This is a genomic window from Nocardia sp. NPDC050435, assembly GCF_040655395.1.
In the GTDB taxonomy this organism is placed as follows: domain Bacteria; phylum Actinomycetota; class Actinomycetes; order Mycobacteriales; family Mycobacteriaceae; genus Nocardia.
On record NZ_JBFAJW010000003.1, the window covers coordinates 284118 to 338683 of the forward strand.

Below are 54566 nucleotides of genomic sequence, written 5' to 3' on the forward strand. Positions count from 1 at the left end.
CTGCTACCCCGGTGACGCACCGCACGTCTTCGAAGCCCTCGAACCGGGCACCTGGGCGACGCTGGTCAACGAGTACTCGTCCTAGGCCGCACCCTCGCCGAGGTACTGCAGCCAGAGCGGATCGAGCTCGGTGGAGGTCGACAGCAGCCGCCAGTGCGGCCCCTTCGGCGAGACCAGCGGCGAACGCAGCGTCCAGCCCAGTTCGCTGAGCAGCTTGTCGGCTTTGCGATGGTTGCAGGGCGCGCAGCTGGCGACGCAGTTCTCCCACGAGTGCTCGCCGCCGCGGCTGCGCGGGATGACGTGATCGATGGTCTCGGCTTTGCCGCCGCAGTAACCGCAGCGGTAGCGGTCGCGGTGCATGAGCGCGGCGCGCGTCATCGGTACCCGGGCGCGATAGGGGACGTGCACGTAGTTGCGCAGGCGGATCACCGAGGGGACCGCGACGGCGGCTTCGGCGGAATGCACGACCGGACCTTCGGCGCTGTGGTGCACGGCGTCGGCTTTGTCGCAGATCAGGAGGACGACCGCGCGGCGCGCGGACAGAGCGGTGAGCGGCTCGTAGGTGGCGTTCAGCAGCAGCACCCGGCGCTTCAACCAGTTGACGGCCTCGGTGGGAACAGCGGTGAGGTGATGGCCGTGATGAACCTCACCGGAGCGGTGAACAGCGCCCGGATGGTGGTCGGACAAGATATGCAGCGGAGTAGCCCCCGAGCCACGATTGTGGACGTCGGCGGGCTGGAGTTGTCGGTGCGTCCGGGCCTCGTGCGAGCGGCCGTGCCGTTGTTTCATACGCCCAATATGACCATGGAAACCGGCTGTTTGCACGGTGATTTCGCACAATGTTGGGTTAACTGCTGCTGAAGTGCCGCCGACCCGCTATCAGGGGAGGTCCACCGGCTGTGGCGCACTCCGCGGCAGCGGGCACAATGGGTGCGGCACGATAACGCGAATCGAAAGGGCCTGATGACTTCCGGCGAGCAAGCGACATCGTTCTACGAGGCGGTCGGCGGGGAGCAGACCTTCCACCGGATCGTGGCCGCGTTCTATCGCGAGGTCGCCGCCGACGAGGTCCTGCGCCCGCTCTACCCCGAACAGGATCTGGGCCCGGCCGAGCGGCGGCTGCGCATGTTCCTGGAGCAGTACTGGGGCGGCCCGCGCACCTATTCCGACGAGCGCGGCCATCCGCGCCTGCGCATGCGGCACATGCCGTTCACGATCGGTCCGGTGGAGCGCGACGCCTGGCTGCGCTGCATGCGAATCGGCGTCGCGGAAATCGAGCCGGAAATCCTCGACGACGCGCATCGCAAGCAACTGCTGGACTACATGGAAATGGCCGCGAATTCGCTGATCAACAGTCAGTGGTGAATGCCGCGCCGCGCCGCCACGCCGTTTTCGCCGCATAGTTTTGGCACGATGGCCGGGTGACCGATTCGCATCGCGAAGCCCAGCCATGGTGGCGCTCGGCCGTTTTCTACCAGGTCTATCCCCGTTCCTTCGCGGACGCGAACGGTGACGGTGTCGGCGATCTGGCCGGCGTGCGGGCGAAGCTGGGCTATCTGGAACTGCTCGGCATCGATGCGCTGTGGATCTGCCCGGTGATGCGCTCGCCGATGGCCGACGGCGGCTACGACGTGTCCGATCCGCGCGACATCGATCCGCTCTTCGGCGGAATCGAGGCGATGGACATCCTGATCGCGGAGGCGCACGCCCGCCGGATCAAGGTCACGATGGACCTGGTGCCGAACCACACCAGCAGCGAACACCCCTGGTTCACAGCGGCTTTGGCGGCCCCGCCCGGCAGTCCCGAACGCGAGCGCTACCACTTCCGCGACGGCCGCGGGCCCGACGGCGCCGAGCCGCCGAACAACTGGCCCAGCATCTTCGGCGGTCCGGCCTGGACCCGGGTGCCGGGGGCGGACGGCCGGCCCGGCCAGTGGTACCTGCACCTCTTCGCGCCCGAGCAACCCGACCTGAACTGGGACAACCCGGAGGTCGCCGCGGATTTCGACCGGACCCTGCGCTTCTGGCTGGATCGGGGGGTGGACGGGTTCCGCATCGATGTCGCGCACGGCATGGCCAAGGATCCCGACCTGCCGGATATGCAGGAGCTGGGCGCGTCGAGACTGCTCACCCACGACAGCAGAGATCCGCGGTTCAACAATCCCGGCGTGCACGAGATCCACCGCCGCTTCCGCCGGGTGCTGGGGGAGTACCCCCGCGCGGTCTCGATCGGCGAGGTCTGGGTCGACGACAACACCCTCTTCGGCGAATACGTGCGACCCGACGAACTGCACTTGGCCTTCAACTTCCGGCTCGCCGAGGTGAGTTTCGAGGCCGACGCGGTGCGCGACGCGATCGAGAATTCCCTCGCCGCGGTGGCGCCGGTCGGCGCGTCGCCCACCTGGACGCTGTCCAACCACGACATCGAGCGCGAGGTCACCCGCTACGGCGGCGGCGCGGTCGGGGTGGCCCGGGCGCGCGCCATGATCCTGGTCGAACTGGCCCTGCCGGGTGCGGTTTTCCTCTACAACGGCGCGGAACTCGGCCTGCCCAACGTGGACGATCTGCCCGAGGCGGCGCTGCGCGATCCGGTGTGGGAGCGCTCCGGTCACACCGAACGCGGGCGCGACGGCTGCCGGGTGCCGCTGCCCTGGGAGGGCGACACGCCACCGTTCGGATTCACCAGTGGGCAACCGTGGCTGCCGATGCCGCCGGAGTGGGCGGCGCTGACCGCCGAGCAGCAGCTCGAGGACCTGGGCTCCACCCTGTCGCTGTACCGGATGGCGATCGAATTGCGGGATACGCGGCGCGAATTCGCGGGCTCGGTACTGGACTGGGTGCACAGCCCGGACGGGATGCTGCGATTCCGGCGGGCCGGCGGGCTGACCTGCGTCCTGAACACCACCGCCGATCCGGTCCCGCTGCCGCCGGGGGAATTCCTCCTGGCCAGCATGCCGCTGGAACTCGGGCATCTGCCCGGGAACGCGGCCGCGTGGCTGATCAACACGATGAACACGGCGGGTGGTAGCTGAACTACTACACGCCATCGGATACCGTTGGCATCGTGAGCATTCTCGAGACAGTGCTGATCTTCGTCGGCATTCCGCTGGTGATCTACGCCGCGATCGCCGGATTGTCGTATCTCGGTAAGCCACTCGCCGGTGAGAAGCCGGCCCACTTCGACCTCGGTCAGAAGTGGACGCAGCCGCCGGTGCTGTGGAGTGCCACCGACGAGGTGACCGGGCACGGTCACCACACCGAGTCGCATGGCACCCATGCGGCCATCGAATCCACCGGCGTGGAGCTGATCGGAGGTCGGGCAAGTGGCAGGTTCTAAGTGGCCCGCGGTGGTCGAGTCCGATCTACCGCACGGGTACGCCCTCACCAGCAGCGGACGCGTGTCCGGCGTGCACGAGGCGGGTGACGTTTTCTACGAGGCGCCGTTCAGCGAACACGAGCGGCTGCTGATGGACAACGTGCTCACCGACGCCACCCGTGCCACCAAGGTGCGCTTCAACGTCTATGTCGGCGATCTCGGCGCCGACCCGGCGGCCGGCGCGGACGCGGTCTTCCCCGCGACCCCCGAGGCGGCGCGCTCGGTGCTCATCGCCGTCTCGCCCAACGACAACGCCATCGAGGTGCGCTCCGGCCACGAGGTCGCCGACCGCGCCAACGATCGGGTCTGCCAGCTCGGCGTCACCGCCGCGCTGAGCTCGTTCCGCCAGGGCGAGCTCATCGACGGTCTGGTGTCGGCGGTGCGCGTGATGGCCGCCGCCATCGGTCGCTGACCGCTGCGATTCGCCACGGCGTGCGCGGCCCTCTCCGGAGGGTCGCGCACGCCGTTTCGCGTCAGTCGGGGGCCGGCGCGCGGAACCGCGCCGGGGTGTGCCCGGTCCAGGGCGGAAAGGCGCGGCGCAGCGCGCGGGCGTCGCTGTAGCCGACGCGGGTGGCCACCGAGCTCACCGGCAGCCCCGTATCGCGCAGCAGCGCCGTGGCTTTCGCCAGGCGCGCCGCCTCCACCTCGTTCCGCCAGCTGGTGCCATGCTCGCCGAGGCGGCGCCGCAGCGTGCGTGCGCTCATGGCCAGACGGCGCGCGACGGCGTCGAGACCGAGCTCGTCGTGTGACAGGGCGTCGGCCAGCGCGGCGCGGAACGCGTCCTGCCGGCCGGGGATGGTCTTGGCCGAACCGAGCGTGAGTTCGGCATGGCGCCGGATCAGGTGCCCGAGTTGCGGGTCGGAGCCGGTGGGCAGGTCGGCGCCGTCGAGGAAGGTGAGTTCGCTGTGCGGCGCGCCGAAATCGATGCTGCTGGTGTCGACGAGGTGGCGCTAGCGTCCGCGCGACGGGTGCCCGAACCGGTCTCGGACAGGCGTGATCGGGCTGCCGGTCGCCTCGCGGATGCAGCGCAGCAGCAGCGCCATTGCGAATTCGTTGGTAGCGCCGAGCGTGGCTCGGGTTCGATCCCGGTGTAGCGGACAGTGAGCAGCCGGTCGTCGTCGGGGACGCGCAGGCCGACGGTGGGGTCGGTGATGGTGGCGTGGAAGTCCGAGGCCGCTCGTAGACCCTCGCGCAGCGTGCTGCCCGTCGTGAACAGGTAGTCCCCACACATGCAGGCTGCCCAGCGCGGCGGCCGCGCTGACCCGCAGGCCCGCTTCGGGTCCTGCCTGCGCCTCGATCAATTCCCAGATCCGGAACGGGGTTTCGAGCAGCACCCGGATCAGGTCGTCGCTCATCGCCGCGGGATCAAACCCGCGCAGGTGGGCGAATTCCGCGGGTGCGACGTCCGTGTGCAGCGCTGCCGTGTAATCAGCCGGATCAGCTGAGTCGGCACCGTGCCTTCTCTCGCTGCCGGAGCATATCGGGCGCTGGCGTATTCGGTCCGCGCGCTGGCGTCCGCAGTCCGACCCCCGGACGGCGCGGCGGCCATAGATTCCACAGGCGCGCCGAGTCGGGCACACATTCCGGCACGACTTTTCCGAAGCGGGAATACCTTTCACATCTATAACCGTTCATCAATCTATGAACGGTTAGTCGACTCGGCCGTTCGGAGACCGAACTCGACAAGGACCCACCATGACCAGCTACAAGTTCCCCGCGCTGCCGCAGGCGAAGCGCGCGTTCGCCGAGGTGTCGCCGTCACGGGCCGAGCCGGTGGCCATCCTGGGCATCGCACCGACCCGATTTGCCTCCGCGCGTGCGCAACTCGCGCGGCGACGGGTCCAGCGGACCGCGGCGGCCGAACGCGAGGTGCTCGCCTTCCGTGTACTGAAACGGCTCGACCTGGACGGCCACCTCGTCGAGCCCGCCATCGGCCTGCCGCTCACCGCTCAGATCGCAGGTCGGTGACCATGCGCCGCGAACATCTCGCCTGGGCGGGACTGGCAGCGATGACCGTCTCGTTCGGCCTGAACTTCTCGATGGGCGTGTTCTTCGCACCGACCGCCGCGTCCTACGGGGTCAGCGCCGCCGCGCTGGCACTCGCGGCCGCTCTGGGCACCACGGTCACCGGGCTGGCCCAGCCGGTGGTGGGGCGGCTGCTGGATCGCGTCGGAGCCAGAACGGTGCTCCTCGGCGGGCTGGCGCTGATCTCGGGGAGCTACCTGGTGCTGTCCGTGGTGCGCACGACCTGGGAATTCGTCGCGGCCTACATGCTGCTGGGCGGCCTCGGCTTCGCCGCCTCCTCCACTCTGGCGGTCACCACGCTGATCGGGCGGGCCCTCGGTGACCGGGTGGGGCCCGCGCTGACCCGCGCCGCCATCGGCATCAACCTGGGCCAGCTGATCGGGCCGTGGGCCGCGACCGCGCTGTTCGAGCCGATCGGTGTCCGGGCCACCTATGCCCTGTTCGGTGCGCTCGGCCTGGCGGTCACGGGCATCCTGTGGGCCGTCCTGCCGGCGGATCGAGTAGTCGGAGTCGTTGCGGGACAGCCGGAATCGCTTGCCGGGCGAGGCCGCGTGCTGTTGTCGTTCGGGTTGCACTCGGCCACCCTGTACGTCGTCGTCCTGATGCTGCCCAGGCACGCGGTCGAGGAGGGCTGGTCGGTGGTCGACGCCGGGCGGCTGGTCGCGCTGGCTGCGCTGGCCGCCGGGCTGACCTCGGCCGCCATGGTGCGGCTGCAACGCCGGTTCCGACCCGAAAACCTGGTGCGCGGACTGTATCTGGTTCGGATCGCCGCGCTGGGGTTGGCGATCTCGCCGCTGGGTGCGCCGGCGCTGGGCGTGGTCGCGGTGCTGTTCGGGGCCGCCTCCTTCCCGGTCATCCCGTTGACGATGGCGGTGCTCTCGCGCGGCCTGGATCCGGCGCGCATGGGCCGCACGCTCGCACCCGCCTGGGTGATCCATCAGCTGTCCGCCGCGGCCGGCTTGGCGGTCGCGGCTCTGATCCACTCCCAAACCGACAGCTACCGAGGATATTTCGCGCTCGGACTGGCCTTCAGTGCGGCCGCTCTGCTGCTGCTCGCACCCGCTCGCGACACCGCGGCACTGCCGCCCCGATACCCCGGAGACCGCCCCCGGCGAGTCGCCCATCCAGCCCGATAGCCCACGAGGCGTCGATGTCGTCGGGGGCCGTCCGGCCTCCGACCGTTCCGAAGAGGAGAAATTCAATGTCCGCAGTACGTCACAACACCGTCGAGATCCAGGGCCTGCCGGTCTTCTACCGTGAGGCCGGTGACCCGGGCAAGCCGACACTTGTTCTGCTGCACGGCTTTCCGACCAGCTCCGCGATGTTCCGCAACCTGCTGCCCGCGCTGGCCGACGACTACCACCTGATCGCACCGGACCACATCGGCTTCGGCCAGTCGGCGATGCCCTCCGCGCACGCCTTCGAGTACACCTTCGAGAAGCTCACCGAGATCACGCTGGCCCTGCTGGACACCCTCGGCGTCGACCGCTTCGCCCTCTACATCCAGGATTACGGTGCCCCCATCGGCCTGCGCATCGCCTCCCGCAACCCCGACCGGGTGACCGCGCTGATCACCCAGAGCGGCAACGCCTACCTCGAGGGCTTCACGCCGTTCTGGGAGACGTTGTTCGCCCACGCCGCCGATCGCGCCGCGCACGAACCGGAGGTGCGCAAGCTGCTCGACCTCGACGCCACGAAATGGCAGTACACGCACGGTGTTCCGGCCGACCGGCTGGCGCTGGTCAGCCCCGACACCTGGACCCTGGACCAGCACTTCCTGGATCGGCCGGGCAACAAGGAGATCCAGCTGGACCTGTTCGCCGACTACAAGGTCAACCTGGACGGCTACCCCGACTTCCAGAAGTACTTCGCCGAGCACCGCCCGCCCACCCTGATCGCCTGGGGCGAGCACGACGAGATCTTCGGTCCCGACGGTGCGCGGGCGTTCCTGCGGGATCTGCCCGACGCCGAACTGCATCTGCTGGACGCGGGCCACTTCGCGCTGGAGACACACGGACCGGAAATCGCCGCCCTGATCCGGGATTTCCTCGCCCGCGCGCTGCGCCACTGAGGCCGGAGGTGTGCTCATCCCGCCGGGGTGAGCACACCGTCCGCGCTCCCGCAGATAGCAGAAATCCGGTCTTGACAACGCAGCGAAAATGGGGGGTTGTCGAGACCGGGAAATCTGGGCACGTTGGGGAGATGAAAATTCTTGTCACCGGGGCAACGGGGAACATCGGGCGCAAGGTCGTGGACGAATTGCTGGCGCGCGGAGCCGAGGATGTGCGGGCGCTGACCAACAATCCGAAGAAGGCGGCGCTGCCGCCGGAAGTCGAAGTGGCGGAAGGCTTTCTCGGACGGCCGGACTCACTTCCGGCGGCGTTCGAGGGCGTGGAGCGGTTGTATCTGGCGCCGTACCTGCCCACGGTGACGGAGACGGTGCGGCTGGCCCGGGCGGCCGGGATCGCCCAGATCGTCGACCTCTCCGGCGACGAGTCGACCGATTGGCAGCCGATCGCGCAGGCCGTGGAGCAGTCCGGCTGTGCGTGGACGCACCTGTACACCGGGGAGTTCATGGAAAACGCCACCATGTGGGCGGAAGCGATCCAGGCCGGCGACCGGATCCAGGAGCCGTACCCCGCCGCCGCCAACGCACCGATCGCCATGGCCGACATCGCCGTCGTCGCGGCCGTCGTGCTCCTCGGATCCGGGCACGAGGGCCAGACCTACAACCTGACCGGCCCGGAAACCCTCACTCGCGCGGAAAAGCTCCAGCAGATCGGCGCGGCACTCGACCGCAAGCTCGAGGTGGTCCCGATCTCCCGCGAGGAAGGCATCCGGCAGCTCACCCCGAGCATGGGGGAGTACGCCGAGTGGTACCTGGACGGCATGGCGGCCATGGAACAGCACCCCCAACAGGCAACCACCACCATCGCCGACCTCACCGGCGCCCCAGCCACCACCTTCGCCCAGTGGGCCCGGGACCACGCCGACGAATTCCGGAACGGCGGCCGCTGAGCGGGCTGCACGGCTCGGAACCGTTTGCCGCGCAACAGAGTCCGCGACCTGGATCTGTTGTCGCGCAGCGGAGTTCGGCGCTCGGCACTACCTGGCTGCTCGCTGGCCCCACTGGCGGTTGGTGAACGAACCTGCACCGTCGGCACGACAGTCGCACGGCCGTGGGCGTCGCGCGGGTTCGGCGGGGCTGGCGACTCGGCCAGCACGCGGACCGGTCGGTGGCGTCGTGCGGGCGCGGCGATGTGTCCAGTCCATCAGCCAGCGGTCCGGTCGGGGGCGTGCCGCAGTGAGCAGGCCCCCGACCGGGAACTCACTGTGCGTCGAAAGCTCGTGCGCGCAGCGAGCGTTCGATGCCGGCCTTGCCCTCGGTCACCAGGCGGCGCAGGGCCGGGGGGTGGTTGTCGGCGAGGAACTTGTCGGCCTTGGCGACCGCATCCTGGCTGATGTCCCAGGCCGGGTACAGGCCGACGACGACCGTCTGCGCGACCTCGCTGGAACGCCGCTCCCAGACGCCGGGGACATCGGAGAAGTAGCGGTCGGTGAACCCGAGCAGGAGATCGCCCTGCCCGGCGGGCGCGAAGCCGCCGACGATGGAGCGGGCGGTGATGTTGGGCAGGGAATCGTCGCCCATCACCTTCGCCCAGGCCTGCTCCTTCACCGCGGCCTGCGGGCGCGCCGTCGCGGCGGCGGCCGCCTGCCGTTTGCCCGCCGCGGTGGGATCGCGCTGCAATTCGGCGTCGATGAACGGGGTTTCCAGACCCTCGGCATCGATCACGCCCGCGGCGGCCAGCGCCGTGACCACGCGCCAGCGCAGATCGGTGTCCACCGTCAGGCCGGGCAGGCCCGCGTCGGCCGGGGGGCCGTCGAGCAGGGTGCGCAGCACGTCGGTGTGCCGCTGCTCCAGCTTCGCGCCCGTCAGCGCGTTGACGAAGGCCAGCTGATGATCCGAACCCGCCTCGGCGGCGCGCGCGAGTTCCAGCAGCTTGTCGGTGAATTCGGGCCAGCCGGTGCCGGCCGCCCAGGCCGGGTCGGCGTAGCTGGCGATCGAGGTGTGCGCCTGCATGAGCAGCCGCTGCACCACACCGATCTCGGATTCCGCGCCGACGCCGCGCTGCACCAGCGCGACGAAATCACGGGCCCGCATCTCGGCCTGACGCGTCATCTCCCACGCGGCCGACCAGGCCAGGGTGCGCGGGAGCGGTTCGGCGATATCGCCGATCCGGTTGACCAGCACGTCCAGCGACTCCGGATCCAGGCGGACCGAGCAGTAGGTCAGGTCGTCGTCGTTGACCAGCACGAACTTTCCGCTCGGGGTGCCGACCAGATCCGGCACCTCGGTGCGTTCCGCCGCCTGGAGATCCAGCTCGACCCGCTTGGTGCGGACCAGCTTTCCGCCTTGATCGTCGTAGACGCCGACGGCCAGGCGGTGCACCCGGCGCTCACCCGCGCCCGGCGCCGCGCCCTCCTGAACCACCGCGAACTTCGTGAAGTTGCCCGCGTCGTCGACCTCGAAATCCGGGCGCAGGATGTTCAGGCCGGTGGTCTTGAGCCACTGCGCGCCCCAGTCGGACAGGTCGCGGCCCGAGGATTCCTCCAGCGCGGAGAGCAGGTCGTCGAAGGTGGCGTTGCCGTAGGCGTGCTCGGCGAAGTAGGCGCGCAGGCCCGCCAGGAACGGCTCCAGGCCGACGTAGGCGACGAGCTGCTTGAGCACCGAGGCGCCCTTGGCGTAGGTGATGCCGTCGAAATTCACCTCGACCGCGTGCAGGTCGGGGATGTCGGCGGCGATCGGGTGCGTGGAGGGCAGCTGATCCTGGCGGTAGGCCCAGGACTTCTCCACGTTCGCGAACGTCGTCCACGCGCTCTTGTACTCGGTGGCCTCGGACTGGCAGAGCACCGAGGCGAAGGTCGCGAACGACTCGTTCAGCCACAGGTCGTCCCACCACTTCATGGTGACCAGGTCGCCGAACCACATGTGCGCCATCTCGTGCAGCACCGTCTCGGCGCGGCGCTCGTAGGAGGCTCTGGTCACCTTGGACCGGAAGACGTAATCCTCCAGGAAGGTGACCGCGCCCGCGTTCTCCATCGCGCCCGCGTTGAACTCCGGGACGAACAGCTGGTCGTACTTGCCGAAGGCGTAGGGGACGCCGAAGTTCTTGTGGTAGAAGCCGAATCCCTGCTTGGTCTCGGTGAACAGGCGCTCGGCGTCCATGTGCTCGGCCAGCGAGGCGCGGCAGTAGATGCCCAGCGGGATGGCGCCGTGCTCGTCGGCGTACTCGTCCGTCCACTCCGCGTAGGGGCCCGCGATGAGCGCGACGATGTAGGTGCTCATCCGCGGCGTGGTCTTGAACACATGCTTGCCGGGCTCGGCGATCAGGCTGTCGACGGCCGCGCCGTTGGAGATGACCTTCCACTCCGGCGCCGCGGTGACGCTGATGTCGAAGGTGGCCTTCAGGTCCGGCTGGTCGAAGCAGGCGAACATGCGCTTGGCGTCGGCGGTTTCGAACTGGGAGTACAGGTAGACCGCGTCGTCGGTGGGATCGACGAAGCGATGCAGGCCCTCACCGGTGTTGGAGTATTCGCAATCGGCCTCGACCACCAGCTCGTTGCGCTCGGCCAGGCCGGACAGGGCGATGCCCTTCTCCTCGTCGTAGGCCGAGACGTCGAGCGCCGTGCCGTTCAGCACCGCCGAGCGCACGCCGGCCGCCACGATGTCGATATAGGTGCTCGCCCCGGCCTGCGCGGTGAAAGTGACTGTGCTGCGGGAGAAGAAGGTGCGCTCGCCCGGTTTACCCGCCCCGTCGGTCAGGTCGAGTTCGATGCGGTAGTTCTCGACTTGCACCGTCGAGGCGCGTTCGATCGCCTGTTCGCGTGTGAGGTTGGGTGCGGACATGTGGCTCCTTCGGAGTCGAAGAACGGGCACTGCGGAAGTTTCTGCTCACCACCCTAATCCTCCCGACCGCCGCGCTCCGGTGAGTTTTTCCGCGCCGGTATTGTGCAGCTCAGACCACCCCCCACGATTCGGAGGCTCGACGTTGAAGCATGTGCACGCCGGTAAGGTGCGCGACCTGTACGAGGACGGCGAGACCCTGCTGCTCGTGGCCTCGGACCGGGTCTCGGTCTACGACGTCGCGCTGCCCACCCCCATTCCGGACAAGGGCGCACTGCTGACCCAGCTGTCGAACTGGTGGTTCGAGTTCTTCGCCGACGTGCCCAACCACGTGCTCTCCACCACCGACGTGCCCGCCGAGTTCGCGGGCCGCGCCATCCGGGTCAAGCCGTTGAAGATGGTGGCCGTCGAGTGCATCGCCCGGGGCTACCTCACCGGCGGCGGCCTGAAGGAATACCAGGCCACCGGCGCGGTCTCCGGCATCTCGCTGCCGCCCGGCTTGCGCGACGGCGACAAGCTGCCCGAGCCGATCTTCACGCCCACCACCAAGGCTTCCGAGGGCCACGACGAAGCCATCACCTTCGACGACGTGATCCGGCAGGAGGGCCGCGAGGTCGCCGAGCGGTTGCGCGAACTGACGCTGTCGATCTACCGCCGGGGTGCCGAGCACGCCGCCTCGCGCGGCGTCATCGTCGCCGACACCAAAGTCGAATTCGGCTGGGACGGTGACGTTCTCACCCTCGGCGACGAGGTCCTCACCTCGGATTCCTCCCGCTTCTGGCCCGCCGACCAGTGGGCCCCCGGCCGGGCCCAGCCCTCCTTCGACAAGCAGTTCGTCCGCGACTGGTCCACCTCCACCGGCTGGGACAAGGAGCCCCCCGGCCCGGAGATCCCCGCCGACATCGTCGCGGCCACCCGCCGCAAGTATGTCGAGGCCTACGAACTCATCACCGGCCGCACCTGGGCCTAGCCGAGCAGCTCGGCCAGCCGCCCCGGAAAGGGCTGCTGGCCCTTGGTCAGCTTCTCCGCCGCCGTCTCCAGATCGAACCATTCGACCCGATCGATCTCCGGGAACTCGGCTCGTTTCCCGGACCGCGGCGGCCATTCCATCTCGAAGGTGCCCGGCACGATGGAATCCGGCTCCAGGTCGGCCTCGACCGCCCAGGCGACGACCGTCTTCCGCTTCGCGCCACTGCCGTAGGAGACCGTGCCGAGCTCCACCCACTCGCCGTCGGGCGCCGCGACCCCCAGTTCCTCGGTGAACTCCCGCCGGGCGGCCGCCTGCGCGTCCTCCTGGTCGGGCAGGTATTCGCCCTTCGGAAGCGACCACGCGCCAAGGTCTTTGCGGGCCCAGAACGGCCCGCCCATGTGGGCGAGCAGCACCTCCGGGCCCGCCGCGCCCCGCCGGAACAACAGAACCCCCGCGCTGAATGTCTCTGCCACGCCGTGCAGTCTGCCCCAGCCCGCCGACAAGCCCGCGCGGGGTATCGGCCGGGCCGCGGCGGCCGACAGCCTGCCGCTCAAGGCAGCGGCGGGAGCTCCAGGCGTTCGCGGAACGTGCCGCCGACCGGCTCCGCGGCGACGATGTCGCGCCGGCGCAGTTCCGGGAGCAGGCCGTTGAGCAGGAAGTCGCGGGTGCGGGGGTCGGCGAGACCGCCCAGGGAGATGACGTCGAGCGCGCCCGCGTCGTAGCGTTCGGCGATGGCGTCGGCGAGTTGCTCCGGGGTGCCGGCCGCGGCCCAGTGGCCGGTGTCCTTGGCGGCGATGATCAACTCGCGCAGGGTTTTGCCCTGCCGCGCGAAGCCGCTGAAGATCTCGACGCGGCCGCGGCGGCGGCGCACCGTGGACAGGTCGGGCAGCAGGTGCTCGGGGATGGGCTTGTCCAGGGGCAGGTCCGAGAGGTCGACGTCGCCGCCGAGCATGTCGGCCAGCGCCAGGCGACCGGCGTCGAAGTCGGTGGCCTCGTGTTGCTCGCGGACCAGCTGCGCGACTTCGGCTTCGGAGGAGCCGTAGGTGGCGTGGAACGAGCTCATGATCAGCGGTAATTCGGGCGCACGCCCCAGTTCGGCTGCCCGCGCGCGGATCTTCGCGGTGTAGATCTCGGCGTCGGCCAGGGTCGGCAGCGAGGTGAAGACGACCTCGGCGAAACGCGCCCCGAGTTCGACGCCCGCCTCGGATTGCCCGGCCTGGAACTGCACCGGGCGGCGCTGCGGCAGCGGCGGAATGTTGAGCGGGCCGCGCACGGTGAAGAATTCGCCGGAGTGATCGATGGGTCGCACCCGATCCGGGTGCAGCGTCACCGCGCCGTGCTCGTCGCGGGTCAGGGAGTCGGGCTGCCAGCTGTCGAACAGGGCGTTGACCACCTCGAGCGCCTCGGTCGCGCGGGCGTAGCGCTGTTCCGGGCTCGGCAGATCCGCACCGCCGTAGTTCTCTTCGCCGAGTGCGGAAGTCACCGCGTTCCAGGCCGAGCGGCCGTTGCTGACGTGGTCCAGGGTGCCGAAGAGCCGCGCGAGATTGTAGGGGTGGTGGAAGGTGGTGGTGACCGTGGCGATCAGGCCGATCCGCTCGGTCACCGCGCTGAGCGCCGCCAGGAAGATCAGCGGCTCCTGCGCGCCGATCGCGCCCTGGGCCCCGAAACTCAGCAGGTCGGCGGCGAACAGCGCGTCGAACCCGTTGGCCTCGGCGAGTTTCGCGATCTCGATCGACGACTCCAGCGTCGAGCGGTGCGGATCCAGTGCCGCGGTATAGACGTCCGTGGAACCGCTGACGCCCGTAACCGTTTTCAACCGTCGTCTCACGGAGCAAGACTGTCCGCCGAGCCGGGGCCGGTCAACGATTGTGCTCAGCGTGAGCAGGAGGAAATACGCTGGGGCAGCAGGAATCCGGGTGAGCGCAACCGGTGCCCGTCCGGGCCGGGCCGGGCTAGCGTTCCCGGTCGGAACGGGAGGAGACTGTGGTGACGATCGAGGCGGACCTCGTGACGCATCCCCTCGACGACCCGGTGCGCACCTCTCTGCGCGGTGAGCACCGCCGGTTCGCCGAGTGGTCGGGCCGGATCGTGCGCTACCAGCCGGAGGTCGCGCGGTTCGTCGGACATCCGCCGGCCCTCGACGATCGGGACTGGGTCGACTTGGCCGCCCTGCTCGGCCCCGGCGGCACCACCGGTTTGCGCGGCGCCCGCCACGTGCCGCCCGCGGGCTGGACGGTGCTGGATCACGTCGGCACGGTGCAAATGGACGGCAGCGCACTGCGAGTGGCTCCCGATCCGGAGCTCGAGGTGCTGACGCCCGCGGCGCTGCCCGAGATCCTGGAGCTGATCGCCCGCACCGAACCCGGGCCCTACGCCCCGCGCACCATCGAGATGGGCACATACCTGGGGCTGCGCGTCGACGGCGCGCTCGTCGCGATGGCGGGGGAGCGCCTGCATCCGCCGGGCTGGACCGAAATCAGCGCCGTGTGCACCGATCCTGCCCACCGCGGCCAGGGCCTGGCCACCCGGCTGATTCGCGCCGTCGGTGCCGGAATCCGGGACCGCGGCGAAATTCCCTTTCTGCATGCGCTCGCCGGCAACACCACCGCGATCAGTCTGTACCGGGCGCTCGGTTTCACCCTGCGCAAGCGCGGCACCCTGACCTTCGTTCAGGCTCCCTGGTTCTGACGTGGTCGTATGTCCCACTCCGCAGGTTCGGACACACCTTCCGCCGTGGCGTGCGGGCGGGCATAGCGCCTGCCTATGTTGTGAGCCATGTCGACACTGATTGTCCTGCGGGGTAATTCGGGTTCGGGCAAATCGACAGTCGCGCACGCCGTGCAGCGCCGTTTCGACCGCGCCACGGTCGCCGTCGTGCCGCAAGACGTTGTCAGACGCCAGATCCTGCGCGAGCAAGACAGGCCGCACGGCGTCAATATCGCCCTGATCGAGCACATCGCCGCGTTCTGCCTGGCCGAAGGGTGCGTCGTCATCGTCGAAGGGATCTTGCGCGCGTCCACGTACGGTCCGATGCTGGGCCGCTTGTCCGCGACCGCCGCACGCAGCTTCTTCTATGCCTACGATCTGTCGTTCGAGGAGACGGTCCGACGGCACGCGACCAGGCCGCAAGCCATCGCGTTCGGGCCCGAGGAGATGTCGGCCTGGTATCGAGGCTGGGACGCCCTCGATTTCGTGTCCGAAGTGCGATTCGACGCCGGGTGGTCGGTGGACGCGGCGATCGAGCGGGTGTGTGCCGATATCGCCGGGACCTAGCCGGTTGCCGCGCTGCGAGCGCCCGCGATCAGCCGGTTGCCGAACTCGACTGCCGATGCGGCACGCCGCACGCCGGCCGGTGCCGCCCGCAGCGTGGCGAGCGTGTGCTCCGGCAGGAGTTCCACCCAGGCGCGTGGCCCCGAATAGGAGGCCAGCTTCTCGAGCACGGCATCGGCGCGGCGTGCTTCCCATGCGCGAACCTGATCGCGGCTGCCGATGCTCGCGCGGATCTCGATGGTCGTGGAAAGCCGCTCGGCCCGCGTGCGCCAGGCCATCGTGAGCGCGACCATCGCTCAGGTCGCCGAGCACGGCATCGAGGGCCTGAGCATCAACGAGGTCGCCGAGCGAGCCGGCGTGGGCGGTGACCACGGTCTACCGTCGCTGGGGTGCCCGCACGGCGCTGGTCGCCGAGGCCCGCCGCCACTTCTGGAACCACCGCTTCGAGCAGGCTGAACCCGTGATCGGCCGGGCCATCGCCGCGGCGAACTACCTTCGAACGCCGACCCGCCCGAGGTCGTCGAAACGCTCTGCGCGCCAATGTATTTCCGCCTGCTGCCCGGCGACCGCCCCCTCGACGCCGCCTTCCTCGCCCACTGCGTCGACAACACGGTGCGGCTGCACGGTTCGGTGGAATGGGTGGCGACAGCCCAGGTCAACAAGCTGCTGACCGGGATTTCTCTGTCGGGGTGACAGGATTTGAACCTGCGACCCTCCGCTCCCAAAGCGGATGCGCTACCAAGCTGCGCTACACCCCGTTGGCCACGGCCGACTGTGGGCCCGTGGACGAATGATCCCCCTGGAAGAGCGGGTGACGGGAATCGAACCCGCACCATCAGCTTGGAAGGCTGAGGTTCTACCATTGAACTACACCCGCGAGGCATACGACATCGATGGGATCGCCAGATGTCGTGTGCGCAACGACTGTACCGAATGTCCGCGCGGAAACGCCAATCGCCCCGGCCGGGCCTGTCGCCGGGCGCCCGGGGGCCGGTCCCGGCACACTTCCGGCGTGTCAGTCCGCGACTCTCCAGCGAACCGAAATTAGGTGTAACGCTTTGCGGCCTGGAGCGATGTCATACCCGATCGCCATTCGCGAGGCAACGGAAACTCGTTGTAAAACGCCGTTTTTCGGGGCCGGGTGGCTTGCTAGGATCCTTTTTGCCGGACGGGGGTATCTGGAAAGGGGGCGGTGAGCGTGCGCCGTGCTTGGTGGACCGAACCGCGTGGCAGTAGAGGTGAGGCCGGCTACTGGCTGGGTGCGCTGCGCCCTGCTACCGACGCCATCCGTGGCGGGTGAGTGCGATGTTCGAATCGACACCCCCCGTCAAGGAGATGGCGCGTGCCTGGGCCCGTGCCGTGTGCGCGGAACCCGGCTCGCACACCACGATGAAGGACCTGGAACCTGTTCTAGTCGATATCGTCAATCGGCTGCTTTCCCTGGCCGAATCGGAGCCGTTTCCGATGCTGGACGCGCGCGCCCTGGGCGCCCGCCTGGCCGAACCGCCCTTCGAGCGCACCCGGATGCTGGCGCAGGCCAGCCGCTGGCTACTCGGCTTCCCGGCGGGGCGGCCGGGGTCGCTGGTCGCGACGCGCTGGCCGTTCGTGGCCAGCCAGGCCATCGACAGTTACGCCCAGGCCCTGCAGGAGCGCGCGCTGGCTCAGCAGGAGCAGAACATCTCCGCGAAGGTCTCGCTGCGCGTGCAGGAGATCGCCGCGCTGCAGCACCGGCTGCGGCACGAGGCCACCCACGACGCGCTCACCGACCTGGCCAATCGCACCCTGCTGCAGGACCGGGTGCGCCGCATGGCGGCCGACCCGGCCGGCAGCGTCGGCCTGCTCCTGATCGATCTGGACCGCTTCAAGCAGATCAACGACGGCTACGGGCACGCGGTGGGCGACGAGGTGCTGGTGGAGCTGGCGAACCGCCTGCGCGAGGTGTGCCCGCCGGAGACGGTGATCTGCCGCTACGGCGGCGACGAGTTCGTCCTCGCCGTCGACCGCGAGTACGGCACCCTGGCCCGGATCGCCCACCAGATCGTGGCCGCCCTGCGCGACCCGGTGTGGACTTCGGCCGGGCCGGTGCCGGTCTCGGCCAGCGTGGGCACCGCCTACAACCCACCGGGCGCGCCCTGTGATTTCACGGATCTCCTGCGTCGCGCCGATCGCGCGATGTACTCGGCGAAGACGGCCGGCGGCCGGCGGTTCGCTTTCTCCGATTCCGACGAACCGGAGATAGACGCCGCCGTCGCCGGCTGACGTCAGCCGCGGCCGAAGTCGGCCGCGTGGTCCCGGGCCCACTCCGCGAAGGTCTGGGCCGGGCGCCCGGTCACCTCTTCGACCGTGTGCGACACCGGCGGCGCCACCTCGGTCGAGGTCTTCCAGCCCGCCAGAATCGCGGCGGCCACGGCGGGCGGCACGGTCCGCTCCAGTTCGGCCCGCGCCTGCTCGATCGACGATTCCACCACCCGGATCTCCCGCCCGATCGCCGCGGCGATGTGCCCCACCTGCTCGCGCATGGTGATCGCCCCGGGCCCGGTGACGGTGTACGCGGTCCGCTCGTGCCCGGGCACGGTGAGCGCGGTCACCGCCAGTGCCGCCAAGTCCTTTTCGTGCACCGCGGCGATCCGCGCCTCGGGATAGGGCAGGTGCACCCGCCCTTGCTCGCGGATGGACCGCTGCCACCACCACACGAGGTTGGTGGCGAACATGCCGGGCCGCAGGAACGTCCACGCGAGCGCCGAGTCGCGCAGCGCGGATTCGCACCGGAAATGGGTCCAGGCGATCGGATTCCGTTCGGGCTCGGGCTCCAGGGCGGCCAGGGAGGACACGAGCACGACGTGGCGTACCCCGGCGGCTTCGGCCGCCGCGACGAAGCCGTCCAGCCCGTCGGGCCGGGCGTAGACGAACACGCTGTGCGCACCGTCGAGCGCCGCGGGCAGCGTTCCGGGGCGATCCAGGTCGGCCGCGACCGTTTCGGCCCCGGGTGGCAGCGCGGCGGTGCGGGGATCGCGACTGGTCAGACGCACCTGTGCGGCAACGGCATTCAGGCCGGCCGCGACCTGGCGGCCGACGTTTCCACTGGCTCCGATCACTACTGTCGTCATGGCCGGAGCGTAGGCAGCCCGGCTCACCATCGGTAAGTACCTACCCGGAGGTAAGCTGCCGAGATGGCGGTAGGCCCACAGGTCCGGCAGCCCGATCTCGGACCCGAGAGTGACGGATATCACCCCGAGTGCGCTTGGTGGGAGGTGGTCGACATCTCCGGCCGCTGGACCGGACAGATTCTGCACACTTTGCGCGAGCGGTCCCTACGGTTCTTCGAGCTGCAGAACAAGATCGACGGGGTCAGCGACAAGATGCTGTCGCAAACATTGCGCATGCTGGTACGCGACGGTCTGGTCACGCGCACCGTGGAGCCCACCACGCCGCCGCGGGTGAGCTACGAACTCACGGCGCTGGGGCACAGTCTGGCCGAATCGCTGCAGCCGTTCGTGCAATGGATCCGCGCGCACGCCGGCGCGGTAACCGCGGCCCGCGCGGCGCACGACAGCGCGCGGGCTCAGTCCGGCTGACAGGTGGGGCACCAGAACAGGTTTCGCGCGTCCATCACCGCGTGCAGGACCGTGCTGCCGCACACGCGGCAGGGCGCGCCCTGGCGGCGATAGACGTAGGTGCGCGGGCGATCCGGCGCGTAGGAGGGTTCGCCGAAATCGTGTTCGGGGCGCACGACGACCATCTTCCCCACGCGCACACCCACTTTCATCAGCGCGACCAGGTCGGTCCACATCGCCTGCCACTCGTCGGCGCCGAGCGCGGTGCCGGGCCGGTGCGGTGAGATGCCGTGCCGGAACAGCAGTTCCGCGCGATACACGTTGCCGACCCCGGCGAGCACCTTCTGATCCATCAGCAACGCGCCGATCGGCCGGCGCGAGCGGTGGATGCGCTGCCAGGCCCGGTCCGGGTCGGCGCCGCGACGCAGCGGATCGGGGCCGAGCCGCTCGGTCAGCGCCGTCACCTCGGCGGCGGTGTAGAGCTCGCAGGCCGTCGGCCCGCGCAGGTCGGTGCCGCTGGCCGCGCCGACCATACGCATCCGGACCTGGCCGACGGGTTCGCCCATGGGCACACCGGATTCGGTGAACGCGCCGTAGAGCCCGAGGTGCACGTGCACGATCAGTCCGGACTCGTAGCGGTGCAGCAGATGCTTGCCCCAGGCCTCGGCGCGGACGAGCACCTGGCCGTCGACGCGGGCCGCTCCGGTCGCGAATTTGCCCTGCGGGCTGGACACCCGCACCACCGCACCCGCGAACGCGCGCTGGTGTGACCGGGCCAGCCGATGCAGCGTATGCCCTTCCGGCACTGCCGATTCCCTTCGATCCGAAACGAGAAGCGGGGCATGACCGGCTAGTCATGCCCCACTTCGCGGAAACTGTGTGCCGTCGGCGCCTCAGTAGGCGGGCACCGCGGGGGCCTCGCCGGACTTCTCGTACTCGGCGAGAATGTCGATGCGGCGCTGGTGCCGCTCCTCGTCGGACCACTCGGCGGCCAGGAACGCGTCGACGATGGCCAGCGCCTCCTCGGTGGAGTGCATGCGGCCGCCGACGCCGATCAGCTGCGCGTTGTTGTGCTGACGGGCCAGCTGCGCGGTCTCCACGCTCCAGGCGAGCGCGCACCGGGCGCCGGGCACTTTGTTGGCCGCGATCTGCTCGCCGTTGCCGCTGCCGCCGAACACCAGACCCAGGCTGCCCGGATCGGCGACGGTGCGCCGCGCGGCCTCGATGCAGAAGGCCGGGTAGTCGTCGAGGGCGTCGTATTCGAGAGCGCCGCAGTCGACGACCTCGTGGCCCGCCTTTTCCAGATGAGCCTTGACGTGATTCTTCAGTTCGAAACCGGCATGGTCGGCACCCAGGTATACGCGCATGGCAGGGATTCTGTCAGGCCGGTCCGAGCGGCCTTCGGCAGGGCACCCGTGCCGGTCGCGGGGCGGGAACCGCGGCGCGGGAAAACGGTACGGTCGAAATATGCAGTCGCAGGACCCTCAGCCGAATCCGGATCCGCACGGCGCGCCCGAACCGACCAGCGGGTCCTACGGTCCGTATCCGAGCGGTGCGCATCCGGCGCCCTACGTCTACGGCGCGCCGCCGCCTCCGCCGCCGCAGCTCCAGCCGCGGGGGCTGTCGCCGTTCGGCATGCCGGCCCGGCACAGCTGGGAGATCGGGCTGCTCTGCGTGGTCGTCGGCATCACCGCGCTGATCTTCCTCGTCGCCGCGCTGGATCTCGTGCTGGTGCTGTTCCTGGGCGGCGAGACCGCCCTGGGCGTCTACACCTTCTATCTGCTGCTCGCGCCGCTGCTGGTGTGGTTCGGCCGCGGCACGCTCTACGCCCGGCTGCGGGTCAACGGCGTCAAGATGTCGCCCACCCAGTTCCCCGAGGGGTACCGGATGGTGGCCGAGGCGGCCGCGCGCTTCGGCATGGCGACGCCGCCCGACGCCTACGTGGTGCTCGGCAACGGTCAGATCAACGCCTTCGCCTCCGGCCACGGCTTCCGCCGCTTCGTCGCGGTGAACAGCGACCTGTTCGAGATCGGCGGCGCCGCACGCGAACCCGACGCGCTGGCCTTCATCATCGGGCACGAGGTCGGGCACATCGCGGCGGGCCACGCCTCGTACTGGCGGATGCTGGGGATGTATCTGGCGCCGTTCCTGCCGCTGCTGGGCCCCGCGCTGCTGCGCGCCCAGGAATACACCGCCGACAATCACGGCGTCTGCTTCCGCTACGCGGGTACGCCGGCCGCGATGGGCACGCTGGCGGCGGGCAAGTACCTCAACACCCTGGTCGCCTACGACGAGATGGCCAACCGGGCCACGTCCGAGCAGGGCTTCTTCGTCTGGGTGTACAACGCCATGTCCAGCCATCCGGTGCTGACCTGGCGCATGTGGGCGCTGCGGGACCGCACCCGCCACGGCAAGCTGTTCATGCGCCCGGAGACGCCGCCGCCCGCCGGCGCGGCCACCCCCTACGGACAGGTTCCGGCGCAGCCGCCGAAACCCGTCCCGTAGCCGGGCTCAGTCGAAGGCGGGGTCTTCGGTGCGGGTGCGCTTCAATTCGAAGAAGTGCGGGTAGGACGCCAGCGCGACCACGCCGTCCCACACCTTGCCCGCGTCCTCGCCGCGCGGGATGCGCGAGAGCACCGGACCGAAGAACGCGACGCCGTTGACATGGATGGTCGGCGTGCCGACATCCTTGCCGACCTTGTCCATGCCGGCGTGGTGGCTGGCGCGCAGCGCCTCGTCGTACTCGGTGCTCTCGGCCGCCTGGGCCAGCTCGGCGGGCAGGCCGACCTCGGCGAGCGCGTCGGCGATCACCGCGGCCAAACTCTCCTTGCGGTCGTCGCGCTCGTATTCGGCCCGGCGGTCGTGGATGCGGCTGCCCATCGCGGTGTAGAGGGGCGACAGGATCTTGTCGCCGTGCTCCTGCGCGGCGGCGATCGCGACCCGGACCGGGCCCCAGCCGGTGGCCAGGAGCTCGCGGTACTGCTCGGGGAGATCCTCGCGGTCCTCGTTGAGCACCGACAGGCTCATCACGTGGAATCGGGCCTCGATGTCGCGGACCTTCTCGACCTCCAGGATCCAGCGCGAGGTGATCCAGCACCACGGGCACAGCGGGTCGAACCAGAAATCGGCGACATTCTTCTCGGTCACGGTATTCCTCTCGATCGGTGGTGCGGCAGCCGCCGACGCACGCGGCACGGCCGTTATCGAAGACCAACCACGCGCTCGCGCGATTCGTTCCCGTTCGCCGAACCCGGGTTGACACCGGCGCCCCGCCAGTAGGGTAGGTAGCGGAGTCCCGGTTCCCACCACGGCAAGGAGTCCGCCATGACCTCGGAACGTCATTTCGTCATCGTCGGCGGCGGTCTGGCCGCCGCCAAGCTCGCGGAAGCCTTGCGGGCCAATGATTTCGACGGGCAGATCACGCTGATCGGCGCCGAGGAGCATTTGCCCTACGAGCGGCCACCACTGTCCAAGGAACATCTGTTCGGCAAGAAGAACCTCGCGGATTTCACCGCGGCGACGGGGGACTGGTACCGCGATCATCGCGTCGACGTGCGGCTCGGCACCGAGGTGCGCGCCATCGATCGCGCCGCGAAAACGGTGACACTCCCCGACGGTTCGACGCTCGGCTACGACAAGCTGGCCCTGGCCACCGGCTCCGCGCCGCGGCGGCTGGATCTGCCCGGCGCCGACGGGCCGAACGTGCGTCAGCTGCGCACTATCGAGGATTCCGACGCCATTCTGGATCTGTTCGGCGGCGCGTCCAAGATCGGGCGCCTGGCCGTCGTCGGCGCGGGCTGGATCGGCCTCGAGGTCGCGGCCGCGGCCCGGTCGGCCGGAGTCGAGGTCACCGTCGTCGAGTCCGCGCGACTGCCGCTGCTCGGGGCGCTCGGGCCGGAGATGGGCGAGTTCTTCGCCCAGTTGCACCGCGACAACGGCGTCGACCTGCGCCTGGACGCGGGCGTGTCCGAGATCGGCGCGTCGGGCCTGCGGTTGGCCGACGGCAGCTCGGTCGACGCCGACGCGGTGCTGATCGCGGTCGGCGCGGCGCCGAACGTGGGCTTGGCCGAGGCGGCCGGGCTCGAGGTGGACAACGGCGTGCTGGTGGACGCGAGCCTGGCCACCGCCGACCCCGACATCGTCGCCGTCGGCGACATCGCCGCGCAAGACCATCCGCGCCTGCACCGGCGGATCCGGGTCGAGCACTGGGCCAACGCGCTGAACCAGCCCGCGGTCGCGGCACGCACCATGCTCGGCGAGAGCGCCGAATACGACCGGCTCCCTTACTTTTTCACCGATCAGTACGACGTCGGCATGGAGTACACCGGCTACGCCGCGCCGGGGGACTACGCGCGCGTGGTGGTGCGCGGCGATCCGGGCAAGCGGGAGTTCGTGGCGTTCTGGCTGGATTCGGCGGATCGGGTGCTGGCGGGCATGAACGTCAACGTCTGGGATGTCACCGACCGGATCAAGGAGTTGATCAACTCGGGCGATCCCGTCGACGCCGACCGCCTGGCCGATACCTCGGCCGAATTGTGAAGTAGGTCACACTCCCGCGAATACGTCGAGAGCGGCGTGCCGGTTCCGACCTACCCTCGAGAGCGCCGGACGGGCGCGCCGAACGGCAAGGAGCCGACCATGAAATACCTGCTGCTGAAGACCTATGGCGACGCGGCCCACTGCGACACCCCGATCAGCGAGTGGGCGCCGGAGGACATCGCGGCGCACATCGAGTTCCAGCGGGCGCTGGGCGACGAGCTGGCCAAGTCCGGCGAACTGGTGGACGCGCAGGGGCTCGCGGGTCCCGACGAGGCCCGCATCGTCAGCTCCGACGGCCGCTCCGCGCCGGTGGTGACCGACGGGCCCTTTCCGGAAACCAAGGAATTCCTGGCCGGGTACTGGCTGGTGGACGTAGACAGCCCCGAGCGCGCCCTGGAGATCGCGGCGCGGGCCTCGGCGAGCCCGGGCCCGGGCGGGCGGCCGATCGGGGAGTACATCGAGGTCCGGGCGCTGATGAGCCACCCGGACAGCGCGTGACCGAGACGCTCTCCCGAGCCGGTACGGACCTGCTGCGCGAGCTGGCGCCGCAGGTCCTCGGCGTGCTCGTGCGCCGCTTCGGCGATTTCGGCGCGGCCGAGGACGCCGTCCAGGAGGCGTTGCTGGCCGCGGCGACGCAGTGGCCGGCCGAGGGCACGCCGGCCAATCCGCGCGGCTGGCTGATCCAGGTGGCGCAGCGGCGGATGGCCGACGCGGTGCGCGCCGAGGTCGCCCGCCGCCACCGCGAGGTCGCGGTATTCGAGCGCGAGGTCGCCGACGCCGAGACCGTCGACCGGGACGACACGCTGGCCATGTACTTCCTCTGCTGTCACCCGGCGCTGTCCGACGCGGCCGCGATCGCGCTGACCCTGCGCGCGGTCGGCGGCCTGGGCACCGCCGAGATCGCGAGCGCCTTCCTGCTCCCGGAAGCGACCATGGCGCAACGGATCACGCGCGCCAAGAAGAAGCTGTCCACGCTGGACCGCCCGTTCGCCCGCCCCGGTGACGCCGAATGGCGCGCCCGGCTCGGTCCGGTCCTGCACGTGCTGTACCTGATCTTCACCGAGGGGCACACCACGAGCGCGGGTGCGCAGCTCCAGCGCACCGATCTGTCGGGGGAGGCGATCCGCCTGACCCGTTCGATCCACGCCCTGCTGCCCGTCGACACCGAGGTCGCCGGTCTGCTTGCGCTGATGCTGCTCACCGACGCCCGGCGCGCGGCCCGCACCGGCGCGCTCGGCGAGCTCATCCCGCTCGCCGAGCAGGACCGCTCCCGGTGGGACCGCGGGCTCATCACCGAGGGTGTGCGATTGACGACGGGCACACTGGCGCAGGGGCTTTCGGGTCCGTATCAGGTCCAGGCCGCGATCGCGGCGGTGCACGCCGAGGCGGCGCGGCCCGAGGACACCGACTGGTCCCGGATCCTGGCGCTGTACGACATCTTCGAACGCCTCGCGCCGAATCCGATGGTCGCCCTCAATCGCGCGGTGGCCGTCGCCATGGTCGAGGGTCCCTCCGCCGGTTTGGATTTGGTCGATGCCCTGGAGAAGCAGCTGGCCGGCAGTCACCGGCTCGACGCGGTGCGCGGTCATCTCCAGGAAATGGCGGGCGATCATCCCGCCGCCATCGCCGCCTATCGGGCCGCGGCGGCGCGCACGACCAGCACGCCGGAGCGTGACTATCTACTGCTGCGCGCCGCCCGCCTGCGGTCCGCCGCCTCCTGAACGCTGGGATGGCGCTGAAGCGGGGGTGCGGCGAAATATAACGTGTTCTACTTGCCGGATCGGCCGGCGATTCAGGGGGTTGCGCACGTGGGCACATCGAAGGGTCCGCTCGCGGGCATCCGGGTCATCGAGCTGGCCGGCCTCGGCCCCGGTCCGCACGCGGGCATGATGCTCGCCGATCTGGGTGCGGATGTGGTGCGGGTGCAACGCGTCCCGGACCACACGGCCACCCCGGCGCAGTTGCGCGGCCGGACCCTCACCGCCGCCGACCTGAAGAATCCGGCCGACCTGGCCGCCGTGCTGGCGCTCGCCGAACGCGCGGATGTGCTGATCGAGGGCTTCCGGCCGGGGGTGGCCGAGCGGCTCGGGCTGGGGCCCGAGGTTGTGCTGCACCGCAATCCGCAGCTCGTGTTCGCCCGAATGACCGGCTGGGGCCAGAACGGCCCGCGTGCCCGGCAGGCCGGGCACGACATCAACTACATCGGGCTGACCGGCGCGCTGCACGCCATCGGCCGCCGCGGCGAGCGCCCGGTGCCGCCGATCAACCTGCTCGGCGACTACGGCGGCGGCTCGGTGTTCCTGGTGCTGGGCGTGCTCGCGGCGTTGCTGGAGCGGGACCGCTCCGGCCAGGGGCAGGTCGTGGACGCCGCGATGGTGGACGGCGTCATGACGCTGTCGCACGTGTTCTGGACCATGGCCCAACTCGGGCAGTGGTCGCCCGAGCGCGGCACCAACCTGCTCGATACCGGAATGGCCTGGTACGACACGTATGCCACGGCCGACGGCAGGCACATGGCGGTGGGCGCATACGAGCCGCAGTTCTACGCCGAACTACTGCGCGTGCTCGAGCTGGACCCGGAATCGCTGCCGCCGCAACGAGACCGGGCCGGTCAAGAGGTACTGCGCAAGGCTTTCGCCGAGAAATTCGCGACGCGGACACAGCGCGAGTGGGCGGCGCTGTTCGACGACGTCGACGCCTGTGTCACGCCGGTGCTCACCTTCACCGAGGCCGCCGAGGACGCACATCTCACCGCCCGCGGCTCGGTCATTGATATCGAGGGCCTCAAGCAGCCCGCGCCCGCGCCGCGGTTCTCCCGCACGCCCGCGCCGCCGCCGATGCCCGCGCCGGCGGTCCTGCGCCCGATCGGCGAGATCTGGCGCAGCGCGCCCGAAGAGTGACGCGGGTTACATTCGGCGACAGCAAGCTGCTTGCTATTACCGGGCGGCGGTCTCCGCGGAGGCGCCGAGATAGCCTGGGCCACTGCGGGATAGGGGCCCGTTCCGCGACCGGCACGGTGACCTGGGACAACTGACACCGCACATGATTGGAATTTGCTACCACCGCGTGGGTTCGCCCGGTTGGCCGCCGTCGCCGCTGATAGGCTGCCGGGGCTCGATGACTGTGCCGCGGACCTAGATCGAGGGGGTGAGCCTGGTGCTATCGGTGAGGGGGCACGGGTTGCCCGGCGCGGCGTCGCGGGCGGATGAGCAACTGGGGGGCACACCATGACCGAGCAGCGCCGGGGTGCGCCGGGCACCGATCCGGCCTATGTTCCCGATCGTGAATCCTTCGACGCCTATACCCATCAGGAGATCTGGGACCAGGTGCACGAGGCGCTGGACCCGGCCGCGCTGGGGCGAACCGCGGACGGCTGGGGTGCGGCGGCGCAGACCCTGGCCGAGTCGTTCGACGCCTTCGCCGTCGCGGTCCGCCGCGAGTTCGGCGAATGGGGCGGCGTCGCCGCCGCATCCGCCCGGGCCTCGACCGAGGAGTTCATCGAGGCCGGGGCGGCGGCCCAGCAGGTCTGCGGCGAGGTGCGCCGGCTGATGGAGGGCAATTCCGCGGCCGCGCAGAAGGTGCGCGACGCCATCCCCGCGCCGCCGGCGGCCTATGTGCCGCATCCGGATCCGGTGGTCGAGGTGGTGGAGGGTGGCCCGCGGAAGATGGCGCACGACATCGCCGCCGCGGATGCCCTCGCCGACGCGCAGGACGCGCTGACCTTCCTCTACAACTCGACGCTGGTGGCCTCCGGAGATGCCGTGCCCGCCTTCGGCGACAGGCCGGGAGAGCTACCGTGAGATGGGAATTCAGCCCGGACGAATTCACCTACGTGTGGTCGGTGGAGACCGGCCTGGACCGGCGCCCGTACCCCATCAACATGGCCCATCGCGGCACGGTGCGCAACGAGAACGACTGGGACAAGCTGAAACTCGCCGAGCGCTTCGTGCGCAACGCCGACCCGGACCTGACCGGCGCGCTCACCCTGTGCGCCCGCCCCGACGCCACCACCCTCACGATCTCCGGTGATCGCTACGCCCCCGACGGTCAGTCCGAGGAGACGATTCTCGCCTTCGGCGCCACCCATCAGGTGTGGGGCACGGTGCTGATCGCCGGCCCGTGCGATGTCACCGTCATCGCCTGCCACGCCCGCAATGTCCCGCATCATCTGGTGACCACGATCGGGTCCGCGCCGTCGGGGCGCCTGCCCGCCATGCGCGAACCGCGCGAAGCGGTGCTCTACGACGATCCGGCGCACTGGCAGCAGACCGACATCGCCCGCCGCGCAGCCACTTTGCGCCGCACCCTGCACCGCCCCATCGACGCCCGGGGCTTCATCACCGTCACCGTGGCGCCGCAGGACCCCATGTCCCCGCCCACCCGGCATCGCACCTGGCTGGATTTCACCGGTGACGGCCGCTACCTGCTGACCACCAGCACCGAACTCACCCTGGCGCCGGTCACCGAGCATGCCCTGGCCGCGCAGCTCAAGCGCCTCGCGGCGATCAGCTGAGGCTCACGCCGGTACCACCTCGGCGACCAGGAACTCGTCCAGGAATTCCGCTGTCCTGCGGTCGAATTCGGCGTATTGCGCGTCGCGTTCCGCGCCCGCTACGGCCGCCCCGAGAAGCAGATTCCCCGCGTCGTCCAGCCGCTGCGGCCGTTCCTCGGCATCCGGGAGCACGCCCACCCGGGAGTAGGCGAAACCGCAGTAGTAGGCGATGCCCGCGCTGAGATTGTTCTCCAGCGTGGCCTGCATGCCGGGCAGGAAGGCGTCGTCACCGGCGATACCGGCCAGACCGAGCCACAGCATGCGCTTGCCCGCGAGCCGGGGCTTGCTGCGGCCGTAGGCGAATCCGTAGTTCCAGACCCGGTCGATCCAGCCCTTCAGCAGCGCCGGCAGGTGCTGCCAGTACACCGGGAACACCGCGACCACCACGTCGGCGGCCAGCAGGCGAGCCATATGTTCCTGCACCACAGCGGAATACGCCTTGTCTCGATTACCCCAGTCGGGCTGGTCCGCGGTGTTCATCCGCGGGTCGAACCCCTCGGCGTGCAGGTCCAGATAGTCGACGCGATAGCCGGCGGCTTCGAGCCGCTCGGTGGTGCGGCGGGCGGTATGCGCGGTGAGCGAGTCGGTGCGATGGTGGGCGACGACCACGAGGGCGGTGTTGTTCGGCACGGTGGTTTGCTCCTTTTCTGCGGGATGTTCTCGGCTCTTCGAGTACACCTCTGAATGCGTAGACGATCCATAGGAGAAACACTTCGATGGATAGGAGTTCGTCTACGATGGTCGCATGGATCCGGTGAGCTCTCTCCTGAACGGCATCCGCGCGGAAGGCTCGGTGGTCAGCAACGCGCGCCTGGAGCCGCCGTGGAGCATCCGCTTCGCCGAAAAAGCTCCGCTGACCATGATCTCGGTGCTGCGCGGCGGAGGCGTGCTGGTGCTGGCCGACGGCACTCGGCGGCCGGTCGGCCGGGGCGACACCGCGGTGGTGCGCGGGAGCGCGCCGTTCCATCTGGCCGATGATCCCGGCTCGCTGGACCGCTCTCACCTCGAATACGAAATGGCCTGCTTCGCACCGAGTTCGGACTGTGCCGAGCAGGAGATCAGCGGAATACGCTGGGCCACGGACACTCCCGAGACCACCGCGCTGATCGTCGGCTCCTACCGCGCGGCCGGCCGGCGGCCGGATCGGCTGTTGCGGGCGCTGCCCCCGGTGCTGGTGCTGCGCGAAGACGTCGACACTTGCGAGTGGCTGGAGAAGGCCGCCATCGATTCGGCCCACCACCTCGCCGGTTCCCAGGCGCTGATGGACCGCCTGCTGGACTGGGCCCTGGTCTGCACCCTGCGCACCTGGTTCGACCAAGCGGGCGCAGGCGCACCCACCTGGTATCGCGGCCTGTCCGATCCGATCGTCGCGCCGGCCCTGAAAGCCATGCACGCCAGCCCTTCCCGGTCCTGGTCGGTTGCCACCCTGGCCGCCGAGGCCGGCGTCTCCCGGGCGCTGTTCGCCAAGCGCTTCACCGACCTCATGGGCCGCCCGCCCCTGAGCTATCTCACCGACTTCCGCATGGACGAGGCCGAGGAGCTGCTCGCCGGTACCGAGCAGACCATCGCCCAGATCGCCAAGGCCGTCGGCTACGCCGACCCGTTCGGTTTCAGCGCCGCGTTCAAGCGCTATCGCGGGCAGAGCCCCACCGCCTTTCGCGCCTCGGCGGCCTAGCCGAAAGGCCGCGCGACGTGTGCCGGACACGTCGCGCGGCAACAGCTCACAGGCGCGGGTCGACCGGCTCGGACTCCAGGGCCAGCACCGCGAACACCGCCTCGTGCACGCGCCAGAGCGGTTCGCCCGCCACGAACCGGTCCAGGGACTCCAGGCCGAGGGCGTACTCGCGCAGCGCCATGGAGCGCTTGCGACCGAGGCCGCGGTTGCGCAGGCGCGCCAGGTTGTCCGGGCGCTGGTACTCCGGGCCGTAGATGATCCGGAGGTATTCCGGGCCACGGCATTTCACCCCGGGCTGGACCAGGCGGCCGGTGCGCTCGGCGTTCGCCTCGTCCGATGGTTTCCCGGGCCCGCGCACCAGCGAGCGCGCCGGCTTGACGACCATGCCCTCGCCGCCCGCGGCGGTCAGCTCGGTCCACCACGCCGTCGCGGCGGCCTCCTGCTCCGGCTGGGTCAGGTCCAGCACCATCCGGCCGGTCGTGGTGAACAGGCCGGTGTCGGCGGCGGCCAGGCGATCGATCCGCTCCAGATGCCACAGATGCTCCCGGGGCGCGTAGTTCACGCCCTCGCCCGCCAGGATCTGGAACGGGGCCAGGCGGATACCGTCGAGTCCGTCCACGCCCCAGCAGTAGCGGCCGTAGGCGGCGGTGAAGCGGTCGGCATCGGCGCGGCGAGCCGTGGTGCGGGCCGCCAGCTCGCTCACGTCCAGGCCGCGATTCGCCACGGCGGCAAGAACTTCCGAGGCGGAGCCGAGCGCCGCGCGCGCCGCCGCGCCGACCGCGGCGTACTGGCCGCGCAGCAGCCCGAGCGCCTTCGCCGACCAGGGCAGCAGTTCGGTGTCGAGCACCAGCCACTCGGTCCGCAACTCCTCGAACAGCCCGGCCGCCTCGGCGGCGGCGCGGACCCGGGCCAGCAGGGCCTCGGTCTGCGTCGCGTCGTCGAAGAACGGACGCCCGGTGCGGGTGTAGATCACGCCGGTCGCGCCGTCGTTCGCGCCGAAACGATCGCGGGCGACGGCCGCCGACCGGGTGAGCACGACGATCGCGCGCGAACCCATGTGCTTCTCCTCGCACACCACCTGCTCGACGCCCTCGGCGCGGTAGTAGGCGAAGGCTTCCGCCGGATGCTCCAGGTAGCTCTCCCGGTCCGAGGTCGCGCACGGCGACATCGTCGGCGGCAGATACACCAGCCAGCGCGGATCCAGCGCGAAGCGGCTCATCACCTCCAGCGCCGCGCCGGCGTTCTCCTCCTGGACGCCGACGCGGCCGTGGTGGCTGGTTTCCACGACCCGGCGGCCGGTCACGTCGTCGAGATCGAGCACGCCCGGGTCGCGGTGCACCACCCCGGCCGGCGTGGCGATGGTGGTGGCGTTCAACGGCCGCACCGGCTCATACCAGACCTGTTCCGCCGGAACGGAAACCGGCTCGCGCTCCGGATAGCGCAGCGCGGACAGCCGCCCGCCGAAGACCGCGCCGGTGTCCAGGCACAGCGTGTTGTTCACCCAGACCAGCTCGGCCGTCGGGACGTGCCCGTAGAGCACGGTGGCGCGGCCGCGATAGTCCTCGGCCCACGGGTAGCGCACCGGCAGCCCGAATTCGTCGGTCTCGCCGGTGGATTCGCCGTACATGCAGAAGGAGCGCACCCGGCCCGAGGCCCGGCCGTGGAACTCCTCCTTCAGCCCGGCGTGCGCGACGACGAGATTGCCGCCGTCCAGCACGTAGTGGCTGATCAGGCCACGGCAGAAGTCCAGCGCGGACTTGCGGAAATCCTCGTCCTCGGCCTCCAGCTGGGCCAGTGACTCGGCCAGGCCGTGCGCCGGATTCACCTTCTTGCCGCTGAGCGCGCGCACCAGCTTGTGCTCGTGGTTACCGGTGACGCACAGCGCCGTCCCCGCCGCGACCATGCCCATGACCAGGCGCAGCACGCCCGGGGTGTCCGGGCCGCGATCGACCAGGTCGCCTACGAACACCGCGGTGCGCCCGGCCGGGTGCCGGGCGCCGGCCGGGCGGCCCGCGTCGTCGCGCTCCAGCTCGTAACCGAGTGCCCCCAGCAGGGTTTCGAGTTCCGAGCGGCACCCGTGCACGTCGCCGATGACGTCGAACGGGCCGGTGAGCTCGCGCTTGTCGTTCCACGCCTTCTCGTCGGCGATGGTCGCGGCATCGATCTCCGCGATGCCGCGCAGCACGTAGATCTTGCGGAAGCCCTCGCGTTCCAGTCCGCGCAGGCCGCGGCGCAGTTCGCGCTGCTGCCGGGTCACCACGTGCGCGCCCAGGTGCGCGCGATCGGCGCGGACCGCGTTGCGCTCCAGGCAGACCGCGTCCGGCACGTCCAGCACGATCGCGACGGGCAGCACGTCGTGCGCCCGCGCCACCGCCACCAGCTCCTGCCGCGCCTTGGGCTGCACATTGGTGGCGTCGACGACCGTGCGCAGCCCGCGCCGCAGCCGCACGCCCGCGATGTGGTGCAGCAGCGCGAACGCGTCCGGTGTCGCCGACTGGTCGTTCTCGTCGTCGCTGACGATGCCGCGGCAGGCGTCGGAGGACACGATCGCCGTCGAGCGGAAGTGCTTGCGCGCGAAGCTGGACTTGCCCGATCCGGTACTGCCGATCAGGACGACGAGCGAAAGCTCCGGGATGCTCAATTCGGTCATCACGCGGCTCCTTTCTCGTCGTGGTGCGTGGCGGCGGTGAAGACCGCCAGCTGGGTGGGTGACCCCACTTCCGCGTCGGGCGTGCCGATCGGGACGTGGCGCACGGTGTAGCCATAGCGGGTGGCGACGCCCGCGGCCCAGGTCGCGAATTCCGCCCGGGTCCACTCGAATCGGTGGTCGTCGTGCCGGAAATCGCCGTGCGGCAGGGTTTCGTAGCGCACGTTGAACTCCGCGTTCGGCGTGGTCACCAGAACGGTCGCCGGGGCGGCCGAACCGAAGACGGCCTGCTCGAGCGCGCCCAGCCGCGGCGGATCGACGTGCTCGATCACCTCCATCAACACCGCCGCGTCGTATCCGCGCAGCCGGGCGTCGGTGTAGGTGAGCGCACCCTGCCACAGCGTGAGCCGGCCGGCCACCCGCTCGGGCAGGCGCTCCAGGCGCAGTCGCCGCTTGGCGATGTTCAGCGCGCGCATCGACACGTCGACGCCGACGATCTCGGTGAACGTGGTGTCCGACAGCAGTTCTCGCAGCAGCACGCCTTCGCCGCAGCCGAGATCGAGCACGCGGTGCGCACCGGCCTCGCGCAGTGCCGCCCGCACCGCCGCGCGCCGCGCGACAGCCAGCGAGGGCTGCGGCGCTGCGGACTCGGCCGGAGTCGAACCCTCGGGTGTGGACCCCGGCGGACCGCTGTCCGGGCCCGAAGTGCCGGGGGCCGTTGCCGATTCGACACGATGAGCGCCGTCGAGCGCGGCTGCCGCACCGTCGGCGTGCGATGCGTCCGGTGCGGTTTCGGGTGTCTCGTCGGCCGTCACCTCGATCGCGTCGAGCGCCTCCGGGTCCAGCTCGTCCACCTCGGCCAGCCGCGCCAGCGCGGTCCGCACCAGCGAATGCCGCCGGGCCAGGTAGCGCCGGGTGATCCAGGCGCGCTCCGGGTGCTCGGCCAGCCACCCGGCGGCGGTGCGGATCAGTTTGTCGACCTCGTCGGCGGCCAGCCAGTAGTGCTTGGCGCCGTCGAGCACCGGCAGCAGCACATACAGGTGCGAGAGCGCGTCCGCCAGGCGCATGGTGCCGGTGAGTTCCACTCGCACGTAATGGGATTCGCCCCATTCCGGAAACGCCGGATCCAGGGGCAGGGGAGTGGCCTCGACCGCCCAGCCCAGCGGCGCGAACACCTTGGCCGCCAGCTCCGGCCCGCCCTTGCACGGCACCGCGGGCAGTTCCACGCGCAGCGGCAGCGCGGTCTGCGCCAGCTTTGGGCGCAGTTCACAGCGCCCGCGCAGCGCGGTGCGGAAGACCGACCCCAGCGCCACCGACAGCAGCGAGGACGCCGCGTACGGCCGATCGTTGACGTACTGCCCGAGACTGAAATCCGGGGTGTTGCGGGAACGCCCGCGCACCAGGCGGATCGGATCCACCTCGAGCAGCAGCGCCACCGTGCAGCGCTGCTCGCCGGCCTCCGGATACAGCACGTGCGCGGTGCCGTAGGACTGCTCGAACGCCTGCACCCGTCCGGGGTTCTTGTGCAGCAGGAACCCCAGATCGGAGGCGGGCCAGTCCGCGCCCGCCGGTCGTGTGCAGGTGATGGTCAAGAGCATGCTGCGATCGTCGCTCACCTGTGCGAACGCCGCAAGGGAGTTTCAGCGGCTGGGGTCGGGCCAGGTCCAGTCGGCGACCACCGGGATGTCCTCGCCGTGCTCGCGAGTCCAGGCCCGGGCGTTCCAGCGCGCGTCCACCATCTCCTGGCGCAATCCGGCCGCCTTCTCGCGCAGGCCGGGCACCCGGTCGATGACGTCCATCACCAGGTGGTAGCGATCCATGTCGTTGAGCATCACCATGTCGAAAGGCGTTGTGGTGGTGCCCTTCTCCTTGTAGCCGCGAACGTGCATTTCGGAATGGTTGGCGCGCTTGTAGGTCAGCCGGTGGATCAGCCACGGATAGCCGTGGAAAGCGAAGATCACCGGGCGGTCCCGGGTGAACAACGTGTCGAATTCCCGGTCCGGCAGGCCGTGTGGATGCTCGTGTTCGGGCAGCAGCCGCATCAGGTCGACCACGTTGACGACTCGGATTCGCAGGTCCCGCATGCGGTCGCGCAGGATCGCCGCCGCGGCCAGGGTTTCCAGCGTCGGGACGTCGCCGGCGCAGGCGAGCACCACATCCGGGGTGGTGCCGAGGGTGTCGTTGTGCCCGGCCCAATCCCAGATCCCGGCGCCGCGCGCGCAGTGCACGGCGGCGTCGGCGACCGAAAGCCAGTCCGCCTGAGGCTGTTTCCCGGCCACCACCACGTTGACGTAGTGCTTGGAGCGCAGGCAGTGGTCGTAGACCGAGAGCAGGGTGTTGGCGTCCGGCGGCAGATAGACCCGCACGATCTCGGGCTTCTTGTTCAGCACCACGTCCAGGAAGCCGGGATCCTGATGGGTGAATCCGTTGTGGTCCTGTCGCCAGACATGCGAGGAGAGCAGATAGTTCAGGCTCGCGATGGGCCGCCGCCAGGGCACCTGCGCGCTCGCGTCCAGCCATTTGGCGTGCTGGTTGAACATGGCGTCGATGATGTGGATGAACGCCTCGTAGCAGGTGAACACCCCGTGCCTGCCGGTGAGCAGGTAGCCCTCCAGCAGGCCCTGGCACATGTGCTCGGAGAGCACCTCGATGACCCGGCCGCGGGGGTCCAGATGTTCGTCGTAGCGGCCGATCTCGGCCTGCCAGTCCCGGCCGGTGACCTCGAGGATGTCCTGGAGGCGGTTGCTCGCCAGTTCGTCCGGGGCGAAGGTCAGGAAGTTGTCCGGGTTGGCGGCGGTGACATCGCGCAGCCAGGCGCCCAGCACGCGGGTGGCCTCGTGCTGGGCGGCGCCGGGCGCGTCCACCGGGACGCCGTAGCCGCGCCAGTCCGGCAGTCGCAGATCACGGACCAGCATGCCGCCGTTGGCCACCGGGTTCGCGCTCATCCGCCGGTCGCCGCCGGGCATCAGGTCGGTGAGTTCGGCGACCGGGCGGCCGTCGTCGTCGAAGAGCTCCTCGGGCCGATAGGAGCGCAGCCACTGTTCGAGCACCGCGCGATGGTCGTCGTTGGTGCGGGCGCCGGGCAACGGCACCTGATGCGCGCGGAACGTGCCCTCGACCTGGTCACCGTCCACCTTGGGCGGGCAGGTCCAGCCCTTGGGAGTGCGCAGCACGATCATCGGCCAGCTCGGCCGCTGCTCGTCGGCGCCGCCGCGCGCCGCCCGCTGGATCCGCGCGATCCGCTCCAGGCAGGTGTCCACGGCCGCGGCCATGTCCTGGTGCACGGTGGCCGGATCGGCGCCCGCCACCACCAGCGGGTCGTAGCCGTAGCCGCGCAGCAGCGAGAGCAGTTCCGGCTCCGGAATGCGGGCGAGGATGGTCGGATTGGCGATCTTGTACTCGTTCAGCGCCAGCACCGGCAGCACCGCGCCGTCCCGCGCCGGATTGAGGAACTTGTTGGCGTGCCAGCTGGCGGCCAGCGGGCCTGTCTCGGCCTCGCCGTCGCCGACCACGCAGAACACGGTGAGATCGGGATTGTCCAGGGCCGCGCCGAAGGCGTGCAGCAGCGAATAGCCGAGTTCGCCGCCCTCGTGGAACGAGCCGGGCGTCTCCGGCGCGCAGTGGCTCGGCACCCCGCCGGGGAAGGAGAACTGCGCGAACAGTGCGCCCATGCCGGCCGCGTCGCGCGGGATGTGGCTGTACAGCTCGGAGTAGGTGCCCTCCAGCCAGGCACAGGCATTGGGCCCGGGACCGCCGTGCCCCGGCCCGGCGACGAACGCGGCGTTCAGCCCGCGCCGCCGGATCGCCCGGTTGGCGTGCACCCACACCAGGTTCAATCCGGGCACGGTGCCGAAATGCCCGAGCAGGCGCGGCTTGATGTGCTCGGCCGCCAGCGGTGCGCGCAGCAGCGGATTGTCCATCAGATAGATCTGGCCGACCGCCAGATAGTTGGCGGCGCGCCACCACGCGTCGATCGAGGCGAGTTCGTCCCGCTCGAGCGGGCCCGGTGCGTCGCCGAGACGATAGGGGGTGGGCGCGACGGTGTCGCCGCCGGAGCTCTCGACGTTGTCGGCCGAGGTATCGCCCCCGGCACTGGCCAGGTGGGTCATCAACGGGCTCCTCACGCTCGGTGGAATCCAGCCGTCTTGCGTGCAGTACCCATTCTGCGGGAGGCAGCACCGGATCGAGGCCGGATGGCCGCGCGACCGGCCGGTGCAATAGGGTCCGCCGCATGCGAACACTGGCCAGGATCCTCGGAACGGTCGCCGTCGCCGCGACCGCGCTCACACTGACCGCTTGCGGTGGCGACGAGGACAACAAGAGCTCCGCGGAACCCACCTTCGGCAAGGTCCCGGCGCAGCAGACCAACGCGGAGTGCACCGCCGACGACATCGAGGTGGTCGGCGGTTTCGGCACCGCGCCGAAGATCACCATCCCGGACACCTGCACGCCGCCGACCAAGCTGGTCACCAAGGATCTGGTCGCGGGCAGCGGCGCCGGTGCGGCCGCCGGCCAGGCCGTGACCATGAACTACTCGCTGGTCACCTGGTCGGACAAGAAGAAGCTGGACAGCTCCTTCGACCGGGGCAAGCCGTTCCCCCTCACCCTCGGCGCGGGCCAGGTCATCCAGGGCTGGGACCAGGGCCTGGTCGGCGTGCAGCAGGGCGCGCGCCGGCTGCTGATCGTGCCGCCGGCCCTGGGCTACGGCGCCGGCGGCAACGGCATCCAGCCGAACGAGACGCTGGTCTTCGTCACCGACGCGGTCAAGATCGGCCGATAAGTCCGCTCGCGGGCAACCCGACCGCCGGGGGTGGAAATACACCCTCGGCGGCGTTCAACTAACCTGGTCGGGATGCGTACACCGCCTCGTCGTCCCGACGAGCCCGGGTCCCCTTCCATCATCGAAGCGGATTTCGGCGTGCGCACGCCACGTTTGCGCAGCCAACGACAACGATGACCGAACCGCACAACGAACAAGGAGCATGTCCGTGAAGAGCACCGTCGAGCAGCTGAGCCCGACCCGGGTCCGGATCAATGTCGAGGTGCCCTTCGAGGAGCTGAAGCCCGACTTCGACAAGGCGTACAAGGCGCTGGCCCAGCAGGTTCGCATCCCCGGCTTCCGTCCCGGCAAGGCCCCGGCCAAGCTGCTCGAGGCCCGCCTGGGCCGCGGCGCCGTGCTGGAGCAGGTCGTCAACGACGTGCTGCCGGGCCGCTACAGCGAGGCCGTGCAGGCCGCCGAGCTCAAGGTCATCGGCCAGCCGGAGATCGACATCACCAAGATCGAAGACGGCCAGGAGCTCGCCTTCAGCGCCGAGGTCGACGTGCGCCCGGAGATCACCCTCCCGGCCTACGACGACATCGAGGTCACCGTCGACGCGTTCACCATCTCCGACGAGGACATCGACGAGCAGCTGCAGTCACTGCGTCAGCGCTTCGGCACGCTGACCGGCGTCGAGCGCGCCGTCAAGGAGGGCGATTTCATCTCCATCGACCTGTCCGCCACCGTGGACGGCGAAGAGGTCGCCGACGCCTCCACCACCGGCCTGTCGCACGAGGTCGGCTCCGGTCAGCTCATCGAGGGCCTGGACGAGGCCGTCGTCGGCCTGTCCGCCGGCGAGTCCGGTGAGTTCACCTCCACGCTGGTGGCCGGCGAGCACGCGGGCAAGGAAGCCGTCATCAAGGTGACGGTGCAGTCGGTCAAGGAGCGCGAGCTGCCCGAGGCCGACGACGAATTCGCCCAGCTGGCTTCGGAATTCGACACCCTCGACGAGCTCAAGGAAGACCTGAAGACTCGCGTCCAGCGCAGCAAGCAGGTCACCCAGGCCGGCGAGATCCGCGACAAGGTGCTCGAGGCGCTGCTCGACAAGGTCGAGGTCCCGCTGCCCGAGGCCGTGGTGAAGGCCGAGATCGAGGCCGTCGAGCACGACGCCGTGCACGGCTTCGACCACGACGAGGCCAAGCTGGCCGAGGCGCTCGAGGCGCAGGGCTCCTCGCTGGAGGAGTTCAAGAAGGACACCAAGGAGTCGGCCGAGAAGTCGGTCAAGACCCAGCTGCTGCTGGACGCCGTGGCCGAGGCCGAGGGCACCCAGGTCGGCCAGGAGGAGCTCACCGAGCGGATCCTGTTCCAGTCCCAGCGCTACGGCCTGTCGCCGGAGCAGTTCATCCAGCAGGTGCAGCAGGCGGGCCAGCTCGGCGCGATCTTCGCCGACGTGCGCCGCGGCAAGGCGCTGGCCGGCATCGTCGGTCAGGTCAAGGTGACCGACTCCGAGGGCAACGCGGTCGACACCGCCGAGATGTTCGGCGCTCCGGCCGACGAGAACGTGGAAGAGGCCGCCGAAGAGACCGTGGCCGCCGAATAGATTTCAGAAAAGCCCAGGGCAGCAAGATCTTGATTGCGCTCTGAGCGAAGAAGGGGCGGTACCGGGAGTTCGGTGCCGCCCCGCTTCGTTAGTGTTTGTGTCAGCGAACGCTGTGTAGGTTTTTCCGTACAAGCAAGCCGGTGAGAAGAGAAGGCAGGTATCCGTGACAAACAACCAGGCAGGGGTCGTCATGACAGCCGCGACTGCTGGTCTCAACCTCAGTGATTCGGTGTACGAGCGCCTGCTGCGTGAGCGCATCATCTTCCTGGGCCAGCAGGTCGACGACGATATCGCCAACAGGCTGTGCGCCCAGATCCTGCTGCTCGCGGCGGAGGATCCCAGCAAGGACATCTTGCTCTACATCAACTCGCCGGGTGGCTCGGTCACCGCGGGTATGGCCATCTACGACACCATGCAGTTCGTCGAGTGCGATATCGCCACCTTCGGCATGGGTCTGGCGGCCTCGATGGGGCAGTTCCTGCTCACCGCCGGCACCAAGGGCAAGCGCTACGCGCTGCCGCACGCGCGGATCATGATGCACCAGCCCTCGGCCGGCATCGGTGGCTCGGCCGCCGACATCGCGATCATGGCCGAGCAGTTCGCGCACACCAAGCGTGAGCTCAACGAGTTGCAGGCGCAGCACACCGGCAAGTCCCTGGAGCAGGTCACCGCCGACGCCGACCGCGACCGCTGGTTCACCGCCAAGCAGGCCCAGGAGTACGGCTTCATCGATCACGTGATCGGCCACGCCAACCAGGCGAACGGCGCGGGTAACTGAGCCGCAGCGAAAACCGCTCACTCACACAGACTTTGGAGACGAAGATGGCCCTGATCGACCCGCGCGCCGGACTGTCCGGCATCGCACCGGCGAGCCCCCAGGCCCGCTACATCCTGCCTTCGTTCATCGAGCACTCGAGCTTCGGTGTGAAGGAGTCCAACCCGTACAACAAGCTGTTCGAGGAGCGCATCATCTTCCTCGGTGTGCAGGTGGACGACGCCTCGGCCAACGACATCATGGCGCAGCTGCTGGTGCTGGAGTCGCTGGATCCCGACCGTGACATCACCATGTACATCAACTCGCCGGGTGGCTCGTTCACCTCGCTGATGGCCATCTACGACACCATGCAGTACGTGCGCGCCGACGTCGCCACCGTCTGCCTGGGTCAGGCCGCCTCGGCCGCCGCCGTGCTGCTGGCCGCCGGCACGCCGGGCAAGCGCGCCTGCCTGCCCAACGCCCGCGTGCTCATCCACCAGCCGTCGCTGGAGGGTGGCATCCAGGGCCAGGTGTCGGATCTGGAGATCCAGGCCGCCGAGATCGAGCGCATGCGCCGCCTGATGGAGACCACGCTGGCTCGCCACACCGGCAAGGACGCGGACACCATCCGCAAGGACACCGACCGCGACAAGATCCTCACCGCGCAGGACGCCAAGGAATACGGCATCGTCGACACGGTGTTCGATTACCGCAAGCTGAGCGCACAGAAGTAAGCAACGCGGTTCGGGCCCTCCCGGCGAACGCCGGGATGCTCGGATGTTGCTGATTGTCAGGTGAATTCGGCCGGGCAGTGTGCCACGCGGCAGACTGCCCGGCCTGTTTTCTCCGGTCGATTCGCGCACGGGAACGCGCGGATCGGCGATTCCGGGCTCCGGCCGGGGCGAATCCGCCCTCGTAGCGCGGAACGTGTTACAAAGCAGTGAGAACTCGCACATCCCGCGGCGAGAAACATGCTCGAGTTGTCGACCTCCGTCGCACTGACCGGGTACGGTCGAGCTAGGGACCTTTGCTCCCGGTTGACGGCGCCGCCCGACCCGCGGGAAACACTCGAAGTGTTCGTGATTACACGCGAGTACGGCGGAAAGCTGGCAACCTGGATAGACGGTTGCACGCGGACAAGGAAGTAGGGACCCACGAGATGGCGCGCATCGGAGATGGCGGCGATCTGCTCAAGTGCTCGTTCTGCGGAAAGAGCCAGAAGCAGGTCAAGAAGCTCATTGCGGGACCAGGGGTGTACATCTGCGACGAGTGCATCGACCTGTGCAACGAGATCATCGAGGAAGAGCTGGCCGAGTCCAGCGAGGTCAAGCTCGATGAGCTGCCCAAGCCGGCGGAGATCCGGGATTTCCTGGAGAACTACGTCATCGGGCAGGACACCGCCAAGCGCACCCTCGCCGTGGCCGTCTACAACCATTACAAGCGCATCCAGGCCGGCGACAAGAGCCGCGACAGCCGCGGCGAGATGGTCGAGCTGGCCAAGTCCAACATCCTGATGCTCGGCCCCACCGGCTGCGGCAAGACCTACCTCGCGCAAACCTTGGCGAAGATGCTGAACGTGCCGTTCGCCATCGCCGACGCCACCGCGCTCACCGAGGCCGGCTATGTCGGCGAGGATGTCGAGAACATCCTGCTCAAGCTGATCCAGGCCGCCGACTACGACGTCAAGCGCGCCGAGACGGGCATCATCTACATCGACGAGGTCGACAAGATCGCCCGGAAGAGCGAGAACCCCTCGATCACGCGCGACGTCTCCGGCGAGGGCGTGCAGCAGGCCCTGCTGAAGATCCTGGAGGGCACCCAGGCGTCGGTGCCGCCGCAGGGCGGCCGCAAGCACCCGCACCAGGAATTCATCCAGATCGACACCACCAACGTGCTTTTCATCGTGGCGGGCGCGTTCGCGGGCCTGGAGAAGATCGTCTCCGACCGCACCGGCCATCGCGGCATCGGCTTCGGCTCCGAGGTGCGCTCCAAGGCGGAGGTCGACACGATCGATCACTTCGCCGAGGTGATGCCCGAGGATCTGATCAAGTTCGGCCTGATCCCCGAGTTCATCGGCCGCCTGCCGGTCGTCGCCTCGGTGACCAACCTGGACAAGGAATCACTGGTCAAGATCCTCTCCGAGCCGAAGAACGCGCTCGTGAAGCAGTACATCCGCCTGTTCGAGATGGACGGCGTCGATCTGGAGTTCACCCAGGACGCGCTCGAGGCCATCGCCGATCAGGCCATCCTGCGTGGCACCGGCGCCCGCGGCCTGCGCGCCATCATGGAGGAAGTGCTGCTCCCGGTGATGTACGACATCCCCAGCCGCGACGATGTCGCCAAGGTTGTCGTGAACGCCGACACGGTCACCGAGAACGTGCTGCCCACGATCGTCCCGCGCAAGGCTCAGCGCGCCGAGCGCCGCGAGAAGTCGGCCTAGGCATTCCGGCTACAGCCTCGAACGGCCCGTGCGTCCACTGGACGCACGGGCCGTTCGGTCATATCCGCGGTCTGGCGTAGTCGATACCGGAATCGCGTCGATTTCGAGATTCGCAGGTGTACAGACCTGTCTGTTGGGGTACACCTGTATCAAGGGTTGAGCAGCCAGCCTAGTTGCGAGCCACATTGCTCGTGGTGAAAAAATGCACGCCGGTAATGGTTTTCAGGTTGCCGTGCGCGACAGGACCGGGGTTCCCATGTCCGTCATTACCACCCGACTCACCGCCTCGCCCACGCGACGGCGCTTTGCCATGCCGCAACGGCCACATCCCGCCGACCGGCTCCAGGTGTCGATCACCCATCCGAGTAAATCCGTCACGCTGTGCGCGGTCGCGGGCGAGATCGACCAATTCACCGCCGACCGCTTCCGCCGGGAGCTGATCGGCTGTCTCGATACCGCGGCGCCCACGGTGGTCGTCGATCTCTCCAACGTGACGTTCTTCGGCGTCGCCGGCCTGCGCGTGCTGATGGAGGCCCGCGATTGGACCGGGCACACCCGGCGCAGGCTGCGGCTGGTAGCGGGCACGTCCTGTGTCGATCGGGTCTTCGAGGTCGCGCGGACGGCGGCCGACTTCGAACTCGTCCCGGATCTGGCTACGGCCGTACTCGACGACTAGCGGCTGTGCGGCCCGGGCTCGCGGAGTCCGGCCCGCACTCCGATTCCAGTGCCCCCGGCGACTCAGCTGGGGGCACTGCTCATGTCGTCTTGGCTCCAGTACGCGCGCATGCGGATGATCTTGCCCGCGTCGTCGAACTCCATCACGTCGATGGGGGACAGGGTGAAGCGCTGGTCGCCGAACTTGGTGACCAGGGTGAACAGGAAGGCCGCGTGGTTGCCCGCGATCCGCACCGTCTCGGCGTGCAGTTCGGTTTCCCGATCCAGGTTGGCGATCACCTCGTAGAACTCCCGGATGGCCGCGTGGCCCTGGCGGGGTTCGCTGCCGATGGGGTCTTCCACCGTGGCATCGGGTGCGTAGAGCTGCACAATGTCCTCGGTCGGACCGGAACCGACCAGCTTGACGTACTGCTCGACCACGTCGCGGATCTGCTGTGTCATGAAAACCCCTAGCGAATTGAAACCTGTTCCAATTCGGAGGGTAGCAGTGTGCCCCGCCGCCGCGGGTGGGGATCTCACCAGGCGGGTCGCCCGGGCGGATTACACCGCCGACGACCCGGAAGCTCCTGGCTGTGGCACTGTGGTGCTGGCTGCTGTGGACCGGTGACGACCCGTGGGTCGCGCCCGGGGTGGGGAGCGCCATTGCTCCCCCTGGTTCGCCGTTGAACCTTTGTCCTGTGCAGGGCTTTGTGTTGATTACGTCGGTGCGCGCCCGTTCGCCGTTACGCCTGTCAGGGGGCCTGTGCGGGCGCGTTTTCGGGCCCGGGCGGGGCGATGCGCGTGCCGGTGAGCCGGGGCTGATCTCCCCGCCGCGGAAATTCGCCGCGCGGCTGTCGGGAATCGCTGAGTGCTTACTGTCCAACGCATTTCGGCAAAAGGCACGGGCGAGCGATGGCCGGAAATGCCGGAATATGCTGTGGGGGAAAACAACTCGAGAACTGCCTTAGCTGCGCCGGATCGGTGCGAACGCGCCGATCCGTGCGCGGGGTGCGATGTGGAACTTCCCGGAGATCCCGTCGCCGTGGGGGAGCGCCACCCGCCGTGCGCGAATCCGGCACTGGTATCTTCCTCCGGACCGCCGGGCGCCCGGCAGTCACCCACGAGGTGACGAACCGGGTAAGTGAAAGCTGCATGTTCCGTATTCCTTTCGTCCGTTTCGCCCGTTATATGCGGGCGGTGCACGGGTTTCGACGCCGCGACACCAGAAACTCATCGCCACATTCACGCGGTGTGTCGGCACGGAACCGCCAGGTACGTGCTGTTTACTCGGTCCGGTCAACCAGATGTTCGATCCAGATTTCGAGTGACGAGTGAAAGCGGAGGAGTTATGGCACTGCCCACGATGACCGCCGAGCAGCGCACCGAGGCGTTGGCCAAAGCGGCCGCGGTGCGCAAGGCGCGCTCCGAACTGATCGGCAAGGTGAAAGCTGGCAAGGTCTCGGTCGCCGAACTGCTGAAGAAGGCGGAGAACGATGACCTGGTGAAGAAGACGAAGGTCGCCGCCGTGATCAAGGCGCTGCCCGGAGTCGGACCGGTCAAGGCCGCCAAGCTGATGGACCAGGCCGAGATCCCGGAGGATCGCCGGATCGGTGGACTGGGCGCCCGCCAGCGGGCCGCGCTGCTCGAAGCCCTCGAGGCCTGAGCCGCACCGAATTTCGGTAGGTCGTAGGCTGCTGGGCATGGAACGAACGCTCACGTCCGTTGCTTGGTTGTGTGTGGAGGATGGCAGGCTGCTCGCGGTTCGCACTCGGGGCCGCGACGCCTTCTATCTTCCCGGCGGCAAACCCGAGCCGGGGGAGACCCTGGCGCGAGCGCTCGTCCGTGAAGTCCGAGAGGAAGTCGGCGTGCGGCTTTCCGAACACGCCGTCACACCCGAGGTGATCATCACGGCTCCGGCCCACGGTCGCCCCGGCACCCTCGTCGAGATGCACTGCTTCCGCGCACCGGGATCCGGCGTACCGGCTCCCGCCGCGGAAATAGCCGAAATGGCTTGGCTCGGACCAGAAGACGGCCATCTGTGCGCGCCGGCCGTGGTGCGGGCCCTGGGCCACCTCACCTCCGTCCGAGGCTGGGAATGGTCCCGCTGAATCAGCTATCCGCTCCGCCCCGCGGCCGAAAGGCTGTGGGGCGGAGATAGTTTCAGCGAGTTCGCCGCCGCGGAAAGCGGAATTCGATCGGGTCCGGGTCGGGCACCTGACGGCCGGGCGGCGGCACCAGCAAGCAGGCCACCCCGAGCCCGAGCAGCGCGAAGACGCTGATCAGGCTGAGTGCGTAGCTGACCGATCCGAGCTCGGCGGGCTTGTGCGCGGCGTGATAGATCAGATGCGGCACCGAGAACACCAGCCAGCCCAGCCCGGTCGCCTGCGCGAGCGCCGCGCCGCCGCGCCACAGCGCGAACAGCGAGATCGCGCCCAGTGCCAGGAAGAAGCCGCCGACATCGCCGGCCAGGTGGTGATTGAACGGGCCGTCCACCGAGATCCACTGCATCCCGAAACCCGGGAAACTGGTGTACCAGGAGCGTGGCGCGAGCACCGCCCACAGGCCGGTCAGCAGGCCGATGGCGGCCAGAATCCCCAGCATGATCCGCACGGCCAGCCAGCGCCGGCGGTGCTGCTCGAAGTGCATGCGGACCCGCACCCCGTCGGAATCGCCCTCGAACCTGATCCGCATCGGTCACTCCATTCCCTGCCGAGACGATCGGTGCTGTCACCGTAAACCGGCGACACAGGTACCGGCAAGGGCGGCTGTCGCTAGCTCCCCGTCCCGGTGATGCGCTGCCCGCCCGAGTAGATGTTCATGGTTTCGCCACGCAGGAACCCGGCCAGCGTGAGACCGGACTCGGCCGCCAGGTCGACGGCCAGGGAACTCGGCGCCGAGACCGCGCCGAGCAGCGGAATACCCGCCTGCACCGCCTTCTGCACCAGTTCGAACGAGGCGCGGCCGCTCACGATCAGCACGAGATCATGTGCGGGAACGCGATTTTCGCGCAGCGCCCAGCCCAGCACCTTGTCCACGGCGTTGTGCCTGCCGATGTCCTCGCGCAGCGCGAGCAGCGTGCCGTCGGCGGTGAACAGTCCGGCCGCGTGCAGGCCGCCGGTGGCGTCGAAGACGGCCTGCCGGGCGCGCAGGGTTCGCGGCATCGCCGCCAGGGTCGCGGCGGCGACGGTGAGCCCGTCGGCCGGAATCGGATAGCGGGTCCGGGACCGAACCTCGTCCAGCGCGGTCTTGCCGCACAGGCCGCACGCGCCGGTGGTCAGGAAACCGCGCGGGCGCACCCTCGCGGGGGAGCGCAGCTGGACGTCGAGCACGTTGTAGGTGTTCTGGCCGTTCTCGTCGGTGCCCGCGCAGTACCGGGCGCTGACGATGTCTTCGGCGTGGCCGATGATGTTCTCGCTCAACAGGAATCCGTGCACCAGATCGATGTCGGCGCCGGGCGTGCGCATGGTGACCGTCAGCGATTGCCCGTCCAGGCGGATCTCCAGCGGCTCCTCGACGGCGAGCGTGTCCGGGCGCTTGATCGCGCCCGCCTCGGTGATACGCAGGGTGGGACGGCGGGCGGTGACCCGGCTCACGATTGCGCACCGACGTGCGCGTGCGGCTCCAGTCGGATCGTCACCGCCTTGGAGGCGGGCGTATTCGACCGGGCCGCAACGTGATCGAGCGGCACCAAGGGGTTGGTCTCGGGATAGTAGGCGGCGGCGTTGCCGCGCGGGGTCGGGTAGGCGACGAGGCGGAAGCCGGTGACCCGGCGTTCGGAGCCGTCGGTCCACTCCGAGATCAGGTCCACCAGATCGCCGTCCGCGAAACCGAATTCGGCGATGTCGTCGGCGTGCACCAGGATCACGCGGCGGCCGCCGTGCACGCCGCGGTAGCGGTCGTCGAGACCGTAGATGGTGGTGTTGTACTGATCGTGGCTGCGCAGCGTCTGCAGGATCAGCCGGCCCGGCGGCACCGGAAGCCAGTGCAGCGGGCTCACGGCGAAATTGGCTTTACCTGTGGCCGTTCGGAATTCGCGGGCGTCGCGGGGCGGGTGCGGCAGCACGAAGCCGTTGCGCTCGCGGACGCGGCGGTTGTAGTCGGCGCAGCCGGGGACCACGCGGGCGATGGCGTCGCGGATCTTGTCGTAGTCGCGCCGGTAGCGATCCCAGGGCACCGGATGATCCGGGCCGAACAAGGCCAGGGCCAGCTCGCACACGATCGCGACCTCGCTGCGCAGGTGCTCGCTGACCGGGTGTAATCGCCCGGTGGACAGATGCACCATCGACATCGAATCCTCCACCGAAACCTGCTGTTTCGCGCCGGACTGTACATCGGCGTCGGTACGGCCCAGGGTGGGCAGGATCAGCGCGGTGCGCCCGTGCACGACGTGGCTGCGGTTGAGCTTCGTCGACACCTGCACGGTGAGCCCGCAGCCGCGCAGCGCGGCCTCGGTGACCGCGGTGTCGGGGGTGGCGGAGACGAAGTTGCCGCCCATGCCGTAGAACACCTTGGCGCGGCCCGCGCGCATCGCGCGGATCGAATCGACGGTGTCCAGGCCGTGCGCGCGCGGACTGGCGATGCCGAATTCGCGGTCCAGCGCGTCCAGGAAGGCGGCGGGCATCTTCTCCCAGATACCCATGGTGCGGTCGCCCTGCACGTTGGAGTGGCCGCGCACGGGGCACACGCCCGCGCCGGGCTTGCCGATCATGCCGCGCAGCAGCAGCAGATTCGTCGCCTCCTCGATGGTGGCGACACCGTGCACCTGCTGGGTCAGGCCCATCGCCCAGCAGATGATGATGCGTTCGGCGCCGGCGAACAGTGTTGCGGTGCGGTCGAGTTCGGCCCGGGTGAGCCCCGTCGCCTCGAATACGGCGTCGAGATCGACCGCGCGGGCGTGCCGCTCGTAGTCGTCGAACCCGGCGCAGTGGGCGTCGACGAAATCCCGGTCCAGCACCGTGCCGGGCGCGCGATCCTCGGCCTCGAACAGCAGCCGGGCCAGGCCCTGGAACAGCGCGAGATCGCCGCCGAGCCGGATCTGCAGGAAATCGTCGGCGATCGCGACGCCGGTCGTCATGCCCCGCACCGTCTGCGGATCGCGGAAGCCGAGCAGGCCCGTCTCGGGCAGCGGATTGACCGCGATCACCTTGGCGCCGTTGGCTTTCGCGCCCGCCAGCGCGCTGAGCATGCGCGGGTGATTGGTGCCCGGATTCTGGCCCGCCACGATGATCAGATCGGCCTTGCCGAAATCATCGATCGACACCGAACCCTTGCCGATGCCGATCGAGCTGTTCAGCGCCGCGCCCGAGGACTCGTGGCACATGTTCGAGCAATCCGGCAGATTGTTGGTGCCGAAACTGCGGACCAGCAGCTGGTACAGGAACGCCGTCTCGTTGGCGGTGCGGCCGGAGGTGTAGAAGATCGCCTCGTCCGGAGAAGCCAAGGCGCGCAACTCCGTCGCGATCAGACCGTAGGCGTCGTCCCAGTCGATCGGCTCGTAGTGCGTGGCGCCGGGGCGCAGCACCATCGGGTGGGTGATCCGGCCCTGCTGCCCCAGCCAGTAGCCGGACTTGTTCTCCAGATCGTCGATCGAATGGGTGGCGAAGAACTCGGGCGTGACCGTGCGCAGCGTCGCCTCCTCGGCAACGGCCTTCGCGCCGTTCTCACAGAACTCGGCGGGGCGGCGGTGCCCCGTCGGCTCCGGCCAGGCGCACCCCGGGCAGTCGAACCCGTGCACCTGATTGACCCGGGCCAGGGTGCGGGCCGTCCGGAGGACGCCCATCTCCTCGACCGAGCGCTTCAGCGAGACGGCCACGGCGGTGAGGCCGGCCGCCCGCTGCTTCGGCGGCGTCACGCTCAGGGCCGACTCGTCGATGTCCTGTCCGGGACCGCTGCGATGCATGGTCGATATTGTCCTCTCATCGGGCCAGTTATCGCCAGCAACCCCAGTCAGCGGCGCTTCTGCAAGATCTTCGGTACCGCCGAACGGCGTTCGGCCGCGCGATAGGTGACGATGCGCTCGCCGATCCGGATACTCCAGCCCGGCGGCAGTTCGGTCGCGGCCGCGCCGATGCGGGTCCACTGCTCGGCGCCCGGCGCGGCGATGAACGTGCCCGCGGGCGTCCCGGCGTCGCGCACGAAGACCTTGCCGCGCTCCGGAGTCACATAGGCGTGCACCCGCGAGACGTGCCGGTCGCGCGGCACCTGCAACGGCGCCGCCGCCCGGGTGCGCACCGAATCGTCGGCCGACGGGCTGCGGCCCAGGACATAGGGCCGGTCCAGGGGATAGGTGGAATCGCCGAAGACCAGCGCACCGGTCGAGGAGCCACGCCCGGTGGGCGGCGCGGCCGGTGGGCGCGGCGGCTCGGGCAGCGGATTCGGCTGCGGGACAACCGGATCCGAGTCGGGCACCTGCGACCAGGCCTTCGGCATAGCGGCCGTGCTCGCCGGCTCGGCCCGCCCACCCTCGGACTTGGCGGTCGGTCCGTCGGCGGCGGCGAGATCCGCGGGACGCCGGGGTGCGCGCCCCGGGCCCGAGATTTCCGCGCGGTCCGAGGGCGCCCGGTTCTCGACCCGCTCCAGACCGGTCGCCGGGGATCGGGCGGAGTCGTCCGCGGCGTCGAAGCCGAGGGTTTCCGCGCCACCGGAATCCGCGGGCTTCCGGCGACTGGTCGACGACTTGCTGAGCACAGGCCGGTCGGCCGGGGATCGGCCGGGACCCGGGGTGTCTGTCTGCTCGGCGCTGGATGCAGGTGCTGTGCCGGGTGTGCCCTCGGCCGGGGTCGCCGATGGACGGCTGGGACTCGAGGTCGCCGCGTGCTCGGCCGCGGATGTCGGTGCTCTGCCGGGACTGGAAGCGGCCGCGTGGTCGCCCGGGGATATCGATGCTCGGTTCGCGCTGGAAGTCACCGCGCGGTCGGCCGAGGTGGCTGGTGATACGTGCGGTCCCGAGGTTTCGGTCAGATCGCCGCGTGCGTCCGAGTCGGCGGCGAGAGCAGGTTCGGCGGCTCGGGTGTCCGGCCGTTCGCCTTGCGCGACCCGGTCCGGGAAATCGCCGACCCCGGCCGGTGTCCGGCCAGATGCGGAAGCGGCGACTTGGTAGGGAGCGGAGTCCGGTGTGCGTTCGGAGCCGGTGCCGATGGTCCGATTGCGACCGGAATCCGAGGCGTGGCCGGGGCTCGCACTGCGGTTGTTGCCTGTGGTGCGGCCGAGGGCGGGATCCGGTGCTTGTCCGGGGTTTCCGCCCTCCGCGGGCGAGGGTGCGCGGCCGGTGTCGAGGGCTGCGCGGCTTCGGCGGGGGGCGTCGGTGCGGTCGGGGACGGTGGGTTCGTCGTAGGCGTCCAGGGCGTCGAATCCGGCGGGCATGGTCTGTGCCGGTTCCGGGGTTCGGGGTTTCGGGGCGGTGCGCTGGGCCGGGCGTTTGCCGGCGCGGCGCAGGCCGATGCGGAATTCGAAACCGCCGCCGGGGACGATGCCGTCGCCCAGGTTCGAGCGGGGATGCACGGGCATGTCGATGTTGCCGCTGACGCTGATGCGGCGGATGGGTTCGCGCACGATCTCGTCGACCCAGGTGAAGGCGCGGGCGCCGGATAGTCGCCGGGTGCCTTCCGCCCCTTGGATTTCGGCGATGAGCGGGCCGCGCAGCAGGATCACGGTGCCGTCGGAGGTGGGGGCGACCAGGCCGAACGGCGGCGGCTCCGAGCCGCCGACGAAGATGACGGCCGCCAGCCGCTGCACGATCGCCGCACCGGGGTGGTCGCCCGCGGCGACGGCCTCGATCGCGCCGAGAATCCGGTCGGTTGCGGCGGTTTCGCCACCCAGGTAGATCACGACCTCGCCGAAGCGTGCGATCAGACCTTCGCCCGGTGCGATTCCTACGGTCGACGGGTTCTTGACCACCCCTCGCCTCCTTCCAGCACCTGCCCGCGCCGCGTCGGCGCACCGCGGCACGAGCGGCGGATTCGGTGGCCACGCACGCTCATACCGGCGTCCAGCATAGGGCGTCGGAATGGGTGCGGTCCGGCCTGTGAGCGGATGCGCGGACGCGCCCGGGGAACCGCCGGACCGCCGCGTGCGGTGCGAATTCGGCGACAGCGCCGCCGCACTCGGTCGAGGATCCGGTGCGGCCTGCGGTGATGAGAATCATCCGCGCGCGGCGAAGACATCGCGGTGTTCCGGAACCCATTGCGCGCACGGCACTGCCGGGAGACCGGTGCTCGAATCGGCAAGGGGGCTGGGCATCGGCCGCGAGGCGCCTGGGAAGGACGCCGCTGATCTCCAGCAGCCATGCGGCGAAATCGGCTGATCTTCAGTAGCCATGCGGGGGAAATCTGCGCGAATGATTGCGCGCTGTCCGCGCTGGGAATGCTCAGGTGCGAGCGGTTGCCCAGCCGCGCGCATGGCTCGCGCCGCCCGGCCCCTCCGACACGAACACTGTTCGTATCAAACGCTGTTCGTCGGCGCGTATGCTCGGTCTCATGAGTGCACCCGTCAGCCGCCGCGCCCGTCCGGCGAAAGCGCCGCTCAGTCGCGAGGTCATCGTCGAGACCGGGCTGCGCATCCTCGACCGTGAGGGCCTCGGCGCGCTCACCATGCGCCGTGTCGCCCAGGATCTCGACACCGGCGCGGCCTCGCTCTACGTCTACGTCGCCAACCGCGACGACCTGATGGCGGCCATGCTGGATGACGTGCTCGCCACCGTGCCCGAGCCCGAGGACGGCGATTGGCGCGAGCGGCTGGACGCGCTGATCCATTCCGCCATCGCCGTGATGAGCCGGCACGAGGGACTCGCGCTGGTGGCGCTCGGATCGATCCCGACCAGCCCCAACGCGCTGGTCCTCATCGAGCGCATGCTCGGGCTGCTCGCCGAGGGCGGGCTCGACGCCCGGACCAACTCGTGGGCCGTCGATCTGCTCTACCTCTACATCACCGCGCAGGCCGCCGAGCAGAGCGCCTACAACGTCAAGGGCGGCACCGAGGAGAGCACCCTCGCCGCCGCGCAGCAGAAATTCGACGAGCTACCCGCGGAGCGCTATCCGATGATCGTGGGCCTGCGCGAGCACATGCTCACCGGCGGCGACGCGCGGGAGTCCTGGGCGCAGCGCGTGCTGATCAACGGAATACTCGCTACGCCCGCAGGGTGATTCCGTGCCAGGATCGGTCATGCGGAACATCCGGTCGGCGACCGAAGCCGACCTGCCGGTACTCCAGGAGATCGAGCGGGCGGCCGGAAAACCGTTCGCGGACATCGGAATGCAGGCGGTCGCCGACGACGACCCACCCGCCCTGTCCACGCTGCGGGAATTCCAGCAGGCCGGTCGCGCCTGGGTGCACCCGAACGCGGAGGATCGCCCGATCGGTTATCTGGTCCTGGGTTTGGTCGACGGCAACGCCCACATCGATCAGGTTTCGGTCGATCCGGAATTCCTCGGCCAGCGCCTCGGCAAGGGCCTGATCGATCACGCCGTCCACTGGTCGAAAACCCGTGGCCTCCAGGCGATCACCTTGACCACCTTCACCGAGGTGCCCTGGAACGGCCCCTACTACGAGCGCCTCGGCTTCCGGTACCTGACCCTCGCTGAGGAAACTCCGGGTCTGCGCGAACTGCGCGCCGCCGAATCCGCCCACGGCCTCGACCGCTGGCCGCGCGCCTGCATGCGCGCCGAATTGGCGGACTGGGTCTTCGGCTGACCGGAGGAGGGTTCGACCGGCGAGACCCCGGCTCGAAGTGCCTCCCGCGCGTGATCCGCTACGCGGAACTGGTCGAGCTGGGCGCGGCCGAATCCGCTAGCGGCCTGGCCGCTGGCCGTGTGCCTGTATGCGCGCCGACCGGCTTCGGCTGATCGGAGTGGGGTGATGCGGCGAGCGCATGCAGGCCGCGAGCATGTGTGCGCCGCGACGAGTTGGCCGATTGGACTCTCGGCTGGCTGGAAAAGGGTTACGCGCCAGCGCACGATGTGGCGGGCAGGCCGCGCGCGTAGGTGCCGTGCCTAGCTGCCCGGGGCGACGACCGTCCTCCGATCGCCGCCCGATCAGTGCAAGGTGGTGAGGCAGGCGGAGGAGGCGGCCGGTAGGGCGGCGGCGCGGTCTTCCGGGACCAAGCCGATGCGGGTGCGGCGGTCGAGCAGGTCGTCCGGGGTCAGTGCGCCCTCGTGGGTCACCGCGAAGGTGAATTCGGCTGTGGTCACGTCGATCCCGGGGGCGACCGGCAGGTGGTTGCCGGCGGCGAGTACCTCGGGCGCCTCACTGCCGTACCGCTCGACCAGTGGTTGCGGTGCGGCGATCCGGTCGCGCGCCGCACCGGATACCGCGCCGACCAGGGGCAGCCGTTTGGTGCGGCACGGTGCGGCGGTGAGGTGGCCCGCGGTGATCGCGGCGTCGACGGCGTCCTCGGCCATCTGGCGGTAGGTGGTGAGTTTGCCGCCGACGATGGTGACGACGCCGTTGGGGGAGTGCAGCACCGCGTGCTGCCGGGAAATGTCGGCGGTGCTGCCGTCGCCGGTCTTCAGCAGCGGGCGCAGGCCGGCGTAGGAGCCGCGAATGTCGTTGCGGGTCAGCGGTTCACGCAGTGCGGTATTGATGGTGCCGAGCAGGAAGTCGATCTCGGAGTCGGTGGGTTTCGGTTCGTCGGGCACCGGGCCGGGCGCGTCCTCGTCGGTCAGGCCGAGGTAGACCCGGCCGTGCGCGGCGGGGAAGGCGAAGACGAAACGGCTGGTGGACCCGGGCACCGGCACCGTCAGCGAGGCGCTGAGCCCGCCGAAAGCGGCGGCGTCGAAAACCAGGTGCGTGCCGCGACTGGGCCGCAGCTCGATGCTCGGATCGACCTGGTCGGCCCACACGCCGGTGGCGTTGAGCACCGCGCGGGCGCGTACCCGCAGCGTCTCCCCGGTGAGGGTGTCGCGCAGAGTGGCGCCCTCGCCGGTGACATCCAGGGCTTCCACCCGGGTCAGCACGCTCGCGCCCGCGGCCGCCGCGGTACGCGCCAGCGCGACCACCAGGCGTGCGTCGTCCACGAGCTGCCCGTCCCAGGCTTGTAGCCCGCCTCGCAAGCCCTCCCGGCGCACGGTCGGCGCGAGCCGCAGCGTCTCGGCGGCCGCGACGCGCCGGGAGCGGGGGAGCAGCGCGGGCGGCGTTCCGGCGCTGCGCCGCAACACATCTCCGGCCACGAACCCGGCGCGGATCAAAGCGCGCTGCGCGCCGCCGATGCCCGGAAGCAGCGGCACCACCTGCGGCAGCGGGCGCACCAGATGCGGGGCGGTGGTGCGCAGCAGGATGCCGCGCTCGACGGCGCTCTCGTGCGCGATCCCGACCTGCCCGCTCGCCAGATACCGCAACCCGCCGTGCACCAGCTTCGAACTCCACCGGCTGGTTCCGAACGCCAGATCGTGGCGCTCCACCAGCACGGTCCGCAAGCCGCGAGCCGCCGCGTCCAGCGCGGCCCCGGCTCCGGTGACCCCGCCGCCGATGACCAGCAGATCGATCTCACCAGCGTCGCCGAGTTCGCGCAGCTCGCGCTCCCGTCGCGGAGCGTTCAACGCGGAGTTCGCAACCGAATTACCAGTCATCGCAGTGCCTTTCCGGTGGTGAATGATGTGTCGATCCGCGGCGCTCCTGGGCCGTCCCTCATCCCGGCACCGCCCCGGGACGGAGGTAACCATCGATCGCGGCGGCCAGTTCGCCGTCCAGGGCCGCCCCGCCCAGCAGTGGTTCGACCGTCCCCGCGGACTGCACCGCCGACTGCGCGATCAGCAGCAGCATGGTGGCGAGTTGGTCGGGTGCGCCTGCGCGGATGGAGCCGTCCTGCTGGCCGTCCCGGATACCGCTGGCGAAGAGCTCGATCAGGGTGCGCT

At 69.7% G+C, this 54566-nt stretch carries 55 protein-coding genes, 2 tRNA genes and 1 pseudogene (2 of these 58 cut by a window edge); 35 read left to right on the forward strand and 23 right to left on the reverse strand.

The window, feature by feature from the left end; translation table 11 throughout:
• Positions 1-85 carry the final stretch of an XRE family transcriptional regulator gene (locus tag AB0I43_RS09745; protein ID WP_356971154.1) on the forward strand. Its footprint begins 488 nt before the window's first position, so the window shows 85 of its 573 coding nt (coding positions 489-573); the start codon falls outside the window, past its left edge; its stop codon occupies positions 83-85.
• Here the strand turns inward: AB0I43_RS09745 and AB0I43_RS09750 are convergent.
• Positions 82-789, reverse strand: a complete 708-nt coding sequence (locus AB0I43_RS09750) for an HNH endonuclease (protein WP_356971153.1) — start codon at positions 787-789, stop codon at positions 82-84. The genes AB0I43_RS09745 and AB0I43_RS09750 overlap by 4 nt on opposite strands.
• A 174-nt stretch (positions 790-963) precedes the next feature.
• Between AB0I43_RS09750 and AB0I43_RS09755 the strand changes: the two genes are divergently transcribed.
• Genes AB0I43_RS09755 through AB0I43_RS09770 form a run of 4 tightly spaced genes read left to right on the forward strand, consistent with a single transcriptional unit; the run spans position 964 to position 3788 of the window.
• On the forward strand, positions 964-1365 hold the full coding sequence (locus tag AB0I43_RS09755; RefSeq protein WP_356971151.1) for a globin: 402 nt from the start codon (positions 964-966) through the stop codon (positions 1363-1365).
• Positions 1366-1421: 56 nt separating this feature from the next.
• Positions 1422-3032 (forward strand): glycoside hydrolase family 13 protein, encoded by a 1611-nt coding sequence (locus AB0I43_RS09760; RefSeq protein ID WP_356971150.1) that lies wholly within the window; start codon positions 1422-1424, stop codon positions 3030-3032.
• A gap of 32 nt (positions 3033-3064) precedes the next feature.
• Positions 3065-3337: a hypothetical protein gene (locus AB0I43_RS09765; protein WP_194819016.1), complete on the forward strand. Its 273-nt coding sequence runs from the start codon at positions 3065-3067 to the stop codon at positions 3335-3337.
• Complete coding sequence (locus AB0I43_RS09770; protein WP_356971149.1) at positions 3324-3788, forward strand: DUF5130 domain-containing protein; 465 nt, start codon at positions 3324-3326, stop codon at positions 3786-3788. The genes AB0I43_RS09765 and AB0I43_RS09770 overlap by 14 nt, the downstream gene beginning before the upstream one ends.
• A 61-nt stretch (positions 3789-3849) precedes the next feature.
• Here the strand turns inward: AB0I43_RS09770 and AB0I43_RS09775 are convergent, their stop codons facing one another.
• The gene (locus AB0I43_RS09775) at positions 3850-4302 is read right to left on the reverse strand and encodes a helix-turn-helix transcriptional regulator (protein WP_357431964.1); all 453 of its coding nucleotides are present in this window, start codon (positions 4300-4302) and stop codon (positions 3850-3852) included.
• Between AB0I43_RS09775 and AB0I43_RS09780 the strand changes: the two genes are divergently transcribed.
• From AB0I43_RS09780 to AB0I43_RS09800, 5 genes are all read left to right on the forward strand, one after another.
• On the forward strand, positions 4204-4470 hold the full coding sequence (locus AB0I43_RS09780; RefSeq protein WP_356971147.1) for a hypothetical protein: 267 nt from the start codon (positions 4204-4206) through the stop codon (positions 4468-4470). The genes AB0I43_RS09775 and AB0I43_RS09780 overlap by 99 nt on opposite strands.
• A gap of 601 nt (positions 4471-5071) precedes the next feature.
• A complete protein-coding gene (locus AB0I43_RS09785) occupies positions 5072-5344 on the forward strand; it encodes a hypothetical protein (protein WP_356971146.1) in 273 nt (90 codons plus the stop codon).
• A gap of 2 nt (positions 5345-5346) precedes the next feature.
• On the forward strand, positions 5347-6537 hold the full coding sequence (locus tag AB0I43_RS09790; RefSeq protein ID WP_356971144.1) for an MFS transporter: 1191 nt from the start codon (positions 5347-5349) through the stop codon (positions 6535-6537).
• Positions 6538-6602: 65 nt separating this feature from the next.
• A complete protein-coding gene (locus AB0I43_RS09795; RefSeq protein ID WP_356971142.1) occupies positions 6603-7472 on the forward strand; it encodes an alpha/beta hydrolase in 870 nt (289 codons plus the stop codon).
• A gap of 131 nt (positions 7473-7603) precedes the next feature.
• Positions 7604-8419 (forward strand): NAD(P)H-binding protein, encoded by an 816-nt coding sequence (locus AB0I43_RS09800; protein ID WP_356971140.1) that lies wholly within the window; start codon positions 7604-7606, stop codon positions 8417-8419.
• A gap of 310 nt (positions 8420-8729) precedes the next feature.
• On the opposite strand, the gene pepN is transcribed toward AB0I43_RS09800, so the two are convergent.
• Positions 8730-11309 (reverse strand): aminopeptidase N, encoded by a 2580-nt coding sequence (pepN, locus tag AB0I43_RS09805; protein ID WP_356971138.1) that lies wholly within the window; start codon positions 11307-11309, stop codon positions 8730-8732.
• Between the two features lie 142 nt (positions 11310-11451).
• Between pepN and AB0I43_RS09810 the strand changes: the two genes are divergently transcribed.
• On the forward strand, positions 11452-12276 hold the full coding sequence (locus AB0I43_RS09810) for a phosphoribosylaminoimidazolesuccinocarboxamide synthase (RefSeq protein ID WP_356971137.1): 825 nt from the start codon (positions 11452-11454) through the stop codon (positions 12274-12276).
• Here AB0I43_RS09810 and AB0I43_RS09815 read toward each other — a convergent pair.
• Together AB0I43_RS09815 and AB0I43_RS09820 are read right to left on the reverse strand one after the other, a co-directional pair.
• Complete coding sequence (locus AB0I43_RS09815) at positions 12273-12749, reverse strand: NUDIX domain-containing protein (RefSeq protein WP_356971135.1); 477 nt, start codon at positions 12747-12749, stop codon at positions 12273-12275. The genes AB0I43_RS09810 and AB0I43_RS09815 overlap by 4 nt on opposite strands.
• 77 nt (positions 12750-12826) lie before the next feature.
• Positions 12827-14104 carry an NtaA/DmoA family FMN-dependent monooxygenase gene (locus tag AB0I43_RS09820; RefSeq protein ID WP_356971133.1) on the reverse strand — a complete coding sequence of 426 codons (1278 nt, stop codon included), beginning with the start codon at positions 14102-14104 and terminating at the stop codon, positions 12827-12829.
• Positions 14105-14259: 155 nt separating this feature from the next.
• Here AB0I43_RS09820 and AB0I43_RS09825 point away from each other — a divergent pair, with 155 nt between their 5' ends.
• Together AB0I43_RS09825 and AB0I43_RS09830 are read left to right on the forward strand one after the other, a co-directional pair.
• Positions 14260-14964, forward strand: coding sequence for a GNAT family N-acetyltransferase (locus AB0I43_RS09825; protein ID WP_356971131.1), 705 nt, complete (start codon positions 14260-14262; stop codon positions 14962-14964).
• Positions 14965-15051: 87 nt separating this feature from the next.
• The gene (locus AB0I43_RS09830; RefSeq protein ID WP_356971129.1) at positions 15052-15549 is read left to right on the forward strand and encodes an AAA family ATPase; all 498 of its coding nucleotides are present in this window, start codon (positions 15052-15054) and stop codon (positions 15547-15549) included.
• Here the strand turns inward: AB0I43_RS09830 and AB0I43_RS09835 are convergent.
• A complete protein-coding gene (locus tag AB0I43_RS09835; RefSeq protein WP_356971451.1) occupies positions 15546-15839 on the reverse strand; it encodes a hypothetical protein in 294 nt (97 codons plus the stop codon). The genes AB0I43_RS09830 and AB0I43_RS09835 overlap by 4 nt on opposite strands.
• Here AB0I43_RS09835 and AB0I43_RS09840 point away from each other — a divergent pair.
• Positions 15784-16002, forward strand: a complete 219-nt coding sequence (locus AB0I43_RS09840) for a TetR family transcriptional regulator (RefSeq protein ID WP_357431685.1) — start codon at positions 15784-15786, stop codon at positions 16000-16002. The genes AB0I43_RS09835 and AB0I43_RS09840 overlap by 56 nt on opposite strands.
• Before the next feature lie 27 nt (positions 16003-16029).
• Positions 16030-16239, forward strand: a pseudogene (locus tag AB0I43_RS09845) (TetR-like C-terminal domain-containing protein); the annotation flags it as partial.
• Here the strand turns inward: AB0I43_RS09845 and AB0I43_RS09850 are convergent.
• Together AB0I43_RS09850 and AB0I43_RS09855 are read right to left on the reverse strand one after the other, a co-directional pair.
• Positions 16231-16304 (reverse strand) — tRNA-Pro (locus tag AB0I43_RS09850). The pseudogene AB0I43_RS09845 and the gene AB0I43_RS09850 overlap by 9 nt on opposite strands.
• Before the next feature lie 48 nt (positions 16305-16352).
• Positions 16353-16423, reverse strand: a tRNA-Gly gene (locus AB0I43_RS09855).
• A gap of 428 nt (positions 16424-16851) precedes the next feature.
• Here AB0I43_RS09855 and AB0I43_RS09860 point away from each other — a divergent pair.
• A complete protein-coding gene (locus AB0I43_RS09860) occupies positions 16852-17805 on the forward strand; it encodes a GGDEF domain-containing protein (protein WP_356971125.1) in 954 nt (317 codons plus the stop codon).
• Positions 17806-17807: 2 nt separating this feature from the next.
• Here AB0I43_RS09860 and AB0I43_RS09865 read toward each other — a convergent pair whose 3' ends face one another.
• The gene (locus tag AB0I43_RS09865; RefSeq protein ID WP_356971123.1) at positions 17808-18653 is read right to left on the reverse strand and encodes an NAD(P)H-binding protein; all 846 of its coding nucleotides are present in this window, start codon (positions 18651-18653) and stop codon (positions 17808-17810) included.
• Between the two features lie 63 nt (positions 18654-18716).
• On the opposite strand from AB0I43_RS09865, the gene AB0I43_RS09870 reads away from it, so the two are divergent.
• Positions 18717-19121, forward strand: coding sequence for a helix-turn-helix domain-containing protein (locus AB0I43_RS09870; protein ID WP_356971121.1), 405 nt, complete (start codon positions 18717-18719; stop codon positions 19119-19121).
• Here AB0I43_RS09870 and AB0I43_RS09875 read toward each other — a convergent pair.
• Together AB0I43_RS09875 and AB0I43_RS09880 are read right to left on the reverse strand one after the other, a co-directional pair.
• The gene (locus tag AB0I43_RS09875) at positions 19109-19906 is read right to left on the reverse strand and encodes a DNA-formamidopyrimidine glycosylase family protein (RefSeq protein WP_356971119.1); all 798 of its coding nucleotides are present in this window, start codon (positions 19904-19906) and stop codon (positions 19109-19111) included. The genes AB0I43_RS09870 and AB0I43_RS09875 overlap by 13 nt on opposite strands.
• A gap of 87 nt (positions 19907-19993) precedes the next feature.
• The gene (locus AB0I43_RS09880; protein WP_356971117.1) at positions 19994-20467 is read right to left on the reverse strand and encodes a ribose-5-phosphate isomerase; all 474 of its coding nucleotides are present in this window, start codon (positions 20465-20467) and stop codon (positions 19994-19996) included.
• Between the two features lie 268 nt (positions 20468-20735).
• On the opposite strand from AB0I43_RS09880, the gene AB0I43_RS09885 reads away from it, so the two are divergent.
• Entirely contained in the window at positions 20736-21605 is an 870-nt protein-coding gene (locus AB0I43_RS09885) for a M48 family metallopeptidase (RefSeq protein ID WP_356971440.1), read from the forward strand.
• A gap of 6 nt (positions 21606-21611) precedes the next feature.
• Here the strand turns inward: AB0I43_RS09885 and AB0I43_RS09890 are convergent, their stop codons facing one another.
• Positions 21612-22247, reverse strand: a complete 636-nt coding sequence (locus tag AB0I43_RS09890; RefSeq protein WP_356971116.1) for a disulfide bond formation protein DsbA — start codon at positions 22245-22247, stop codon at positions 21612-21614.
• A 177-nt stretch (positions 22248-22424) separates the two neighbouring features.
• On the opposite strand from AB0I43_RS09890, the gene AB0I43_RS09895 reads away from it, so the two are divergent.
• The 6 genes from AB0I43_RS09895 (at position 22425) to AB0I43_RS09920 (ending at position 28152) form a co-directional block, all read left to right on the forward strand.
• Positions 22425-23639, forward strand: a complete 1215-nt coding sequence (locus AB0I43_RS09895) for an FAD-dependent oxidoreductase (RefSeq protein WP_357431687.1) — start codon at positions 22425-22427, stop codon at positions 23637-23639.
• Positions 23640-23738: 99 nt separating this feature from the next.
• Positions 23739-24137 (forward strand): YciI family protein, encoded by a 399-nt coding sequence (locus AB0I43_RS09900; RefSeq protein ID WP_356971112.1) that lies wholly within the window; start codon positions 23739-23741, stop codon positions 24135-24137.
• A complete protein-coding gene (locus tag AB0I43_RS09905) occupies positions 24134-25360 on the forward strand; it encodes a DUF6596 domain-containing protein (protein ID WP_356971111.1) in 1227 nt (408 codons plus the stop codon). The genes AB0I43_RS09900 and AB0I43_RS09905 overlap by 4 nt, the downstream gene beginning before the upstream one ends.
• A gap of 87 nt (positions 25361-25447) precedes the next feature.
• On the forward strand, positions 25448-26539 hold the full coding sequence (locus AB0I43_RS09910) for a CaiB/BaiF CoA-transferase family protein (RefSeq protein ID WP_356971109.1): 1092 nt from the start codon (positions 25448-25450) through the stop codon (positions 26537-26539).
• A gap of 327 nt (positions 26540-26866) precedes the next feature.
• Positions 26867-27439, forward strand: a complete 573-nt coding sequence (locus AB0I43_RS09915; protein ID WP_356971107.1) for a hypothetical protein — start codon at positions 26867-26869, stop codon at positions 27437-27439.
• Positions 27436-28152: an ESX secretion-associated protein EspG gene (locus tag AB0I43_RS09920; protein WP_356971105.1), complete on the forward strand. Its 717-nt coding sequence runs from the start codon at positions 27436-27438 to the stop codon at positions 28150-28152. Before AB0I43_RS09915 ends, AB0I43_RS09920 begins: the two co-directional genes overlap by 4 nt.
• Before the next feature lie 3 nt (positions 28153-28155).
• On the opposite strand, the gene AB0I43_RS09925 is transcribed toward AB0I43_RS09920, so the two are convergent.
• Positions 28156-28821 (reverse strand): NAD(P)H oxidoreductase, encoded by a 666-nt coding sequence (locus tag AB0I43_RS09925; RefSeq protein WP_356971104.1) that lies wholly within the window; start codon positions 28819-28821, stop codon positions 28156-28158.
• Between the two features lie 115 nt (positions 28822-28936).
• On the opposite strand from AB0I43_RS09925, the gene AB0I43_RS09930 reads away from it, so the two are divergent.
• Entirely contained in the window at positions 28937-29866 is a 930-nt protein-coding gene (locus tag AB0I43_RS09930) for an AraC family transcriptional regulator (protein ID WP_356971102.1), read from the forward strand.
• A 46-nt stretch (positions 29867-29912) separates the two neighbouring features.
• On the opposite strand, the gene AB0I43_RS09935 is transcribed toward AB0I43_RS09930, so the two are convergent.
• The 3 genes from AB0I43_RS09935 to AB0I43_RS09945 are packed head-to-tail and all read right to left on the reverse strand — an operon-like array spanning position 29913 to position 36622.
• On the reverse strand, positions 29913-32516 hold the full coding sequence (locus AB0I43_RS09935; protein WP_356971101.1) for a polynucleotide kinase-phosphatase: 2604 nt from the start codon (positions 32514-32516) through the stop codon (positions 29913-29915).
• A complete protein-coding gene (locus tag AB0I43_RS09940; protein ID WP_356971099.1) occupies positions 32516-34111 on the reverse strand; it encodes a 3' terminal RNA ribose 2'-O-methyltransferase Hen1 in 1596 nt (531 codons plus the stop codon). The genes AB0I43_RS09935 and AB0I43_RS09940 overlap by 1 nt, the downstream gene beginning before the upstream one ends.
• 42 nt (positions 34112-34153) lie before the next feature.
• Positions 34154-36622, reverse strand: coding sequence for a phosphoketolase family protein (locus AB0I43_RS09945; RefSeq protein WP_356971098.1), 2469 nt, complete (start codon positions 36620-36622; stop codon positions 34154-34156).
• 122 nt (positions 36623-36744) lie between these two features.
• Between AB0I43_RS09945 and AB0I43_RS09950 the strand changes: the two genes are divergently transcribed.
• The 6 genes from AB0I43_RS09950 to AB0I43_RS09975 all read left to right on the forward strand — a co-directional run bounded on the left by AB0I43_RS09950 (position 36745) and on the right by AB0I43_RS09975 (position 42742).
• Positions 36745-37293 (forward strand): FKBP-type peptidyl-prolyl cis-trans isomerase, encoded by a 549-nt coding sequence (locus AB0I43_RS09950; RefSeq protein WP_356971096.1) that lies wholly within the window; start codon positions 36745-36747, stop codon positions 37291-37293.
• Between the two features lie 208 nt (positions 37294-37501).
• Positions 37502-38872: a trigger factor gene (gene tig, locus AB0I43_RS09955; protein ID WP_356971094.1), complete on the forward strand. Its 1371-nt coding sequence runs from the start codon at positions 37502-37504 to the stop codon at positions 38870-38872.
• A gap of 190 nt (positions 38873-39062) precedes the next feature.
• Positions 39063-39650: an ATP-dependent Clp protease proteolytic subunit gene (locus AB0I43_RS09960; RefSeq protein WP_356971093.1), complete on the forward strand. Its 588-nt coding sequence runs from the start codon at positions 39063-39065 to the stop codon at positions 39648-39650.
• A 44-nt stretch (positions 39651-39694) separates the two neighbouring features.
• The gene (locus tag AB0I43_RS09965; protein ID WP_356971091.1) at positions 39695-40360 is read left to right on the forward strand and encodes an ATP-dependent Clp protease proteolytic subunit; all 666 of its coding nucleotides are present in this window, start codon (positions 39695-39697) and stop codon (positions 40358-40360) included.
• 425 nt (positions 40361-40785) lie between these two features.
• Positions 40786-42066 carry an ATP-dependent Clp protease ATP-binding subunit ClpX gene (gene clpX, locus AB0I43_RS09970; protein WP_356971089.1) on the forward strand — a complete coding sequence of 427 codons (1281 nt, stop codon included), beginning with the start codon at positions 40786-40788 and terminating at the stop codon, positions 42064-42066.
• 310 nt (positions 42067-42376) lie between these two features.
• Positions 42377-42742, forward strand: coding sequence for an STAS domain-containing protein (locus AB0I43_RS09975; protein ID WP_356971088.1), 366 nt, complete (start codon positions 42377-42379; stop codon positions 42740-42742).
• 62 nt (positions 42743-42804) lie between these two features.
• Here the strand turns inward: AB0I43_RS09975 and AB0I43_RS09980 are convergent, their stop codons facing one another.
• On the reverse strand, positions 42805-43182 hold the full coding sequence (locus tag AB0I43_RS09980) for a nuclear transport factor 2 family protein (RefSeq protein WP_356971087.1): 378 nt from the start codon (positions 43180-43182) through the stop codon (positions 42805-42807).
• An 886-nt stretch (positions 43183-44068) separates the two neighbouring features.
• On the opposite strand from AB0I43_RS09980, the gene mihF reads away from it, so the two are divergent.
• Positions 44069-44383, forward strand: coding sequence for an integration host factor, actinobacterial type (gene mihF / locus AB0I43_RS09985; protein ID WP_356971085.1), 315 nt, complete (start codon positions 44069-44071; stop codon positions 44381-44383).
• Between the two features lie 37 nt (positions 44384-44420).
• Positions 44421-44828, forward strand: coding sequence for an NUDIX domain-containing protein (locus tag AB0I43_RS09990; RefSeq protein WP_356971084.1), 408 nt, complete (start codon positions 44421-44423; stop codon positions 44826-44828).
• A gap of 52 nt (positions 44829-44880) precedes the next feature.
• Here the strand turns inward: AB0I43_RS09990 and AB0I43_RS09995 are convergent, their stop codons facing one another.
• The 4 genes from AB0I43_RS09995 to AB0I43_RS10010 all read right to left on the reverse strand — a co-directional run bounded on the left by AB0I43_RS09995 (position 44881) and on the right by AB0I43_RS10010 (position 50616).
• On the reverse strand, positions 44881-45411 hold the full coding sequence (locus tag AB0I43_RS09995; protein WP_356971083.1) for a hypothetical protein: 531 nt from the start codon (positions 45409-45411) through the stop codon (positions 44881-44883).
• A gap of 80 nt (positions 45412-45491) precedes the next feature.
• Positions 45492-46313, reverse strand: coding sequence for a formate dehydrogenase accessory sulfurtransferase FdhD (fdhD, locus tag AB0I43_RS10000; protein WP_356971082.1), 822 nt, complete (start codon positions 46311-46313; stop codon positions 45492-45494).
• Complete coding sequence (locus AB0I43_RS10005; protein ID WP_356971080.1) at positions 46310-48619, reverse strand: FdhF/YdeP family oxidoreductase; 2310 nt, start codon at positions 48617-48619, stop codon at positions 46310-46312. The genes fdhD and AB0I43_RS10005 overlap by 4 nt, the downstream gene beginning before the upstream one ends.
• Positions 48620-48666: 47 nt before the next feature.
• The gene (locus AB0I43_RS10010; protein WP_356971078.1) at positions 48667-50616 is read right to left on the reverse strand and encodes an FHA domain-containing protein; all 1950 of its coding nucleotides are present in this window, start codon (positions 50614-50616) and stop codon (positions 48667-48669) included.
• A gap of 578 nt (positions 50617-51194) precedes the next feature.
• Between AB0I43_RS10010 and AB0I43_RS10015 the strand changes: the two genes are divergently transcribed.
• Entirely contained in the window at positions 51195-51860 is a 666-nt protein-coding gene (locus AB0I43_RS10015) for a TetR/AcrR family transcriptional regulator (protein ID WP_357431689.1), read from the forward strand.
• 19 nt (positions 51861-51879) lie between these two features.
• The gene (locus AB0I43_RS10020) at positions 51880-52407 is read left to right on the forward strand and encodes a GNAT family N-acetyltransferase (protein WP_357431691.1); all 528 of its coding nucleotides are present in this window, start codon (positions 51880-51882) and stop codon (positions 52405-52407) included.
• A 341-nt stretch (positions 52408-52748) separates the two neighbouring features.
• Here the strand turns inward: AB0I43_RS10020 and AB0I43_RS10025 are convergent, their stop codons facing one another.
• Entirely contained in the window at positions 52749-54281 is a 1533-nt protein-coding gene (locus AB0I43_RS10025; RefSeq protein ID WP_357431693.1) for a glycerol-3-phosphate dehydrogenase/oxidase, read from the reverse strand.
• A gap of 58 nt (positions 54282-54339) precedes the next feature.
• On the reverse strand, positions 54340-54566 hold the 3' end of the coding sequence (locus AB0I43_RS10030; RefSeq protein WP_357431695.1) for a TetR/AcrR family transcriptional regulator. The gene runs 376 nt beyond the window's last position; only the last 227 of its 603 coding nucleotides appear in the window; its start codon lies beyond the right edge, outside the window; it ends in the stop codon at positions 54340-54342.

Excerpts from the sequence above, each read along its gene's own strand:
- AB0I43_RS09750 (WP_356971153.1), bottom strand. The coding sequence starts at position 789 with ATGAAACAACGGCACGGCCGCTCGCACGAGGCCCGGACGCACCGACAA.
- AB0I43_RS09755 (WP_356971151.1), top strand. The coding sequence starts at position 964 with ATGACTTCCGGCGAGCAAGCGACATCGTTCTACGAGGCGGTCGGCGGG.
- AB0I43_RS09780 (WP_356971147.1), top strand. The coding sequence starts at position 4,204 with ATGGCGCCGGATCAGGTGCCCGAGTTGCGGGTCGGAGCCGGTGGGCAG.
- AB0I43_RS09785 (WP_356971146.1), top strand. The coding sequence starts at position 5,072 with ATGACCAGCTACAAGTTCCCCGCGCTGCCGCAGGCGAAGCGCGCGTTC.
- AB0I43_RS09790 (WP_356971144.1), top strand. The coding sequence starts at position 5,347 with ATGCGCCGCGAACATCTCGCCTGGGCGGGACTGGCAGCGATGACCGTC.
- AB0I43_RS09795 (WP_356971142.1), top strand. The coding sequence starts at position 6,603 with ATGTCCGCAGTACGTCACAACACCGTCGAGATCCAGGGCCTGCCGGTC.
- AB0I43_RS09800 (WP_356971140.1), top strand. The coding sequence starts at position 7,604 with ATGAAAATTCTTGTCACCGGGGCAACGGGGAACATCGGGCGCAAGGTC.
- pepN (WP_356971138.1), bottom strand. The coding sequence starts at position 11,309 with ATGTCCGCACCCAACCTCACACGCGAACAGGCGATCGAACGCGCCTCG.
- AB0I43_RS09830 (WP_356971129.1), top strand. The coding sequence starts at position 15,052 with ATGTCGACACTGATTGTCCTGCGGGGTAATTCGGGTTCGGGCAAATCG.
- AB0I43_RS09840 (WP_357431685.1), top strand. The coding sequence starts at position 15,784 with ATGGTCGTGGAAAGCCGCTCGGCCCGCGTGCGCCAGGCCATCGTGAGC.
- AB0I43_RS09835 (WP_356971451.1), bottom strand. The coding sequence starts at position 15,839 with ATGGTCGCGCTCACGATGGCCTGGCGCACGCGGGCCGAGCGGCTTTCC.
- AB0I43_RS09860 (WP_356971125.1), top strand. The coding sequence starts at position 16,852 with ATGTTCGAATCGACACCCCCCGTCAAGGAGATGGCGCGTGCCTGGGCC.
- AB0I43_RS09865 (WP_356971123.1), bottom strand. The coding sequence starts at position 18,653 with ATGACGACAGTAGTGATCGGAGCCAGTGGAAACGTCGGCCGCCAGGTC.
- AB0I43_RS09870 (WP_356971121.1), top strand. The coding sequence starts at position 18,717 with ATGGCGGTAGGCCCACAGGTCCGGCAGCCCGATCTCGGACCCGAGAGT.
- AB0I43_RS09880 (WP_356971117.1), bottom strand. The coding sequence starts at position 20,467 with ATGCGCGTATACCTGGGTGCCGACCATGCCGGTTTCGAACTGAAGAAT.
- AB0I43_RS09885 (WP_356971440.1), top strand. The coding sequence starts at position 20,736 with ATGCCGGCCCGGCACAGCTGGGAGATCGGGCTGCTCTGCGTGGTCGTC.
- AB0I43_RS09895 (WP_357431687.1), top strand. The coding sequence starts at position 22,425 with ATGACCTCGGAACGTCATTTCGTCATCGTCGGCGGCGGTCTGGCCGCC.
- AB0I43_RS09900 (WP_356971112.1), top strand. The coding sequence starts at position 23,739 with ATGAAATACCTGCTGCTGAAGACCTATGGCGACGCGGCCCACTGCGAC.
- AB0I43_RS09915 (WP_356971107.1), top strand. The coding sequence starts at position 26,867 with ATGACCGAGCAGCGCCGGGGTGCGCCGGGCACCGATCCGGCCTATGTT.
- AB0I43_RS09930 (WP_356971102.1), top strand. The coding sequence starts at position 28,937 with ATGGATCCGGTGAGCTCTCTCCTGAACGGCATCCGCGCGGAAGGCTCG.
- AB0I43_RS09935 (WP_356971101.1), bottom strand. The coding sequence starts at position 32,516 with ATGACCGAATTGAGCATCCCGGAGCTTTCGCTCGTCGTCCTGATCGGC.
- AB0I43_RS09940 (WP_356971099.1), bottom strand. The coding sequence starts at position 34,111 with ATGCTCTTGACCATCACCTGCACACGACCGGCGGGCGCGGACTGGCCC.
- AB0I43_RS09945 (WP_356971098.1), bottom strand. The coding sequence starts at position 36,622 with ATGACCCACCTGGCCAGTGCCGGGGGCGATACCTCGGCCGACAACGTC.
- AB0I43_RS09950 (WP_356971096.1), top strand. The coding sequence starts at position 36,745 with ATGCGAACACTGGCCAGGATCCTCGGAACGGTCGCCGTCGCCGCGACC.
- AB0I43_RS09960 (WP_356971093.1), top strand. The coding sequence starts at position 39,063 with ATGACAGCCGCGACTGCTGGTCTCAACCTCAGTGATTCGGTGTACGAG.
- AB0I43_RS09965 (WP_356971091.1), top strand. The coding sequence starts at position 39,695 with ATGGCCCTGATCGACCCGCGCGCCGGACTGTCCGGCATCGCACCGGCG.
- clpX (WP_356971089.1), top strand. The coding sequence starts at position 40,786 with ATGGCGCGCATCGGAGATGGCGGCGATCTGCTCAAGTGCTCGTTCTGC.
- AB0I43_RS09975 (WP_356971088.1), top strand. The coding sequence starts at position 42,377 with ATGCCGCAACGGCCACATCCCGCCGACCGGCTCCAGGTGTCGATCACC.
- AB0I43_RS09980 (WP_356971087.1), bottom strand. The coding sequence starts at position 43,182 with ATGACACAGCAGATCCGCGACGTGGTCGAGCAGTACGTCAAGCTGGTC.
- mihF (WP_356971085.1), top strand. The coding sequence starts at position 44,069 with ATGGCACTGCCCACGATGACCGCCGAGCAGCGCACCGAGGCGTTGGCC.
- AB0I43_RS09990 (WP_356971084.1), top strand. The coding sequence starts at position 44,421 with ATGGAACGAACGCTCACGTCCGTTGCTTGGTTGTGTGTGGAGGATGGC.
- AB0I43_RS09995 (WP_356971083.1), bottom strand. The coding sequence starts at position 45,411 with ATGCGGATCAGGTTCGAGGGCGATTCCGACGGGGTGCGGGTCCGCATG.
- AB0I43_RS10005 (WP_356971080.1), bottom strand. The coding sequence starts at position 48,619 with ATGCATCGCAGCGGTCCCGGACAGGACATCGACGAGTCGGCCCTGAGC.
- AB0I43_RS10015 (WP_357431689.1), top strand. The coding sequence starts at position 51,195 with ATGAGTGCACCCGTCAGCCGCCGCGCCCGTCCGGCGAAAGCGCCGCTC.
- AB0I43_RS10020 (WP_357431691.1), top strand. The coding sequence starts at position 51,880 with ATGCGGAACATCCGGTCGGCGACCGAAGCCGACCTGCCGGTACTCCAG.
- AB0I43_RS10025 (WP_357431693.1), bottom strand. The coding sequence starts at position 54,281 with ATGACTGGTAATTCGGTTGCGAACTCCGCGTTGAACGCTCCGCGACGG.